The following is a 57,671-nucleotide window of genomic DNA, read 5'->3' as shown; positions in this document are numbered from 1 at the left end:
GTTTATTAATAAAAAAAAAGCAATTCCTATACTAATTCATACACAAACTGGAACCAGTAGAAACTGTAATTGTTTATTCCTTTTTTCTATCTTTGAAAAACACAAAAATAGTAGACAACTTCACATGATTACAAAAGCAACATTAGAGAACGTTTCGCAATTAAACACCTTAATCAATTCAGCGTACCGCGGAGAATCGTCTAAAAAAGGATGGACTACTGAGGCTAATATTTTAGATGGACTTCGAACGACTGAGGAAGAATTATCAGAAACGATTCTGAATCCTAAAAATACGGTTCTGAAATTTACGGACAACAACCAAATTATAGGTTGTGTACTATTGGTTGAGAAAGAGCAGGAATTGTATTTAGGCATGCTGACCGTTTCACCCGAATTACAAAACAGTGGCGTTGGTAAAAAGTTATTGCAGCAGGCAGAACTTCATGCCTTGGAATTAGGATTGCCAAAAATCATAATGACAGTAATTTCCGTTCGGGATGAACTTATTGCTTGGTACAAGCGCAACGGTTATGAAGATACTGGCTCTAGAGAACCGTTTCCGGCAAGCGATGTTCATATTCCAATTTCGGACGAACCTTTGGAATTTGTTGTTATGGAAAAAATTATTTATTAATTCAAATAATTGATTTATAGTTTATTATATTTTTAAATAAAATTAATTAACTTTATTTATTCCTTTTAATTCCCAGTAGTAAAGCTATAAATAATTTCACTCTATTAGTTTTCCTATTATCAATCTTAAATCGAAATAAAATGGCAACTACTCCCAAAACACTCGTTATAAAAGATTTAGAAGAAAAATCAATTTTGGTTTCTAGAACATTTTCTGCTGCACTAGAAAAAGTTTGGCGTTCGTTTACGGAAAGTGAATTATTAGAACAATGGTGGGCACCAAACCCTTGGAAAGCCGAAACCAAAACGATGGACTTTTCTGTTGGTGGCTATTGGTTGTATGCCATGGTGGGTCCTGAAAATGAAAAACATTGGGGACGTATGGACTATACATCCATAACGCCATATTTAGGTTTTGAAATTAAAGATAGTTTTTGTGACGAAGAAGGAAACATAAATACTTCGTTGCCGGTTTCTACAGGAATAATTGTTTTTACCACAACTGAATCGGGGACTTTGGTCGAATTCAAGATGTTTTATTCCGATGAAAAAGAGATTGAAACCATGATTGAAATGGGTTTTGAACAAGGCATTACCGCATGTTTAGAACAATTGGAAATGTTATTTGAAGAGAAGAAAATCTAGCGATTAGCATGATACTTTTTCATAAATTAAAAATATTTAAATAGACTTTATCTCTGGTAACGGTGGAAACACATTTCTAAAGAGCTTTTTAATGATAATATTTGTTATTCAAACTTAAAATAAATTTTATGACAACGTTTAAAGATTTGGGGGAATTACAAATTAAAACAAAAATAGCGAGTGATTAGTTTGAAACAAAGGATGGATTTACTGCTGATAATTTGCTGATTTATTTCGATGAAAGTATTAATGAATAGAGATTACTAGACAATAGTACTTTGTCTACAATGGATTTTATAACAATAAAAATACCTTTGGATTATGAAGAAGTTACTAGAATAAAACTGATTTCTTCCGAAAAACGAAAAGCTAATTAAAAAAGATTACACTATCCTTCTTTAGTATGTGCTCTCTTGTAAAATAATTTCTATCAGTCGCTCTCGCTATTGAGATTCCTCCTTCGTCGGAATGACAAATAAACTCGAGATGCTCGCGTAAGGGATTGCGGCGGCATCCTTTCCTTTTTTCTTTAAAAAGGAAAGATACAGTCAAAAGCCCGACCCCAAAGCTGCAGATACGTAAATGGAAAATGGATTTTCTGCTTTGGGGTTACGCCCAAACCCTAATAAAACTCCAATAAAATCAGTTATAGTTAAAACAAAGCCTATTTTTGTGGCGTGAAAAAATCAGTTTCAATTATTGGAGGAGGACCCGCAGCGCTTATTCTTGCTGCAATATTAGATTGTGAGAAATTCAAAGTTACCATTTACGAGAAAAATAAAACACTGGGAAGGAAATTTCTGGTGGCCGGAAAAGGTGGATTCAACCTCACCCATTCGGAACCCATTGCTGAACTGATTGCGCGCTATACACCGCCTCATTTTCTGGAAAAAGCATTACTTGATTTTGATAATAACGACTTTAGACAGTGGATTGATTCCATTGGTATCCCAACGTATATTGGCAGTAGCAAGCGGGTTTATCCTGAAAGTGGCATCAAGCCCATAACGGTGCTCAACGCAATTCTGGATGTTTTGGATAAGCAAGGTGTTGCGATTCAATACCAACATACTTGGAAGGGTTGGACAAATGAAAATGATATAATCTTCAATACCTATACAACAATAAATTCCGACTTTACCATTTTTGCCATGGGCGGTGGGAGCTGGAAAGTTACCGGTTCTGATGGTTCTTGGCTTGATTTATTTAAAAATGAAAGTATTCCTGTTGCGCCTTTTCAATCTTCGAATTGTGCGTATCGTGTGGATTGGCCGGAAGATTTTATCTTAGAACATGAAGGAAATCCACTTAAAAATATTGCGATTAGCTGTTTGAATAAAAGGCAAAAAGGAGAAGCAGTTATTACGCGTTTCGGTTTAGAGGGAAATGCTATTTATGCGTTGAGTCCACAAATTCGGGAAGAATTGGAGAACCATAAAAAAGCTATAATTTACGTAGATATGAAACCAACTTTACGCTATGATGATTTACTTGACAAGATTAGAAAATCAACTTTCAAAAAGACGAGCGAAACATTACAAAAAGAAATTAAATTGAGTCCTGCACAGATTGGACTGTTGAAAAAATACCTTTCCAAAGAAACTTATTTGAATTCGGAATTATTGTCACAAAACATAAAAAAATTAAGTATAGAAATCACTGGTTCTGCACTATTGAACGATGCAATATCCACAACAGGAGGCATTCAACTGATTGCTGTGGGTGAAAATTTCCAACTAAAAAACAAAAATCGTACTTATTGCATTGGTGAAATGCTCGACTGGGATGCGCCAACTGGCGGCTATCTTCTTCAGGCTTGCTTCAGTATGGGGATGCATCTTGCACGTCACTTGAACGGCATTCCTTAAATCTTATGGATTATAATGTGGATTCCAAAAAAGTATTTTGATTGCGAAATGACTTTCCAATAGTTTAAAATTTATTTATAACACCATTTCTTCGAACAAACGTTGCGCTGTTTGTTCCAAATCATCACACAAACCCGGATGTGGTCTTGAGGTTTGAATGGCAGAACTGCGCAATGCAGTTAACCAACGAAAACGCGATGGAATATCAAATTGCCCAATGGGTCCACCTGCTTTTTCGCCATGCGCCACTTTTGCAAATGCCTGTACATTTAAATGCAGTTGTTTCACATCCAAATCATCTGAAAAAAGTTGGAGTTTGGCTTCATTTACCAAATACAAAACCCTTATGAATTTTGCTTTTTTACAAAAGAGAATAATCCCCACATTGAGGAATTCTTCGCGTTCTACCCTTGGCACAACCCGGATTACGGCATACTCATATAAGTGTTGCTCTTGCATTTTGTGCTTCGTTTATAAAAATTTCGGAATGGTTCAAACGTGTGGATAAAAACTGAAAATAGACATCCCGAATGGCTTCGGGAGTTTCATCGCTGTCTTCCCAATGGAGCCAAATTTCCGGAATCAGATTCACAATATTTTGCAATACATCAACAGACAATATTTTTTTGAAAGCTATATCAGTTTCTATTATCAACGAAGCCTGAGGCAACAATACATGATCTTTTATCAGTGCAAAAGGACTTTGTGCGTGCTTTTCCCAATTGGTCCATGAATGATGAAAATATAGACTTGCTCCATGATCGATTAGCCATAACTCTTTATGCCAAATCAACATATTCGTGTTTCTAAACGTTCTGTCTACGTTTGTAATAAAAGCATCTAACCAAACAATTTGCGAGGCCAGTTTTGGTTCCACTAAAGTAACAACAGGATCAAAATTTATGGCTCCCGATAAATAGTGTAACGCTAAATTCAGTCCCTGACTCCCTTGAAGCAAGTCCTGAATTTCTTCGTCGGCTTCACTGCGTCCGAAAGCTTCGTCAAGATTTGCGAAAACAAGTTCTGGCATTTTCAGGTTTAAAACACGGGCTATTTCTCCTCCTATTAATTCGGCAATTAAGGCTTTTACACCGTGCCCGGCACCTTTAAATTTTAATACATATTTAAAATCATCATCGGCTTCGGCGAGCGCAGGCAAAGAACCTCCTTCCCGAAGTGGAGTGATGTATCGCGTAACATTTACGGTTCTAAGATGGGGTATTTTTTCCATAATCGAATTGGATGAAGCTATTTTGCTTGGATACAAACTTACAAATAAGTGGTGTAAAATTCATTTAGGAATGTTATTTACTCCAATTTTTCTAAACTCAAAAAAGCTTTCCCAATATTCGCAACCACATCTGAAGCGATGAACGATTGATAACCGGTTTCCGGCAGCGCAATATCTGCGGTTAATCCGTGAAGGTAAACTCCAAGAATTGCAGCAGTAATAGGTTCATAGGATTGCGCCAATAAACTGCTAATCATTCCCGTCAAAACATCGCCAGTTCCGGCGGTTGCAAGCGCAGCATTTCCCGTGGTATTTTGATAGACAGTTTCACCATCGATGATTCGTGTAGGTGCGCCTTTCATTACGATTATAATTTGATATTGTTTGGAGAAAGAGACTGCTTTACTCATTTTTTCTTCTTCGGAATCCCATTTTCCTGTAAGTCGTTCCAGTTCTTTGGGATGTGGCGTAATAACCGTTTTGGGTTGTAGTAAAACTAATAATTTTTTGTTTTTGGAGATGATATTCAATGCATCAGCGTCTATAACCAACGGAATTCTATTTGTTTTCAGAAATTGATACAGCGCATTTTGGGTTTCTACGGCTTGGCCTAAACCGGGACCAATTCCGATGGCCTGCGGTACTACATCAAAAGTTATTTCTGAAATTATTGCGTCTTGAATATCTGTAAGAACCATGATTTCGGGAATCGCGGTCTGCAGAATAGTGTAGCCACATTTTGGAATAAAAACGGTCACTAATCCACAACCAGTTTTCAAACAAGCTTTGGAAGATAAACTCACTGCTCCTATTTTGCCATAACTTCCGCCAATGATTAAAGCGTGTCCCTGAATTCCTTTGTGCGTATGTTCATCAGGCTTTTTGTAGTATTTCAGGATTTCTTTTTGGTCAATGTAAATTGGATTTGTCATGGAAATTTGTTTGTTTAAAATTACGGATTTAAAATCTCAAATAGAAATTCCCTTTGATTCTTTTCATATCCAAGACATAATTTCTCAATAGAAATCTACATTTAGCGTAACTTTTATAGCTCTATATTGAGCAACAGCCTCAAAACTATTTAACATTTTCTGAATCGTTTTTTTTGTGTTTCCAATAGACACATTTTGAGGGATTTTGATAATAATCGTACGGATGTATTCATTTCTAATTCTACTGATTGCCGGCTCCTCCGGACCTAATACTGGCATATTAAGATTCTGGCTCATCACTTGGTACAACCACATAGAACCTTCCTTCAACTTATCAAAATCACGCTGTTTCAAGGTCAGCTTTATAATTCTGAAATAAGGTGGGTATTTATAAATTTGTCGGTCATATAATTGCTCTTTATACATTCCCAAGTAATCATTATTAGTGATTTGTTGTATGGTATTGTGATTAGGATTATAGGTTTGTATGATTACTTTTCCTTGTTTTTCTGAACGTCCAGCTCTACCAGCAACTTGCGTCATCATCTGGAAACTTCTCTCAAAAGCTCTGAAATCAGGATGAAATAACATGTTATCAGCATTCATGATTCCCACTAAACTCACATTATCAAAATCCAATCCTTTAGCCAGCATTTGTGTTCCAACTAATATATCTATTTCTCTATTTTTAAAACTATCAATGATTTTTTCGAAACCATATTTTCCTCGAGTAGTATCTTGATCCATTCTCCCAATTTTTGAATTTGGAAAAATAGAAATCAATTCTTGTTCGATTTGTTCCGTTCCAAAACCTTTTGTCGTTAAATCAACACTGGAACACGCGTGACAATGCGTAGGTTTTGCCATAGTGTACCCACAATAATGACAACGCAACTGATTTTTATGTTTGTGATACGTCAAACTCACATCACATTGCTGGCATTGTGGTACATGACCGCAAGTGATACACTCTACAACTGGTGAATATCCTCTACGGTTTTGAAATAAAATTACTTGTTCTCCTAATGACAATGCGTTTGTAATTTCTTCGATTAAAACATCGCTGAAATGTCCTGTCATTTTTTTACGAAAGTATTTGTCTTTCAAATCCACCAATTCAATATTCGGCATCATCACGTTTCCAAAACGCTTGGAAATTTCGACTAAACCAAATTTATCTGATTTGGCATTAAAATACGTTTCTATACTTGGCGTAGCCGAACCCAAAAGTACTTTTGCTTTATGCGAATGAGCCAAAACTATGGCCGCATCTCGCGCATGATATCGAGGAGCCGGATCTACTTGCTTGAAGGTTTGCTCATGCTCTTCGTCTACAATTATGAATCCCAAATCATAAAATGGCAAAAACAAAGCCGACCTCGCTCCTATTACTACTTGCGCTTTCTCCGATTTTTGCAAGACTTGGTTCCAAACTTCGACTCGTTCATTATTGTTGTATTTCGAATGAAAAACAGCCACTTTATTTCCGAAATACGCTCTTAAACGTCCCACTAATTGAGTCGTTAATGCAATTTCCGGCAATAAATAAAGAATTTGTTTTCCTGTTTCCAAATATTCTTCGATGAGTTTGATATAAATTTCGGTCTTTCCACTGGAAGTTACACCATGCAACAAACACACTTCTTTTTGAGTGAAACTTTCTTTGATTTCGTCGAAAGCCGTTTGCTGATCCACACTTAATCGCAGTTCGCCTTCGTTAATTTTTCCGTTGAAATTTACTCGGTCTTCCTGAAGAAAATAATCCTCGAATATTTCTTTTTCGATTAAAGCTTTTACAATTGCAGCAGAAGAATTAGCTTCCTCAATTAATTTTTTAACTGTTATGGGTTTAGCTACGCCTTGGGTCTTTTCTGTAGCGCACAATTGGAAATAACGCATTACGATTTCCTTTTGTTTATTGGCATTTTTCAATGTTTCCAACAATTCACTTAAGCCTTGATTGGATTCATATTTAGGATGTAAACGAACGTATCGAACTAACTTAGGTTTGTAGCTTTCTTGAATTTCCTCCTGAAGCACCAAAATATTCTTATCGACCAGTTTTTGAATAACAGGAAAAATATTTTTCTTATTTAAAATAGCAATAATATCTTGGACTTTTAGTGAATTTTGCTGTTGCAAAGCTTCATAAACCAAAAACTCATCATCTGAAAGAAGGCTCGTATCAATAAATGAATCGGTTTTTTGAGAGATAAGGGTTTCGCTTTCCAGCAAAAGTGCACTTGGCATGGCGCCACGATACACATCCCCAATGGCACACATATAATAAGAAGCAATCCATTGCCAATGTGCGATTTGGATTTCGGTAACAATAGGTCTTTCATCGAGAATTTGATGAATTTCCTTGGCTTCGTATAATGCGGGCTTGTTTTGATGAATTTCAATAACTAAAGCCGTATAAATTTTACTTTTCCCAAAGGGAACCGCCACCCGCATTCCTTTTTTGATGTAATGAAATTCTGTCTCGGAAACACTGTATGTAAAGGTTTTGGCTAGGAAAAGTGGTAAAATTACTTCTACAAAATACATTTATTATCAATTAAGAGTTATGAGGTTGAGTTATGATTATGTAGTACTTTAACTCATAACTCTTAATATTTTAATTATTTTACTCTATTCCAAGTTTGTGTTCTACCAAATAAAGAAACTCCAATATAGCCTCTTACATTCAGCTTGTCATTGCCTTCTAAAGCTATAAAGCATTTGTATAATTTACCAGAAGTTGGATCCAAAATTTTTCCTGAGTTGTATTCTTTACCATCTTTTTTAAGTCCTTTGATGATAACAAGTCCCATAACCGGTTTATTTTTCTCCTCACCTAAACATGCTGTACATAAGCTTTTTTTCTTTTCGGCATCAATGATATCAACAATTTTACCATAAATTTTACCGGAACGCTCGTAGATTTCTACTATTGATTTAGCTTTTCCAGTTTCGTCATCGATAGTTTTCCATTTCCCAATAACGCTATTGGATTGTGCATAAAAAGTCATTGAAACTAATAATGCCAAACTTGTAATTGTATTTCTCATTTTTTTATTTTTTAGCCCTGATAGTAGTTGAAATCCTTTTCTTTTTTTCTTTAAAAAAGAAAAGATTGTAACGAATAGCAGGAAATAGCTCCTAATTTTGAAACTATTTAGATTTAATAATTTACTCTTTTTTAGCTTTTAATTTATTTACTGTTGCATTCAATTCAAAACCCAACAATAATATCATACAGTTGATCCAAATATAAAACATCAAAATCAATAATGTTCCTATTGAACCGTATAATTCATTGTATTGTGAAAATTTTGTGACCCAGATTCCAAAAAAATAGGAGTCTAATATGATCAAAATAGTAGTAAACACGGATCCTATGGAGATGAAAGCTCTATTTTTGTCGTGTTTTGTACCAAATTTGAAAAGTATGGACGTGGTAATCAGAATCATCAAAATAACAAAAGCATATCGTCCGATAACGATTAATTGAATCTGGTCACTGAATACTGTTTTTTGTATCAAAACTTCAAAAACAACTATTATTGCAACGGTCACTAATAGTAGTAAAGACAATAATAATGACATGCCCAATGCTACTATATATTGACGGATAAATCCTCTTTTAATAAGGACGTGACGTGAGGTTTCAAAGCCACCTAAAATTCCATTTAATCCATTTGCCATCAGAAAAATAGATAATATAAAACCTGAAGACAGCAGTCCCGAATCACTATTATTTAGAATATCGCTGATGATTTTATAAATTGCATCATAAGTATTGGGTGGTACTCCATCCTTGACAAACATCAAAAAATCTTCTTGAAAACCTTCAATAGGTATGAATGGAATTAAATTTAAAATAAAAAGTGCAAAAGGAAACAATGCCATAAAAAAACTAAAAGCAATGGCACTGGCGTGATATGTTAACGCACTTTCGATGATTCCTAAGCCATATATTTCCATTAAATCATACAAAGACAAACCTTCCAACCAGGGAAGTTTTATCTTTTTTAAACCAAACATAAGATTCCGTACTATTGGAATTCTTCGTAGTTTCAATTCAATTTCTTTACTCATATTGCTTTTAAACTCAAATCCATGTTATAAACAGAATGTGTTAGTGCGCCAGACGAAATATAATCTACACCGCATTCCGCATAGTTACGAATAGTATTTTCATTAATATTTCCAGAAGATTCTGTGTCGCATTTATCTCCAATTAAAGCAACTGCTTTTTTCGTGTCATCAAAATTAAAGTTATCTATTAAAATCCTGTAAACACCTTCGCTCTCCAGAATTTCTTTGATTTCATCCAAGTTTCTGGCCTCGACAATGATTTTAAGATCCAGATTATTTTCTTTTAAATATGCTTTTGTTTTGACTATGGCCAAAGTAATTCCACCCGCAAAATCATTGTGATTATCCTTGAGCATTATCATGTCGTACAACGCAAACCGATGATTTTCGCCTCCGCCAATTTTGACTGCCCATTTTTCACATGCTCTAAAACCTGGAGTTGTTTTACGGGTGTCAAGAATTTTAGTAGTTGTTCCCTCTAATAAACGTACGTATTCTTTAGTTTTGGTCGCAATCGCTGACATTCTTTGCATTGAATTCAAAACTACGCGTTCTGATTTCAAAATAGATTGAGAACTTCCTGATACATGAAAAACGATGTCACCTTTTTTTACCGGAGTTCCGTCCTGAATAAAAGTTTCTATTTGCAAATTAGGATCTACATAATCAAAAACCATTTTAGCAAAAGCTACACCGGCAATAATGCCGTCTTCTTTGACTAATAACTTTGCTTTTCCTGTTGCAGATGCGGGAATACAAGCCAATGAACTGTAATCTCCTGGCCCAACATCTTCCCTAATGGCATTTTGTATTAGTATTTCTAACTCGTTTTTGAACTGTATGTCGCTAATCATTTTATAGGAAATTTATGGAATGCTAAAGTAATGTATATTTTGTGGAATTGAAAATTTGTAGGTCGGGTTATTTAGAAAAAAGATACAATTGAATCCGCTTCATCAAAAAAATATACCCTATGGAGCAGACTAATTGAATGCAGTTGCATCCTGGAATTTTATAATTAACGCATTAAAAAATTCAGTATTGTACAGATATTCAATTCAAACTTTAGAATACTATTTTTTTTTAGGGCAATTCTTTTAAAAATCTTATATTTGAGTTTAGTAATTAAAACACTGTTTATGAAATCTTTTTTAAGCTTACTTTTTGCAACATCGCTACTTTTTACTTCTTGTAAAAAAGAAGTAGAAACCCAAAATAATACTTCAACAAACGTAGTTCCTTTTACGGAAGTTGGCAGACAAATGAAAACTGAAGCTGCTGCAGCTAACCAACCACAAAATACAACTGCTCAGCCAACAACCACTGCCGCCGGTGCAAATCCAGCTCACGGTCAACCAGGTCATCGTTGTGATATCCCTGTTGGAGCACCATTAAATTCACCAATTGCTACAACAACTCCACAACAAAACAAACCAGTTCCTGCAGCTACTGTTACAACGACGACAACCCCAACTGTTACAACTACGGTTCCAACAACTCCCACTCCAGAAGGGATGAATCCGCCACATGGTCAAGAAAATCACCGTTGTGATATTGCCGTGGGTGCGCCATTACCAAAATAAAATTTGAAAAGATTCCTCAAAATAAAAACTGGCGTAAATTCTGAAGAGTTTACGCCAGTATTAGTTTTTGGTATCAAAGTCATAAAAAAACAAGAACTTTTTTAGAATAAAATAATTTGCAAACCCAACATTATGAAACCATTTTTAATTTTTGATTTTGATTTAAAAAGCAACCTTGTCAATTGGAAAATTGTAAATGATGCTGTGATGGGCGGAGTATCCGAAAGTAAAATCTATCTGAATACAAATGGAGAGGGAACTTTTGAAGGCAAAGTATCTTTAGAAAATAATGGTGGATTTTGCGCGGTAAAATATACTTTTGAGCCATTAATTTTAAAAAGTGCTACACATTTTTGCATTCGGATTAAAGGGGACGGTAAACAATATCAATTCAGAGTCAAGACTCATCGAACTGATTCCCATTCATATGTGTTTCCTTTTCAAACTACCACAGATTGGCAAAAGATTGAAATTCCAATCACGGAATTGTATCCTGCTTTCAGAGGACAAAAATTAAATCTGCCTAATTATGACAGTTCTAATTTAGAGGAAATTGCTTTCTTGATAGGCAATAAAAAAGAAGAAACATTTCAATTGCTAATTGATAGCATTGAGGCAAAATAAATATTATTCAAACTTTTTTTGTACAAACTTAAAGTCAGACTATTAATTTCTACCAAAGAAAACACATATTAAAACTGTTAATTCTTCTATCTTTGCGCCTCTGAAATCCAACAAAATGAATATTAAATTAATTGCTATCGGTAAAACTGATAACAAAGCCTTACAATCTTTAATAGACGATTATACGAAGCGATTGTCTTTTTATATCAAGTTCGATTTGGATATTATTCCAGATATCAAGAATGTAAAAAACTTATCGGAAAGTCAACAGAAAGAAAAAGAAGGCGAATTGATTTTGGCAAAAATTACACCTACGGACCAACTTATTTTGTTAGACGAAAACGGAAAAAACTATTCCAGCGTACGCTTTTCAGAAGAATTACAAAAGAAAATGAACTCCGGAGTAAAGACTTTAGTTTTCGTTATTGGTGGCCCTTATGGATTTTCGGATACCGTTTATGCTAAAGCTCAGGGAAAAATATCGCTGTCTTTAATGACTTTTTCACATCAAATGGTTCGTTTATTTTTTATCGAACAATTGTATCGCGGCTTTACGATTTTAAGAAACGAACCGTATCATCACCAATAATTATTTTGTTTAAAGTTTTCTTTGTTTGAAGTTTAGTAAATAAATTCTTCCTGTTTTACATTAAATTCTGACGATGGCAACTTTAAACTATTAATGAAAATTTTGTTTTGAATGTAATTTCCAAAATTCAAGTTTTTGTCAAAGCAGAAAATGTATTGGACAGCTTTATTATTAGGTACTTTATCAAAATAGGTTTGCAACTCTTCTTGTTTTACCACAGTATCATCCACTAAAATTTCATTGTTTTTGTCAAAAAAGACAACTATTCCTGACTTTGGTTTTTCCAGTTTGTAATACACATTTGTAAAAGGAATAAAAGCTAGATTTTTTCCAATTGTATCTGCATAAGAATAATAATTTTCGGCCTTTTCATTCTTGTGTGCTTTTTCTTCGCGCTTCTTTTGTTGCAACTTCATGATTTCCAGAATGGCAAGTCTTAATGGTAAACGTTTGTCAACATTTAGAATCCAATTGGTCGAAATAATACTGTTTTTACGGTTTACATCTGCCAGAGTATCTTTTCCTTTAGTTCTGAAAAAAATATAGACTGGAGAAAGATCCGCAACATTTTTAACAATTGTTGTATTGGCTTTAGGTAAGAGAATGTCTTCTTTCTTTCCACAAGAAAATAGAGTAAAAAGAACAATCAGCGTAAAATATTTCATGTTTATAAATTGATTTTATTGAATATGGTAACGCATTCCATCGCTTCTTTAACATCGTGAACTCGAAGAATTTTTGCTCCTTTAGTCAATGCCAAAGTATTCAAAACCGTAGTTCCGTTTAGCGCATTTTCTATTGTAGTATCAAGTGTTTTATAAACCATAGATTTTCTGGATATCCCAATAAGAAGTGGCAATTCCAGCATATTAAACAATTCCATTTTTTGAAAAACCTCATAATTCTGAGCTATAGTTTTGGCAAAGCCAAAGCCCGGATCGATTATTAAGTCATTGATTCCAAAACTTCTGGCAATGGCCACTTTTTCAGAGAAATAAAATAACATTTCTTTTACAATATCATCGTAATCCGTGAGTGTTTGCATCGTTTGCGGATTGCCTCGCATGTGCATCATAATATAAGGAACATTGTATTTCGCAATTATCTCCAGCATTCTACCATCCAAATTTCCTGCTGAAATATCATTGATTATAGCCGCGCCACTTTCTATCGAAGTTTTTGCAACTTCACTTCTAAAGGTGTCAATCGAAATTATTGTCTCTGGAAAATGCTTTAGAATCAAATCAACAACAGGATTAATCCTCGAAATTTCTTGTTGTTCCGAGACAAATTCTGCGTTTGGTTTGCTCGAATAAGCACCGATATCTATGAAAGTGGCGCCATCAAGCAACATTTTTTCGACTTGAGAAAGTATTTCGGTTTCGTTCTTATATTTTCCACCATCAAAAAAAGAGTTGGGCGTCACATTCAAAATCCCCATTACTTTGGGAGTTGATAAGTCAACAAGTAATCCTTTGCAGTTAATAGTCATTCGTTTACAGTTTTAAAGACTTCAAAATTCGACATTCAAAAAAATTATCTTACTTTTGAAAAAATTTCAAGACAAATATACACCAATAATGAAGAATACTTCAAAGGAATATGATACTGTGATTGCGACCTGTCGTGCACTGTTTATCAACAAAATGAAAGATTACGGATGTGCTTGGCGCATTTTAAGATTGCCTTCATTGACAGATCAACTCTACATAAAAGCCCAAAGAATTAGAAGCTTACAAGAAAATGAAGTTCGCAAAATTGATGAAGATGAAACGGGCGAATTCATCGGGATTATCAATTATTCGATTATGGCGTTGATTCAATTGGAATTAGGCGTTGTGGATCAACCTGATTTAGACGTTGCAAAAGCAACTGAATTATACGATGCCAAAGTTAAATTAACCAAAGATTTAATGGAAGATAAAAATCATGATTATGGGGAAGCTTGGCGCGAAATGCGTGTGAGTTCACTAACCGATTTGATTTTACAAAAACTACTTCGTGTCAAACAAATTGAAGACAATAAAGGGAAAACTTTAGTTTCTGAAGGAATCGACGCTAATTATCAGGACATGATAAATTACTCGGTTTTTGCTTTGATTCTAATGGGTTTTGGAAATAGATAATAAAAGGCTATCACAAAAATGAAAAATATAATTACTCAATTTTCTAGAATTTTCGTTGGAATACTATTCATTATTTCCGGTTTAATCAAACTGAATGACCCAATTGGATTTTCGTATAAACTGGCTGAATATTTCAGTGAGCCCGTTTTCAACATGCCCTTTTTTGTTCCGTTTGCATTAGGAATCGCTTTGTTTTTAGTAATTCTTGAAGTGGTTCTGGGAATTATGTTGCTCATTGGTTACAAAACCAAGTTCACTATTTGGAGTTTACTAATCTTGATTGTATTGTTTACTTTCCTGACTTTTTATTCTGCTTATTTTAATGTGGTAAAAGATTGTGGTTGTTTTGGAGACGCTTTAAAACTTACGCCTTGGCAATCGTTTACTAAGGATATCGTTTTACTTTTCTTTATACTGATATTATTTTTCAATCAAAAATTGGTGAAACCGTTGTTTACCAATAATATACAAAATATAGTCATTTATGCCAGTATTGTTTTATCGTCACTTATGGGAGTTTGGATTTTAAACCATTTGCCAATAATCGATTTTAGACCGTATAAAGTAGGAAACAATATTCAAAAAGGAATGCTAATTCCTGATGGAGCAGAAAAATCTGTTGTGGAAATGGTCTTTATTTACAAAGTTGGTGGTGTCAATAAAGAATTTACCGAAAAAGATTTGATGGCGATTCCGGAAGGTGCCGTATTTGTAGACCGAAAAGACAAAGTCATTACTGAAGGTTACGTTCCTCCTATTCACGATTTTACAATGGAAAAAGATGGTTCTGATTACAAAGATGAATTTTTAGAAGCTCCAAAATTGATGTTGATAACCGCTTATGATTTGGCCAAAGCCGATCATAGTGGAATAGCAAAATTAGAAAAACTGAATCAAGATGCTAAAGCAAAAGGATATCAGGTGATTGGAATGACTGCATCTTCAGCAGAAGAAATAGCTGCTATAAAAAAACAATTCGGATTGACATTTGACTTCTATTTTTGTGATGCGATAACCGTAAAAACGATTGAAAGAGCCAATCCAAGTATTGTTTTGATTGAAAAAGGAACGATAAAACAAAAAGTGCATCACAACGATATTACAGACTTAAAAATCTAAATAAACCATAAAACTAAAAAGTCGTAAAGTCCAAAACAGGAAACTTTACGGCTTTTTTGTTTAAAAGAATGGCAAGTGCCATTCCGAAAAATCACTAAGTCAAAATCATTCAATTATTTTTGAACTATAACGATATTGCTTTATCATTTTCGGATAATGCTTTCAAAATTTCTTATTCTGTATAACGCATTCAAATTCTTTGTTTAACTTTGTTTAAAAACTATACTATAATGAAACGAATAATAGCATTACTACTTGCGTTTGTCACCTTCTCTTGCACATCAACTGCACAAAAAACTAAATTCTCAAAAGAAGCTTTATCTGAAACCCTTTTAGCCACTGACGGAAGCCAAGTTTCTTTTCAAGATATTCTGAAAAAATACAAAGGAAAAGCATTGGTAATTGAAGTTTGGGCTTCTTGGTGCGGTGATTGTGTAAAAGCAATGCCTAAACTAAAAGAACTGCAAGCTAACAATCTTGATGCTGCGTACTTGTTTATTTCGATGGACAAAACTGCTGATAAATGGAAAGCTGGAATTGAAAAACACCAATTAAAAGGAGATCATTTCATGGTAAATGACCAAATGAAAGGCGTATTTGCAAAAGCTATGGATATTGATTGGATTCCAAGATACATCATTGTAGACAAAAACGGAAAAATTGTTTTATACCGCGCCATAGAAACTGATTTTGACAAAATCAATGAAACACTAAAAAATTTAAAATAATACATTTCAACATTGAAAAACATAACCAAAAACTAAATATAATATAATTAAAATGAGAAAGAAGATTGTTGCAGGAAACTGGAAAATGCATAAAAATGCTGAGCAAACAGAAGATTTATTGAATGAGTTAATATCCAAAATACCAACTGATACGAAAGCACAAGTAATTGTAGCTCCAACATTTGTAAACTTGGCTTCAGCTGCTGATCATTTAGAATTCACAAATATTGATGTTGCTGCACAAAACGTACATCAAGCAGAAAGTGGTGCTTTTACAGGCGAAATCTCTGCAGATATGCTTAAAAGTGTTGGTGTAGATATTGTAATTCTTGGACATTCAGAGCGTAGAGCTATTTTTCATGAATCGGATGCTTTGATTGCTAACAAAGTAAATACGGCTTTAGAGCATGACATGAGAGTAATTTTCTGTTTTGGAGAAGAATTAAAAGATCGTCAATCAAAAAATCATTTTAATGTGGTAGAAAATCAGTTAAGAGATGGTTTATTTCATATTGAAGCAAAAGATTGGGATAATATTGTTTTAGCCTATGAGCCGGTTTGGGCAATAGGAACTGGAGAAACAGCTTCTCCAGAACAAGCTCAGGAAATGCATGAATTTATCAGAGAAACAGTTCGTAAAGCTTACGGAAGTGATATTGCAGAAAATGTATCTATTCTTTATGGTGGTAGTGTAAAACCTGATAATGCAAAAGAAATTTTCTCAAAACCTGATGTAGACGGTGGTCTTATTGGTGGTGCTGCGCTTAAAGCTGATGATTTTTTAGCGATTGTAAATGCTATATAAATTTCATTTTTAGAATGTATAAAAAAAGCGGTGATTTATTTTCACCGCTTTTTTTTTTAAATTCCTATTTCTACCTGAAAACGTAAATACCAATTATTTTTTGTGCTTCCGTCGAAATAATTTAAAGTATCAAAAGTCAATTCGCTTTGTAACTTAAAAGTTTGTTCCCAAACATATTTGGTTAGACCAACATGTATTGTTTAGAATTTGGAGCCAAAGTCCTAATATCTTTACCTACTTTTTGAGTGGAATACCTGCCAATAATTTCATAATTCGATGGGAAATTATAACTCAACTGATGATCAAATCCATTCCCTACATAAGCAAAATTAGATTGTGAAATATTGTCCGGATTAATAGTAACAGCATTCCTGGATGTAGTTCTAGACATGTAACTTGACATGGCAGCCCATCCATTGTATTTCAACATAGCATCCAGCATCACTGATTTCATAGTTCGCTCCTCAAACAAGTCATTCCCTAACTGTCCTTGTGTTCTTTTGGCATGATTATTTTGCTGAAAAGCTCCAGAAAGCATAAGTTTTGGCTTTTTTTCTCTTACAATATCCCCTTCAAAATAGGTCCCGTCCCTAGAAAAAGCTCCAAAGGGTAATAACTCCACTTTTCCGGTTACAGCAACTCCTGCATCTGCATTTCCTGTTATATTACGTCCTTCACCTGTTGAAACAGCCGTTTTGAAATTATAAGAAAATTTATCTTGAAATTCATTCATATTATGAACTTGGAAACCAAAATCTCTATCAATTGTAAATCTGGCGTTATTAATGGAACGATCCGTTAATTGAAGACCACCTGAAGAATTTACACGTTGACGGTTTCCTGGTAATTTTGTTTGTCCAAAACTGATATTCCAATGTTTATTAGGTCTGTAAAAAACAACCGCATCACGAATAATATTAATATTTTCTCCTTCTTGAATTTCTCCCACATCGCCCGGGGCAAATGATAATTGGACTGCATATAAAAATTTTGGAGAACCCACATAACCGTCAAATCGCAAACGCAAACGTCTGATTTGTCCATCATAAACGCCATCTTCACCTTCATTTTCAGTATAAGTAACTCTGTTTTGCATTCGAAAACGAATATTCAATTGGTATAAACTATCAGGAGAAGTAATTCCAATTCCTTTACCAAAACTATAATAAGGAAGTGCAGATAATTTTAAGTCATTATCTTGTTTGTTTTGCTTTATAGTAACTTGACCATTGCTGACAATACTGAGCAGAAAAACAAAAAATAAAATGATTTTTTTCATGCAGTTGTTATGTGTTTGTGATGCAAATGTAAAATAAAAATTGATTTACAAATGCTGTTTAAATAGTGATTGTTACCTTTGCAAAAAAAAAAGCATGTCAAACATTTATATTGGGTATCACTTTACTATTGAGCCTAAAGAACTAGGTTCTGAAATATTAATTGCAGAACTGGGAGAAAGAGCATTTGAGAGTTTTACAGAAACTGAAACTGGCATATCAGCTTTTGTTCAAAAAGATTTATGGGAAGAAATGATTCTTGATGACATTCATATTTTACAATCAGATGAATTTACTATCAATTATACTTTTGAAGAAATTGAACAAGTGAACTGGAATGAAGAATGGGAAAAGAATTTTGAAGCCATAGATGTAGATGGGAATTGTCATGTTCGAGCGCCTTTTCATCCAAAAACTGAGGCAGAATTTGACATTGTAATTGAACCAAAAATGAGTTTTGGAACGGGTCATCACGAAACGACACACATGATGATTCAGCATTTATTAGAAATGGACGTTACTGGAATGAAAACGCTGGATATGGGATGCGGAACTGCCATTTTAGCAATTCTTGCCGAAATGAAAGGTGCTCAACCAATTGATGCCATTGACATTGACAACTGGTGTTATTTGAATTCAATTGAAAATGCTCAACGCAATAATTGTAAACACATCACAGTTTATGAAGGTGAAGCAACATTATTAGCTGGTAAAAAATACGATTTAATTATTGCTAATATTAACAGAAACATCTTGTTGAACGATATGCAAAGTTATGTTGACAGTTTAAATCCTAATGGAACACTACTTTTAAGTGGGTTTTATCAGGAAGATATTCCATTTATAGATGCTTCTTGTACTGAAAAAGGACTGACTTATGTTAAAAAATTTGAAAGAAACAATTGGGTGTCTTTAAAATACGTAATTTAGCAGTATTATTTTTTTTATTAATTACGAAAGTACAAAAACCTACAAAAATGAGTACTAAAGAAAAAGTAAGAGAAAGAGTCAGTCTAAAAGAAACAATTAGTTTAGACAATGAAATAGTGGTTTACAACGATGATGTAAACACTTTTGACCATGTCATTGAAACTTTGATTCGCGTTTGTGATCACACTCCGGAACAAGCAGAACAATGTTCATTAATTGTACATTATAACGGCAAGTGCACCGTAAAAACGGGTCCTTATGATAAATTAAAACCGCAATGCACTCAATTATTACAAGCAGGATTAAATGCGGAGATAATTTAAGTACAGTAAAAACTTCCACTAGAAATAAATTACTGTGAATAATTCAAAAACATTCTCTTTTATTCTATATTTGAATAAAAAAAAGTGTTTTTATGGAAGAATACGGTAAAATTTTAGTTTTTGTAATGCCCATCTTTTTGATATTAATTATCATCGAGAAAATATATGGGCATTACAAAGGGGAAGATACTGCACCCAATATGGATTCTATTTCAAGCGTCAGCTCTGGAATGGTCAACTCTCTAAAAGATGTTTTGGGACTTAGCATCACGCTCGTTTCTTACGATTGGATTGCTTCTAAAATAGCTTTATTTGATCCTCAAGCAAACTTTTTTACCTATTTTATTGGATTTATTGCTATCGATTTTTACGGCTATTGGAGCCATCGTTTGTCTCATCAAATTAATTTTTTATGGAACAAACATGCCATTCACCACAGCAGTGAGGAATTCAATTTGGCTTGTGCCCTACGCCAACCCGTTTCCAGTTTCGTAAATTTATTTACCTTTTTATTAATTCCGGCAGCTCTTTTGGGAGTTCCCTCCAAAGTGATTGCAATAACCTTACCGATTCATTTGTTCCTTCAATTTTGGTACCACACCAAGCACATTAAGAAAATTGGTTTTCTAGAAAACATACTGGTTTCTCCCTCCCATCATAGGGTTCATCATGCCATCAACCCTGAATATATGGACAAAAACCATTCCCAGATATTTATCATTTGGGATAAATTGTTTGGAACTTTTCAAGCGGAATTAGAAACTGTTCCTCCTGTTTTTGGAATCACAAGACCTGCTAGAACCTGGAATCCTATTCGGATTAATTTTCAGCATTTATGGTTATTGATTACAGATGCTTGGCGTGCAGAAAACTGGAAAGATAAGTTTACCATTTGGTTTAAACCAACAGGCTGGCGTCCAGAAAATTTTGAAGCAAAATATCCCGTAACTAAAATCACCAATGTCTATGATTTTGAAAAATACGGTGTTCAACATTCTAAAAAACTGATGTACTGGTCGTTGTTTCAAGCAATAATAACGTTATTACTTATTAGTTACCTCTACAATTCAATCGCATTAATAGGTTTGCCAAATGTATTTATTTACGGCGCATTCATTTTTCTTACGGTTTACAGTTACACAGAATTAATGGACACCCGCAAAATTTCTGTATTCTGGGAAAGTATCCGGTTTGTATTTGGAATTGGGCTAATTTTCTATTTTGGAGATTGGTTTGGGATGAATCAACTCTTCCCATTTGCGAGTTATATTATTGGTGGTTACCTCCTTTTGTCCTGGGCTGTAACGGTATATTTTGTCAGCAGTAATTTTGAAAAAGAAACAATGATTGTAGCTCAATCTTAAAAATAATATATGAAAAGCAACATAATATCAAAGAGTTTTATCGGATTTAGTCTTGTTTATCTTTTGATAATTCATTTTGGAAAAGAGGAAATTGCCTGGTTTTTCAAACCGTTTTTATTACCGTTTCTAATTCTGGCAGTTTATGTACACGAAAGGTTCATTGCTAAAAAAGTTCTTTTGACAGCTTTGACTTTGTCGTGGATTGGTGATATTATTTTGATGTTTGCTGACAAAGGAGAGTTGTATTTTATAGCAGGATTGATTGCTTTTTTATTTTCGCATATTTTTTATATCATACTTTTTAGCAAACAATTAAAGATTTATTTAAAGAAAAGTAAAATCATTTTCTGGATAGGAGTCACAGTAATTACCTTTTATTTAATTGTAATGATGCTGATTTTATTACCAAGTTTAGGTGATTTAAAAATTCCGGTTTTTGTTTACGCGCTGACAATTTCAATTATGTTGTTATTTGCACTTAAAGGCTTTATGAATTGGCATAAACCTGCCAGCATATACATTTTGGTTGGCGCTATCATTTTTGTAGCTTCTGATAGTCTTTTAGCCTTTGATAAATTTTATACGCCGCTGCAATTCAGTTCCTTCCTGATTATGGCAACCTATTTACTTGCACAATATTTGATTGTCATTGGAATTTTAAAATTAAACAAAAAAAAGTAGCATTTGCATGAGAAAATGCTACTTTGATATCAGATATTTTTCGATTAATGAGGTAATTTATTTTTTAATAATCCATATAAATAAGTTCCCAAAAGAGCTCCAAAAAGCACTATAGAAACGGTCCAAAAACCCGCTCCAAGCAAAATAAATATTGGACCAGGACAAGAACCAACCAATGCCCAACCCAAACCAAAAAACAATCCGCCAACCCAGTATCGAGCAGATCCTTTTTCTTTATCGGGAATTTCTATAGATTCTCCTTTGATGTCTTTTATGTTATTTCGTTTAATAATTTGAATTCCAATAATTCCTGTTAAGATAGCAACAGAGATAATTCCGTACATGTGAAACGACTGAAATTGAAACATTTCATAAATGCGATACCAAGAAACGGCTTCAGATTTGGTCAGTACAATTCCGAAAATAAATCCAACTAATAGATATTTTAGTATATTTTTCATGCTTTTAATTTTAATTTTTAAATGATGATTGTTTATCTACTTTACAATTAATGGCAATAAAAAATGAGCCATTATTAGTCCACCAATGAAGAATCCAATAACCGCTTTTAAAGAAGGAATTTGCAAATTACTCAATCCTGAAATGGCATGTCCAGAAGTGCAACCACCGCCATAACGAGAACCAAAACCAATCAAAATACCTCCAACAAGCAGTATGAAAATACTTTTTGGAGATTCTAAAATGGAGATTCCAAAAAGTGCATCTGGCACTAATTTTCCGTTTGGAGCTTCAATACCCATTTGTGCTAATTGTGCTATTGTTATAGGATTTATTGCCACATTTGAAGCATCACTCATAAAATGAACGGCAACAAAACCACCTAGCATAGCGCCAAGAACGACTACTAAATTCCAGCGTTGTGCTTTCCAATCAAAATCAAAAAAGGAAACTCGTTTTCCTAAACCCGCTATCGAACAAAGCGATCGCAAATTAGAGGACATACCGAAAGACTTTCCGAAATAAATAAGTGCTAGCATAATCAAGCCGATCAAAAAACCGGAAACATACCAAGACCATGTTTGAAAAATAATATCCATATTGTTTTTTTGTGCAAAGATAAGAAGCATTTTACGAGATTTTGGAAGAAATGGTACTTTCGGTAAAAAAGTGGGAATCTAAATTATTAAGGGAACACGCACTAAGGTCTAAAGTTCTGTTTATATTTGTACATCTAAACTGCATGGTATTGTAATTGCTATTTAAATTTTAATGTCACGTTCTAAAATGAAAAGTATTTAATTTTAAACATATAAGTCATTTAAGCTGAAAAGTTTATTTGTCAAATTAGGGTCAAAAAGTAAATATAAGTTAAAAATATTCTTTTTAAGGTAAAGAGACTTTGCTAAAATGAACTACTAACTTGACTCAATTTTATTCAAATTAAAAAACTTATTTGTCTTATATGTTTAAAAATATGTATTCTACACAATGCTGTTATTTTAAGATTTAAGCGAATTTACCTAATAAATTTATTTTTAAACATGAACAAATCAATCCTTCTTATTGCTTTACTTATTAGTTTAGCTTCTTGCTCGAGTACACAATCTGCTCTGAAAAACACAGATGATAAAGCGCCAAATCTTATTCTTTCTAAAGACAATACTTTTCTGATTACTGAATATAGTAAAGACAAAAAATATGGTTACGATAAAGATTATCCCATCAATATTTTCTTTAATAACACTAAAAATGAAACGATCAATCAAGGTCGGTTTTTGAATGCTTTGGCGGGACCCAATGGAGAAAAAATCACGTTTACCAAACTAGAAAGCTGCTGCCCATTTCCAACAAATAGAAGCGAGTTGGGTGCTGGATTTTTGGATGTTTATGAATTAAAATGGGTTGGTCAGAAAAAACCAGTACTACTCTATTTGAACATCTATGAAAAAGGAATTTTGATGGTTCCTGTGGGACTTGCATTGAAAAAATAATATTTTTCGAATCCCAAAATGTCCTTGCAAACTAATTCCCTAGCCCTGACGCTAGTGAAAATCCTCCCTTTTTTCAGGGAAATTGCAATCTCGTCCTAATGACGAGACATGAAATAGCTCCTAAAAAAAAGTTAATAACCAAAATTATTAAGAAATCGTAAATCGTAAATCGCAAATCATAACTACCTTTGCACCTTTAAAAAATCATACTATGAACCTACAACATATTCCACAAATCAAATATACTGACAGTGGTAATTTCTTCTTACTAGCTGGGCCTTGCGCCATTGAAGGGGAAGAAATGGCGATGCGAATTGCCGAAAAACTAGTTGGTATTACTGATAATTTACAAATCCCTTTCGTTTTTAAGGGTTCGTTCAAGAAAGCAAACCGTTCTAGAATTGACAGTTTTTCAGGAATTGGAGATGAAAAAGCATTGAAAATTTTAAGAAAAGTTTCAGAGACTTTTCACGTTCCAACTATTACGGATATTCATACGAATGAAGATGCTGATATGGCGGCTCAATATGTTGATGTGTTGCAAATCCCTGCTTTTTTAGTGCGTCAAACTGATTTAGTCGTGGCTGCAGCGAATACCGGGAAAGTGGTCAACTTGAAAAAAGGACAATTCATGAGTCCGGAAAGTATGAAACACGCAGTTCAAAAAGTATTGGATTGTCACAATGAAAACGTGATGATTACGGATAGAGGAACAATGTTTGGCTACCAAGACATGATCGTTGATTTCAGAGGTATTCCTACGATGCAACAATACGCTACAACAGTCTTAGACGTTACGCACTCCCTGCAACAACCCAATCAAACAGCTGGCGTAACTGGTGGAAGGCCCGATATGATTGAAACCATTGCCAAAGCTGGTATTGCTGTAGGCGTAGATGGGATCTTTATTGAAACCCATTTTGATCCTGCTAACGCAAAAAGTGATGGCGCAAATATGTTACATTTGGATTATTTTGAATCTTTAATGACTAAGTTAGTCGCTATCAGAAAAACAATTAATACATTTTAAATTTAGGCCCCAAATTCATTGAAACATTTTTTATATTACGCATTTCTTACTATTTTATTTACAAATAACACAATTGCACAGGAAATTACAGAAAATCAAACTAAATATACAATACATAACAAAGGAAAATTTTTTATTTTATGGGGAGGAAACAGAGACAGTTACTCCAAATCAGACATCACTTTTCGAGGTAAAGATTACGACTTTACTTTGGAAAATGTTCCGGCCCATGACAAACCAAAAGGTTGGCATGTTGATTATATTAATCCATCGAGAATGACTATTCCTCAAACTAATTTTAGAATGGGGTATTTTGTAAGCGATCATTATAGTGTTGCTATTGGTGTGGATCACATGAAATATGTCATGGCTCAAAATAAAGCTGTTAAGATCAATGGTTATTATCCAAATCCGGGATCTTATGATGAGCTATTAGCCAATAATCAAGTGCTTTTGACTGAAGAGTTTCTGAAATATGAGCATACCGATGGTTTGAATTATATAAATACTGAGTTTTCAAGGCACGATGATATTTCATCTGTTTTTAAAATTGGAAATACAGATAAAATTCAAGTCAATTTAACTGAGGGAGTTGGTTTTGGTCTCTTATATCCAAAAACGAACACAACCTTGTTGGGAAAAGAACGTCATGATGATTTTCATGTTTCAGGTTTTGGAACTTCTTTAAAAGCAGGATTGAATGTTACTTTTTTCAAACACTTTTATATTCAAGGAGAACTTAAAGGCGGTTACATCAACATGCAAGATATACGAACTACGAAAAGTACTGAGGATAGTGCCTCACAAGATTTTTTCTTTTTTCAGAGAATAATTGCTGTGGGAGGAATTTTCAGGATTTAGGTTATCTAATCAAAATTATAGAAGCTGTCATTTATGATGGCTTTTTTTATGAAGCTAATTTTAGAAAAAGTAAAATCTATAGAATTGAAAGTATTTCTATAAAGATTGGTATCATAATTTATTGAATCTATTTTTCCAACTTTTCTAAAAAAGCAAATCTATTGCTAATGGATTTGAGGTTCATATTTCGCAATCCTTTCAAGATCAAAAAAGAATAGTTTCGCAATCTTTTGGTGATAACTTCACCCGTAATTTGTCTTAGAAAATAAACCTCTAAACAAACAAATTATGAAAACAACTAAAACCCTATTACTTTCAGGTCTAGTAAGTCTAAGCTTATTAGTAAGCTGCAACAATGATGACGACAAAGTCGATTCTAAAACTAATCTAACTTTAAACTTTACTGGTTTAGAAGACTTGGGCCCTAATTATAAATACGAAGGATGGGTCATCTCTAATGGAAAAGTAGTTACCACTGGTACCTTTAGTATCAATTCAAATGGTGTTCCTTCTGCTACATCATTTCCTATTGATGCAGCTGTTTTAAGCAATGCTACAAAGTTCATATTAACTATTGAACCTTTCCCTGATACAGATCCTAATCCTACCAAAACACATTTATTAGCCGGAACATTCGCATCAAACACTGCTGAATTAAGCCTATCAGCTCCTGAAGCTTTAACCAATGATTTCAAAAATGCTACAGGAAAATATGTTCTAGCCACTCCTTCGGATGGTGAAAATAATAATGAAAAAAGCGGTATTTGGTTCATCGGTTCTCTGCCTCCATCTGTAGGCTTAACATTACCTACTCTTCCAGAAGGCTGGAAATATGAAGGTTGGGTAGTCATAAATGGCGTTCCTGTTTCAACCGGTAGTTTTACAAACCCAAGTGGGGTCGATAATTTTTCAGGATTTAGTGGTATGCTAGGAACACCTAACTACCCTGGAGAAGATTTTATTAAAAACGCTCCAACGGGACTTACTTTTCCAACAGATTTATCAGGAAAAACAGCTGTGATAAGTATTGAACCTTTCCCTGACAATAGTCCAAAACCATTTTTATTAAAACCTTTAATCGCCACTATTTCAGCTAATGCAATGGATCATGTAGTATACAACATGACTAATAACGCAATGGCAACCACACCTACTGGAACCGCTAAAAAATAATTATTTTTAACAAAATTTCACAAAAGAACACTTCGGTGATTCTTTTGTGATAAATTAGATTCAACTTTGTTAAGTTAAAAAATAATTCTACTACCCTTAAAAAACGATTTTATAATGAAGAAAATCTTAATGATTGAAGATGATGTTTCAATAGTTGAATTAGTCGCCATTCATTTAAAGGATATTTATTGCGATTTAACAAAGGCGCATAAAGGAACAGATGGTTTAAACTTAGCCTCAAAAAACAAGTACGACATGATCATTCTAGACGTCATGTTACCTGAAATTGATGGTGTTGAAATTTGTCGAAGACTAAGAGCAAACAAAATAAAAACACCCATTTTGATGCTTACCGCTAGAAGCGAAGAAATTGATAAAATAATTGGACTAGAAACAGGTGCCGATGATTATCTCACCAAACCTTTTAGCATAAGAGAATTCATTGCTCGTGTCAAAGCGATGCTAAGAAGAACAGAAATGGAGAATACTGAAAGTGAGCCTGCTGAAGAAATCTTTCAGTATGGCGACATTCAAATTGATCCAACAAAAAGAAAAGCAACCCTGAAAGGGAACAAAATCGAATTAACTCCAAAAGAATTTGATTTATTATATCTTTTTATGTCAAATCCTGGAAAAAGCTTTTCGAGAGAAAAATTGCTAAACTTGGTTTGGGGTATTGATTTCACAGGATACGAACACACCGTCAATTCGCACATCAATCGACTTAGAACAAAAATAGAAACCGACTTGACACAACCCATTTATATATTAACTACTTGGGGCGTGGGCTATCGATTTAATGACGAAATAAAATAATGATGAAAAAAGGGACGTACAACAGTTTATTTTGGAAAATATCATTTGTCTTTTTTTTGCTATTAGCAAGTATTGGACTTATGTATACCTACAGTAGTTATGAGTATTCAAAAAATTATCTTGAAGAAGTTAATCAAAGTCTAAACCATGACACCGCCAAGAATATTGTAGAAAATTCAACCCCTTTTTATGACGGAAAGGTCATAAAACCTGCCTTAGACGAAATGTTTCATCACGTGATGGCTATCAATCCGAACCTCGAAGTCTATTTAGTGGATCCTAAAGGAAAAATTATTGCTTGGTATCCACCAGAAAGAGAAATTGCCTTAAAGCAAATCAATTTAGCACCACTATTACAGTTCATCAAAAGTAAAGAACACCTTTACATCAAAGGTGATGATCCACTAAACCCAAGCTTACAAAAGGTGTTTTCGGCTTCGCCATTAACCATGAACAACATGCTTTACGCCTACATTTACGTGGTGCTCAATGGTGAAAAACAACAAGCTACCTCTGACTCACTTTTTAATAGTTATTTATTAAAAATGAGTACGAGAACCATGGGGATTACCTTGATATTCGCTTTTTTTATTGGCTTAATTATCATAAGAATTATTACCAATAACTACTCCAAAATTCTCACTGTGATGCAACAATTTCGCCAAGGAGATTTAGAGGCACGTGTGGTATGCAAGTCCATGGGAGACGAACAACAATTGGGTGACATGTTCAATGAAATGGCGGATATCCTAACCGAAAACATTGACAAACTCAAGGAAGTCGAAAACTTAAGAAGAGAATTGATTGCTAATGTTTCGCATGACTTAAGAACACCAATCGCCATCATTCGTGGGTATATTGAAACCTTACAAATGAAAGAAGAAATCATCACTGCTGAGGAACGCAAACAGTACATTAATACGGTCAAAGAAAGCTCAGAACGATTGGAGCGGTTAGTAAATGAACTTTTTGAACTTTCAAAACTTGAAGCCAATCAAGTTGTTGCAAAGAAAGAACCTTTTATCATTAGCGAGTTAGTCAGTGACATTAGCAACAAATACAAACTTCTAGCTGAATCTAAAAACATTCAAATTAACACCCATTTATCCAAAGAGTTATCTCCGGTTTTTGCTGATATTTCTCTTATAGAAAGAGTTTTGCAAAATCTTATTGATAATGCTTTAAAATTTACTCCAAATGGAGGCAAAATTGAAATTATAACTCAAAAAACCAAGGAAAACAATATTGAAATATCTGTTTCAGATACCGGAATTGGGATACCCGAAAATGACCGTGAACAAATTTTTGCTAGATATTACAAAGCCAATAATTTTACCGATTTAAAAAACAGCACAGGACTTGGTCTTGCTATCGCAAAAAAAATACTTGACCTTCATCAGTCTACATTAGACCTTGTAAGTACTGAAAACGCTGGTACTACCTTTATTTTCAAACTAAAAACAACTTAAGAAATTTATTAATCAAAAAAAACTATTATGAGAACTACCACTATTTCTTTGACCCCATTTTCAATAAAAATCAGCTCATTGATCACTTTATTGCTTTTATTATGTCTTTCATTTACCTCTTGCTCAGGTGATGATTCTGATTCAAACGACACATCAAACACTCCGCCTGTAAGCAACGGCTCTAAGGCACCTGACTTTACTTTGAATTCTTCTGATGGAAAACAAGTAAAACTAACTGATTATAGTGGTAAAGTGGTACTGCTTTTCTTTTTTGGCAACACCTGTCCTTCATGCAAAGCAGCAGCGCCTTCTATCGAATCCAAACTGGCTACTCCTTATGCTAAAAATTCAAATTATCAAATCATTGGTTTGGATCAATGGGATGGCAATTTAGCATCAGTACAATCATTTAAATCAACTACTGGAGTAAGTTTCCCATTATTATTAACGGCTTCATCAGTTGCGGCAAGTTACAAAACAACCTTTGACCGCTTGGTTGTTATTGACAAAACAGGAAATATTGCATTTTCAGGCACAAAAGGAGCTGCTTCTGATGCTGATGCTGCAAAAGCAGTCGTAGATCAACTTTTAAAATAAAAATATCTTTTAAAAGCCAACCGAAAGAACCCTAAAAAAAGCCTATGAAATCTTTATTTTCAATTCTTTTATTTGTTATATCGATAACAATAAATGCTCAAAAAGTCAATGATTTTAGACTCCCTGATAGTCAAAATAAAAATACCACATTTTCGGAACTTAAAGGAGAAAAACTTACCGTTATTGACTTTTGGGCAACTTGGTGTAAACCGTGTATTAAAGCTATTCCTGAACTTAATAAAGTATATGAAAAGTTCAAAGATCAAGGTGTGTCATTTATAAGCATTAATTGTGACGGTCCAAGAAGCATCGCAAAAGCTGTCCCAATGAGCAATTCATTAAAAATAGCCTACCCTTTGCTATTAGACATCAACTCAGATGTAAAAAACCAACTTAATCTAGCAGCATTCCCAACTTTAATTATTGTAAATGAAGTAGGCAAAATTGTATATGTTCATGAAGGATATGCTGATGGATACAATGAAGAAATAACACAAGCGCTAGAAAAACAACTTAAAGAATTATAACATGACCCAATGTAAAAAGCTTTTACTTTTTGTTTTGCTGTGCTTATCCTATGCCTCTTTTGGTCAATTTTCAGGAACAAATTTAATGGAGTATCAATACGGACAAATCCCGAACGATAATTCGAATTTCTCTTCCATTTATGACCGATTGTTGATGAGTTACAATTACAAAAACTTCAAGGCGGGTACTACTTTAGAGCAATACTATTCACCATTTAACGAACGAAATTACACTAAAATCACTCAGGCCTCTTTGCAATACAATTCCAAATGGATTACTGTAAAAGCAGGTAACTATCAAGAAACACTTGGTCGAGGATTACTACTTCGTTCTTTTGAAATTCCAGGTGCTATTTTGGAAGATGTAAGTTATCGCTCTAGAAATTATTTTCAACGTGACATTTTAGGTTTTAGCACTACGTTAAAACTAAAAAATTCCACAACCAAAATACTATATGGCAAACCTCTAAATAATGTATTCCCGCCCAATCAAGATCAAGATGTAAGAAGATTGGATGAAATAAAAGCCATATATTCTGATTATAATTTCAAGAATCAAACAGTGGGAGTATCGGTTTTAGATGTAAAAAACAATTCTGGAAGTAAAACATACGGAATGACAACTTTATCCGGAAAAATATCCCCAAAAATCACTTACTATTTAGAAGGTGCCAAAGATATTGGGGATGGCAATTTTTCTGATTTTTCGAGTAATTCATCACATAGTTATTACGGAAACGTCAATTTGAATTTTGAAAATCTAGGTGTTACGCTTGAAGGAAAAGATTATAACAATTTCTTAATCGGATCTGGTATAAATGAACCGCCAGCGTTAATAAAAGAGCACACCTACAGAACCTTAAACAGAAGCACTCATGTTGCCCAACCATTGAACGAAAGTGGCTATCAAATAGAAGCTTTTTATACCTTCCCTAACGCAAGTATACTTACTTTAAATCACGCCATAGCTAATAATGATTTTGGCACTAAGGAATTTACTTTTAGAGAGTTTTTTGCTGAATATAGCTTTTCGATTTTAGATAAGCATGACGCCAAATTTTTTGGAGACTATGCCAATGATCCTTTGAAAGAAGAAAGTGATCGTATCTCTTTAGGAGCTTATTTTGATTGGAAAGCGTCTAAAAAAATAGGATTGAAGACCGAATACGAATTTCAAACATTTGATCGTAACGGTATCAGTACTCAAAACCATATTGCAGTAATTGGTTTTTCATTGAAATCAAAATGGATTATCAATCTAGTAACTGAATTTAGCAATGATGCTTTCCTTACTTCAAATTCGTTAAAATCATGGCTTGGAGGTAACTTAAAATATCAATTGAATAATGCCAATAACTTTTTAGTATTTGCAGGGCAACGAAGAGGTGGACCAGCATGTAATGCCGGAATTTGCTACGAAGTTCTTGATTTTAAAGGAATAGAAGTACGATGGAATATTAGGTTTTAGTGTTTGGCTTTAACTAAACTCAGATTTAAAAAGGTGAGTCTCTTTAACAACTTTCAGCCATCATTTTTCACCAAAAATCGAATAGATTTAAAATAAAAAAAATAAATCAAACAGTGCATTAAAATTGCAGCAATACTGAATTATTCAATAAACTAATGCTTTAAAACTATTTAGGCAACTGCAAACTAAGTACAGCAAAGACCCTTAAAAAATATACCAGCGACCTAAAACTTTTGAATTTAAGAATAAGTAACCTAAGAGAGTGTAATTAGGATGTTAATAAAAATAAACACAGCACTATTCAATTATTTGATTTTTTTTCTTTTTTTTAAAATTTTAAATAGTTAAATTTAACAATCGGATTTGCTTGTTTCAAGTTGGGTAATTTTATTAAATATAATTCCTAAAAACTATAAATGACCAAAAATAACACCACTATATCTTCTTTAAATACAGACTATCACTTTGATAATTTTTTTAATATCTCAGCTGATTTTATCTGCATTGCAGGATTTGATGGCTATTTCAAAAGAATTAATCCGGCTGTTTCAAAATTATTAGGCTTTACGGAAGAGGAATTATATTCTCGACCAATCAGCAGTTTTGTTTATACACCTGACCTCCAAATCACCATAGAAACCAGAGAACAAGTTTATAAAAACAAACCCCTTTTAAATTTTGAAAACCGCTATTTAACTAAAAGCGGTGAAATTGTCTGGTTATCATGGACATCAATGCCTGTTGAGTCGGAGAAATTAGTGTATGCAATTGCCAAAAACATCACCCATAAAAAAAGAATTGAAGAAGAGCGCAATTTACTCATTGCTAATCTGACCCAAATCAACAAAGAACTAACGGTTTTGTCTCATAAAACATCGCATGATTTAAAGTCTCCCATAAACAATATGCTTTCTGTTTTCAACCTTATTGATGTTTCAAAAATCAATGATCCGGAAACGTTGGAGTTGGTAGGAATTCTTAAATTAACCAGTGAAAATTTAAAACAAACCTTAAATGATTCTATTGATCAATTAGTAGAAAACGAGAGTATTAACACTCAAATAGAAGAAATAAATTTAAATGAATCACTTCATGAAGTGCTTACTTCCATAAATTCTTTAGTCCGCGATTCAAAAGCAGTTATTAATATTGACTTTTCTGCATTTGAGAATGTTACTTTTAACAAAGCATATATCAAAAGTATTTTTTTGAATTTACTCACAAATTCCATTAAATATGCAAAACCACATCAAGTACCACTCATTACCATCGAATCCAGAAAAGTCAATGGAGTCAACCAATTAGTTTTTTCGGATGAAGGACTCGGTTTTGATATGGATAAGGTAAAAGATAAGATTTTTGGATTGTACCAAAAATTCCACAGTAACATTGACAGCAACGGTATTGGTCTCTATTTAGTTTACAATCACATCACTAGTTTAGGCGGAAGAATCGCCGTGGAGAGTAAAATAAATGAAGGTGCTACATTCACAATTTCTTTTAAATATTGAAAAAATAGAATGTAACACCTTCACTAATTAGGGTGTTTTTATTTTACTATACCGTTCTGATCCATTAGATAAAGTAAGGAAGCCATTGCTGCAGCTCCTAGCTCCAACTCTCTTTTATTAACAGCATCAAAAGTGTCATTTGCAGCATGATGATAATCAAAATAACGCTGTGAATCCGGTTGCAATCCGACCTTTACAATGTGATTAGATTGCAAAGGACCAATATCAACTCCTGAATGTCCTTTTACAAATTTGTGTATTAAATAAGGTTCGAATAATGTTGCCCAACTACTGATTTTGTTGAAATTAGCTTCATCAGCTTCAATTGAAAAACCTCTTGGGGAAAACCCGCCCGAATCACTTTCTAAAGCAAAAACATGGTTTTCATTCTTTTTATTGGACTGTGTTTCATATTCTTTTCCACCTCGAACACCGTTTTCCTCGTTCATAAACAAAACAACGCGCAACGTGTTTTTAGGTTTGTAACCAATATTTTTGAAGATATTCAACACTTCCATACTTTGTACACATCCTGCGCCATCGTCATGAGAACCATCTCCAAGATCCCAAGAATCAAGATGCCCGCCAACGACCATTATTCTTTCAGGATGCTCAGAACCGGTCATTTCGCCAACGACATTATAGGATAAAACATCAGCAAATGTTTCACATGATTGTTTCAAGTAAAAAGTTGCATTGGGATTGGCTTTCAAACTTTTACTCAAAAGTTCGGCACCGTTGGTACTAATAGCAGTAGCAGGAACGCGCTGCTCCTTGGTAATATCACCATAATTAGTTGCACCTGTATGCGGGAAATCATCTAATCTTAAGTTCATTGAACGAACAATCACTGCCAAAGCACCTAATTTTCCTGCCTCTCTGGCACCTGATGATCTCTGGTCCACGCAACCACTGTAAGCCTTAAATGTTTCTACAAACTCAGGATTCATGGGTCTGTTAAAAAAAACTATTTTCCCTTTTACTTTTGCCTCACCAAGTACGGCTAATTCTTCTAAACTTTTTACTTCTATTACATTAGCATTCAATCCAGCTTTTGGTGTTGCTACAGAACCTCCTAAGGCACAAATCGGGAAAGCAATCTTTTGTTTTCCCAGTTGTAAATACCCGATTTCCTTTTCGCCCCGAACCCATTTTGGCACCATTACTTCCTGAAGGTACACTTTATGTAAACCAAGTGTTTCTAACTGTGCTTTGGCATACAAAACGGCTTTTTCTGCTCCTGTGGAACCTGATAATCGAGAACCAATACTATTGGACAAATGGTCCAGCCAAGGATAACATTTGGCATTGGTCAGGGATGATTTGTAAATATCTTTTAACGCTTGTTCGTCTTTAGTTTGCGCGAATAAAGTGATTCCACCAAACAAAAGTGCTGCTAAAACAATTGATTTTTTCATAATAAATTTAGGCTTTCTGGGTATTCATATTTATAATTTTGGTTTTGGTTTGCTGTTGCAATTTCGTAATTCCAAACGAATAATTTATGCTAGATTCAAAAAAAAATCCTGCAAGTTTAAAGCTCTTGCAGGACATCTTTATTATTTTATCGGTTCAAAACTGATTGCCGTTCCTCCACCTGGAGCCAAATTCAGCTTAATTTTTGATTTGCTCGTGACGGTAATTGTCTTTATCTGATACGCAATTGGATTATTTTTCCAATCGGCATTTTTAGCATCTTCATAAATGATCGCTTTGTATTTTTTCCCTTTGGTTAAGAAGTCTAACTTTATTTCTGATGATCTGCCATTCTCATCGGTAATAGCACCTAAAAACCAAGTTTCTTTTCCTTTTGTTTTTCGGGCAACTGTAACATAATCACCTGGTTCCGCTTCTAAATATTCACTTTCATCCCAATCCATTTCAACATCTTTGATAAACTGAAAAGCATCTGGATATTTCTCATAATTTTCTAATAAATCAGCCGCCATTTGCAGCGGAGAATACATCGTAACATACAAAGCCAGTTGTTTGGCAAGAGTAGTGTGAACCTGCTCTGTTTTACTTTTATCATAATAACTCATTTTGACTTCAAAAATTCCCGGTGTATAATCCATCGGGCCACCCAATTGTCTGGTAAATGGTAAAATTGTCTCGTGCGCTGGCGGATTACCCACACTCCAAGCATTGAATTCGTTACCACGAGCTGCTTCGGCAGCGATGTAGTTCGGATACGTTCTTCCAAAACCGGTTGGTCTTGACGATTCATGAGAGTTAATCATGATCTTGTAATCCGCAGCACGTTTTACCACAAAATTGAAATGATTCACCATAGATTGTCCGTCATGAAACTCGCCACGCGGAATAATTTTACCCACATAACCCGATTTTACTGCTGGATATTCGTATTTTTTCATCAAATTAAAAGCACGATCCAAGTGTCTTTCATAATTACTGACAGAACCCGATGTTTCATGATGCATGATCATTTTCACGTTTTTTTCTTTGGCGTAAGCCGAAATAGCGGCAATATCGAAATCCGGATACGGCGTTGTAAAGTCAAAAACTTCCTCTTTCCAGTTTCCGTTCCAATCTTCCCAACCAACATTCCAACCTTCTACCAATACACCATCAAAACCGTTTTTTGCTGCAAAATCAATGTATCGTTTGGTATTTTCGGTCGTAGCACCATGTTTCCCAGACGCTTTTGGAGCATCTGCAAAATTAGTGGCATTTTGAGAACCGGCATAATCCCAAGTGGATTTCCCTACATGCATTTCCCACCAAATTCCAACATATTTCATAGGTTTGATCCAAGAAGTATCGTCTAATTTCGATGGTTCATTTAGGTTCAAAATCATCTTAGAACTTACAATATCCCGAGCATCATCACTAATCATAATCGTTCTCCAAGGCGACACACATGGCGTTTGCAAATAGGCTTTATCACCAATAGCATTCGGAACTAATTCGGCTTTTAATTTATAATTTGTCACATCAGCATTCAAATGCATAACTGGATAATTAACTACTGCTGCTTCAAAAATATTGAGATACAAACCTGATGGTGCTTTCATCATCAAAGGCGTTTGAACCATATATTTCCCTGGAATCGATTTCACTCCAATTCCGTTGTTCATATTGATTTTGGAATTATCAATTTCAGAAAATTTCGTTTCGTTGTATTCGTATTCATTGCTGTCGAAATCTCCTGGAATCCAGAATACTTTATTGTTTCCGGTTAAATTGAATTGGGTAACCTCATCAGAAATGATAAAATAATTCAATTCCGCTTGTTTTGGAAAATCATATCTGAAAGCAACTCCTTCATCAAAAACTCTAAAGATGATATTCATTTTCACCTTAGTTTCCATGTTGATAAGCGAAACATTAAGTTCACTATATTGATTAAGAATACTAGCTTGCTCCCCTAAAACTGGTTTCCAAGATTCGTTGAAGTTAGAAGTTTTTGAAGTCAGTATTTCAAAATTTGCATCTAAAGCTGGTTTTTCCTTTAATTTAATACCTAAAGCGCTTTCTAAAACAACCGCTTTGTTTTTGTAATTTACGGAATAAAAAGGTTGACCATTTGTTCCTAATTTGAAATTTAAGGCAATTTTACCCGATGGCGATTGAACGCTTTGGGCATTGCCTAAATTGAAAAGAAAGAGTAGAATAAGTGAAAATAAATATTTCATTTTTGGATGATTTTTTTGAATTGATAAAAGTAAATAAAATAGCTGTTTTAGACTGTATGACTTTTAACAAATACCGTTTTTTTGTTAAAAAAAACCCTTCAGTAAAAATACTGAAGGGCCGATCATAAATAAACAAACCAAATCTATTTAATCAAATCAAAACTAATTTTTTTGTCTGTGTTCGAATCTGTACCTACAAAAACCTGAAAAGCACCAGGTTCTGCTGTAAACTGTAAATCCGAATTATAAAATTTTAATTCTTCAACAGAAATTTCGAAAGTAACCGTTTGTTTTTCTCCTTTTTTAAGGGCAATTTTCTGAAATCCTTTCAACTCTTTTAACGGTCTTGTAACGGAACCTACTAAATCTCTTATGTACAATTGAACCACTTCTTTTCCTTCATAATTCCCAGTATTGGTTACATCTACAGTAACTTTTACTTTCTCATTGAAGTTCATTTTGTCAGATGAAATTTTCAAATTTGAATAATCGAATGTGGTATAACTCAATCCAAAACCAAACGGATATAAAGGTTCATTTCTTTCATCGATATAATTCGATCTGAATTTTTCAAACTTTCCTTCTTTATTCCCTAACGGTCTTCCCGTATTTTTTTGATTGTAATAAATAGGCACTTGACCAACGCTTCTTGGAAAAGTAGCCGTCAATTTTCCGGAAGGATTTTCATTTCCAAACAAAACGTCAGCAATAGCGCTTCCCGCTTCACTTCCTGCAAACCAAGTATTCAAAATAGCTGGAACTGTTTCGTTTTCCTGTACCAATACTAATGGACGGCCTGTAAATAAAACCAAAACTACTGGTTTTCCTGTTTTCAATAAGGCTTGCAATAAGTCTTTTTGCGCTTGTGGAATCTCTAAGTTCGTTCTGCTGCTGCTTTCTCCGGACATTTCTGCTGATTCACCTAAAGCCGCTACAATTACATCAGATTGATTGGCAATTTTTAAGGCTTCTGCCAATAATTCTTCCGAAGTTCTGGTATCACGGTGTAACGTTTTACCGAACATAGTTGCTTTTTCTTCGAAAGCGGCATCATAGTCCAGATTGCTTCCTTTGGCGTAAAGCACTTTAGTATCCTTCCCTGCCACTTCTTTGATTCCTGCAGCTAATGAAATGGATAAATCCATATTAGTAGCCACACTCCAAGTTCCTGCCATATTTTCTTTGGCATCAGCCAATGGTCCAATTAAAGCAATCGTCCCTGATTTTTTCAAAGGAAGCAACTGATTGTTATTTTTTAACAATACTAACGATTGTGCTGAAATTGCTCGTGCTTCGGCTCTGTGGTTTTTTGTGAAAATTTCTGTTTTCGCTCTATTTTCATCACAATATTTGTACGGATCATGGAACAATCCCAAATCATATTTCGCATTCAAAATAAGACGGGTTGCATTATCGATTTGTTCAATAGTTACTTTACCTTCTTCTACTGATTTCTTTAAAGTCGTAAGGAAACCTTCTCCTACCATATCCATTTCAATTCCAGCATTCAAAGCCAAAGCAGAAACAGTTTGCAAATCGCCCATTCCGTGTTCAATCATTTCCGGAATTCCAGTAAAATCAGTTACGACAAAACCTTTAAATCCCCATTGTTTTCTTAAAACATCGGTCATTAACCATTTATTTCCAGTAGCGGGAATTCCATCAATTTCATTGAATGAAGCCATTACGGAACCCACTCCCGCGTCAATAGCCGCTTTGTAAGGAGGAAAATAATCGTTGTACATTTTAATTCGGCTCATATCTACCGTATTATAATCACGTCCTGCTTCTGGCGCGCCATACAAAGCAAAATGTTTCACACACGATAAAATAGTGTTGTTTTTTGACAAATTATTTTGTTGATAACCATTTATCATTGCTTTTGCAATTTCGCTTCCTAAAAACGGATCTTCACCCGAGCCTTCAGAAACTCTACCCCAACGTGGATCACGAGAAATATCCACCATCGGCGAAAACGTCCAGTTGATTCCATCGGCACTCGCTTCTTTGGCGGCAATTTGTGCAGAGCGCTCAATTAGTTTCATGTCCCAAGTAGCGGACAATCCAAGCGGAATAGGAAAAGTCGTTTCGTAACCGTGAATAACATCCATCCCAAAAAGCAACGGAATTTTCAAGCGGCTTTTTTCGACAGCAATTTTCTGTACTTCTTTTATTTTCTGAACTGATTTGATGTTGAATAACCCACCCACTTTTCCGTCTTCGATATTCTTAGCCACATTAGAACTACTGGCTGCACCGGTAGTAATATCGCCCGAGGTTGGCAAATTCAATTGTCCAATTTTCTCTTCCAAAGTCATTTTCGAAAGTAACTCTGCTACGAATTCTGTTTTCGGTTTAATTTTAACCTCCTTTTTAGATGTCTTTTTTTGGCTATAACCAAAAAGCGAAATTCCAAAAAGTAGTATGATCAATTTAATTTTCATTTTGTCTGTTTTTTATTTGTTTGAACATCCAATCATAAATTTCTTGGTTGTCATATACTCGTGACCAACTGTCGTGATTGGCATCATCAAAAATTGTCAAAGTCACATTAGTATTACAGGTTTTTAATTTTTTATACATCGCAATCGAATATTCCACATTCACAACATCGTCCAGCAATCCATGAAAAATCCGGGTAGGAATGGATGCAATTTTACAGTTTTCAATCATTGGAATTCTATCTACATATCCTGCAATAGGAACCAAAGCGGCAAAAGTTTCAGGATGTGCAACAACTAGATTCCAAGCGCCCCAAGCTCCCATACTGAGACCTGTGAGATAAATTCTATTACTGTCAATGTTGTTTTCTTTTTGGATTTTTAAAATCAAACGGTGAAGAACTTCTTCATTCCAATATTCATTTTCGGGACATTGCGGTGCCAAAACATAAGCATCTAATTCGTTACTTTTCAAGTACTAGAATGGTCCATGTGCTTTTACTTTTTCGATATCGTTTCCTTTTTCACCAGAACCGTGAAGAAAAACAATCAGTGGCTTTTTTTCTTTTGTATGCTTCGGAATATGCAAAGCAAAAGTTAATTCGCGTTTTTGAACGATTTCGGTTTTTAGGGTACCAATGACATCACTTTGTGAAAATGAAAATTGGGTTACCATCAGGAAAAGAAAAAGAAGCTTTGGATTCATTAGAAAAGAATTAAAAAAACAGATTGCTTTTAAGATGGAGCAATCTGTTTTTACTTTATGAATTATTATCTGTTTGTTTTTTCTAATTTATAAAGAGCAATTACTTCACTTGCGTTTAAAGCTGATTTATAAATTCTCATTTCGTCCAGCAATCCGGCATAATCAGTAGCCCAACCTTCGTCTCCGTGTGTAGTTGTTAACGATGGTGAAGTACTAAATTGATTAGAACCAATCACTACCTGCGATAAATTTGGCGTTGCAAAAACCAATGCACCGTATAATGGAGCGTTGTTAGGATTTCCATTGCTTCCGTCAGGACCACCAGGATTATCGCCGTAGAGAACACAAGAACCAGTTACATCAGTAAAAGGACCGTAAGGTGTTCCATAAATACTGGTCGTTCCTTTTTCTCCGTTTTTATAAACGGTGTATCTCGAAGTTACAGCATCATAGGTTAAAACTACTTGAATCCAAGTATCAATTGCTCCATCAATATTAAAAATTGGACCTTGTCCTCCCCAAGCCACTCTTTTATTTTCAATTCCCATTTTCAAACGAAGAGTATTAGGTCTTAAATTATCCGGATTTTCCAGAAACAAGTTTAATCCTCCCCAAAAACCCGCTGGATTTACTAAAGAAAATATTCCTTGAATCCCTTTTCCTTGTCCCGGAGTACCACCATCAGGAACGGTTTGTCCGGATTTCATCCAAAAACTGAAACTGAAGCTACTCAATGCACCTACAGCAGTTGCATTATTATAAACTGCATAACGCTCCTGTGCTTTGGAACCTTGAAAAGCCTGTCCTTTAATCCCTTCGGTGTAAGCAACATTTTTCCCTGTTCCGGTAAGGCCTCCTTTTGTATCAGCAATGCTGTTATCGAAACTCCATTTTGCAATCAGATTTTCTGCATTTACATCATCAGATGTATTGTAAGAACCTATTGGAGGATATTCTAATGGCTCATTACTGTCCACATTATCTGAGCAACTTGTCAATAACAGCGTCGAAAACACAGTAGTCAGACAAAATATTTTTATACTATTTTTCATGTTTTATATTTTATTAATTACAAATAATTATTAGTATTTCTTTAAATGGATTTGGTTAAAAACCATATTTACCAGAATGAAAACCAAGATTTATCAAACCTTGTTTTACCTCTGGAGCATTCATGAACAACTGCCACAATAAACCCGTACGATAATTCTCCAGCATAACTATTTCTGGTCCTTGGTCTATCGCCAAATAACGTTGCGCTGTCCATTGATAATGCTGGCTGTGTGCATCGTAAAATCCTGCTACACCCCAAGTTTCTGTTTTATAATTTTCATACAAATGACGGATGAATGCTTTACTTTCCAGCGGAGTATACACTATCGAGCTTATAGCAGCCGTTGGTGAAATAACACCTTTATCATTGCTTGGCATGTGTGCATCATAACCAATAGAACCATCGCCATTACGAGAATACGAAGCCGTTAATCCCCAATAATTAGCGCCATATCCTTTGAAACTTTTTGGATTAGCCACTGCATATAAGTAATTGATTTTAGTATGATTGGAATTCAACTCCCAATAATTAGCATATTTATCCGTCAATTGATTTGGATCTAAACCTAAATAAGAATAATGAGCCCAAAATAAAGGTCCACCAAATTCTTCGGCACCATTGTGTTTTAAAAGCAAAGGAAGATTGTATTTCGTTTTGGCTGAAACGATGCCTCCACTTCTTGCCCAACCTTCGTGATACGCTGCCGGCGCAATTGCATGTGTTGGCGAAGCTGCTGCCATGACATACGTAATCAAACATTCATTGTAGCCTTCCAGTGGAAAATTCATTTCCCAATTGTAATTAGGAGACCAATGCCAGAACAACTTATTTTGATTGTTAGTGTACCATTGCCAGTCCACTCCTTTCCACAACGCATCAAATTTTTGAGCTACAGCTTTTTCTTCGGTTGTTCCGTTTTTAAAGTATTCACGAACGGTTATCATTCCGGCTACTAGAAAAGAAGTTTCTACTAAATCACCGCCATTATCTTTAGTTCCAAAAGGAATTACTCGACCTGTAGTCCCATTGATCCAATGAGGCCAAGCTCCGTGAAAACGCTCTGCAGTGTTTAAAAAATTAGCAATTTTATTTAAACGATCTGCTCCTTGTGCTTTTGAAATATAACCACGAGACATTCCTGAAACAATCGCCATAAGTCCAAAACCAGAACCACCTGTAGTAACAATATTTTGATCAAATGAAGGATCCTGAGGAATATAACGCTCTCTTGCCATACCTGAATTTGACTCAGCGTAATCCCAAAAATAAGCGAAAGTTTGTTTTTGAACTACATCTAACAATTCATCATCCGTTAATTTTACCACCGGAGGAACAGTAACTGGCGGTGTAACTACGGGACCGTTGTCAGTACTTGGTGAGGAAGAATCACAACCAAGAAACGTAATGAGCATAAATAAAGCTGAAAATTTAATCATTTTTAGATTTTTTATGTGTTTGTCCTTACCTCTGACTCCTTCCTGAAATACATCAGGAAAGAGAAAAGGTGCTGGATTTTTTTAATTAATATCCTGGATTTTGTGTTGCTTTTCCATTAGCTTGTGTGATGAATTTTTGAGGAATAGGAAACAATTCATGTTTACCTTCTACAAAAGTTTTTCCATCAGCAGCCATAACTGATTTCGCTTGACCTGTTCTAACGATATCAAACCATCTGTCATGCTCAAAAGCCAATTCATGTCTTCTTTCTGCTCTAATAGCAGCTCTTAAAGCAACTTGTCCTGTAGCGGTTGTATTGGCTAAACCAGCTCTGTTTCTAACTCTGTTTAAAGGTCCGGTAACATCTCCAGTACCGCTTTCGTTTGCCGCTTCAGCCTGCATTAACAATACTTCTGCATAACGTAAGACACGAATGTTTTTTGTAGTTTCCCAATCACCATTAAATGTTTCTTTAGTATTACTTACATACGCTTTTTCATTATATCTCGGATTAGCAACAAGCGGAGAAACCACTCTGCCGTCCCACATAGTTTCGCCTGCAAAAATAATTGTAGCGTCTCTTCTTACATCCCCTGCTTCATACGAATTAGCTAAACTTGCAGTTGGTGTATTGAAACCCCAACCCCAACCGCTTGTTCCTCTGGCTCCTTGAGAAACCATATACCCTTCAATCCCTTGAGATGGATTTCCTCCGTAACCACGGATTTCAAAAATAGATTCAACACTATCCTCTCCAACTTCTCTCCAAATTGTAGCATAATCAGTAACTAAATTATATCCGGTTACAGCAGTACTTTGGTCTTTGACACCTTGCCAATTTCCTTGGTATAAATATACTTTAGCTAATAAAGCGTGAGCAGCTCCTTTTGTAGCTCTACCCAAATCAGAGATTGCGTAACCTGATTTTTCAGGAAGTGCCGCAATAGCCGCTAATAAATCTGTTTCAATGAATTTATATACTTCTTCTTTCGATTTGCGTATTAATGTCATATCCGTATCTGCAGCAGATGATGGTACCGGAACATGATCCACAATTGGTACACCACCATAACATCTTACCAAATTAAAATACATTAGGGCACGAAGAAATTTAGCTTCACCTGTTAATCGAGCCACAACAGCTGCATCCGCTTTATCTAATCTCGGAAGGTAGTTTAGCGCAATATTGGCCTTGCTTATTCCTTGATAATTAGTTTCAAAAACTTCTTGGACGGATAACGAAGTAGCATCTAAGGTCAGTGCATCACACTTGTCTTTATCTGTTCCTGAGTCTCCCGCATCTGATCCTTTATCAGCATCATCTGAGGTCATACTGGTTAAACCATTCCAAGAAAAAGAACTCGCACTAAAACTCAAAGCGTTGCTATAAATAGCCGTTACAAAGCTTTTTGCTCCATCATTATTATTATAAATCGTCAATAAATCAGCTTCAGCTATGTTTTCTGTCGGAGCGACTTCTATAAAATCATTGGAACAATTAGTGGAAAGCAGCGCTACAGCCACTAAAGTTATGGGTATAAATATTCTTTTCATCTTATTAAAATTTTACGTTAGCACCAATTAAAAATGAACTCAAAGTTGGATAAGCATCTAATTCAATTCCTTGCAGTCCCATTGGATCACCATCATTATTCAATTCAGGAGAATATCCTGTGAACTTTTGTGAGATAAATGGATTTATTGCACTTGCATAAATACGAACTGAAGAAACAGATTTTGTTATTTTAGGTAATGTATATCCTAAAGTAATGTTGTTTACTCTAAGGAAAGCTCCTGATTCTAAATAGTAATCTGATGACAACGGTACAGAATTGAACGGTGCCGGATTTCCAGCAGTAGTATTTGTTGGTGTCCAAAAATCTGTAGCAATACTTGCTTCAATATTTTCGTTACCAAAACGCTGTGCTTTCTTACCGTTATATACTTTGTTTCCACCTACTCCGTAAGCATCTACTGAAAAATCGATGTTTTTGTATTCAAAACCTAAGTTCATTCCGTAATAATACGTTGGTAATGAAGATCCAAGGAACTTTCTGTCTGTTTCTACTGGATTCGAAGTAATTCCGCCATCCTTATCATAATAAGTAAAATTACCATTCGCATCGTAACCTGCTACTTCAAATAAATAGAAACTTCCCAAAGGTTGTCCCACTTCTAATCGTTTTGTAAACTGTCCGTTATTAATGGAACCTCCATTTTGTCTAATTGCTAACGGATTGTACACTTTTGAAACTTCATTTTTATTGTTCGAATAATTAGCACCAACCCAATATTTTAAATCATCATTGATGTTATCATCCCAACGCAACGAAACTTCAAATCCAGTATTAGATATTTCACCTGCATGTGCTGGAGTTGCTCCTGTTCCCACTGTAAGCGGCGGAGTAACATTTAGAATTACATTAGAAGTGTTTTTATCATACCAATCAAAAGATCCGGATAATTTATTTTCTAAAGCTCTAAAATCTAAACCAACAGAAGTCTCATCAGTAATTTCCCAACCTAAAGTTGGGTCAATAAATGCACCAATAGTAGTTCCTGAATAAAGTGAACCTCCAAAATCATATCCTAAACCTGCTCCTGAACTGAATGTTTGTTGGTTAATAGGAACATTTTGATTCCCTAATCTTCCCCAACCACCACGTAGTTTTAGGAAATTAATAGTCTTACTTTCCGCTAAGAAATCTTCTTTCGAAAGTACCCATCCCAAACCAAATGACGGGAAATTACCCCATTTATTGTCGGAACCAAATTGTGAAGAACCATCTCTACGAATCGTACCTGTGAAAAGGTATTTTTCCATCAATGTATATTGGAATCTCGCAAAATATCCAATTAAATTTCTTTGATTTCCAATTACGTGTCGCGTTACAAGATTATTAGATGGAGCAGTTGATTGATTTAAACTCCAATAATTAGAGTTTTCAGGTACGTTTCTACCTCTTACTTCTAATTCTTCACGGCTTCCAAATTCTTGAGCTGACATACCTAATGTAACTTCAACATCATGAATATCGGCAAACTTTTTGTTGTACGTCAAGAAATTATCAAAGTTCCAGTTAAAGTAATCACTTCTTCCGGTTACCAATTCATTTATTGGCTCTGAAGCCGAGTAATTAGCTGTTTCTCTTGAAGGATCTGCTGCCAACCACAATTCACGCGTAGGCGTGTATGAAAACCTTTTGAAAGTGTTGTATTCCAATCCTACTCTTGAAGTAAATTTTAATTCATCAAAAATCTTGTATTCTAATCCAATACTTCCTTGCAACAAAATATTTTTTTGTTCCTCTGTAAAATAGTTTAATTGAGCTACTGGATTACCTACGTTATTGAACAAAGAACCAGTAGTAGAAGCTTGTCCATCTGCACCAATAATTGGCATTCCCCATCTTCCATTGTCATATCGCACTGGTACTAAAGGAGATTGTTTGTACGCCGAAGTAAATGCAGATAATGGTTTTGGTGTAGACTTAGAAATCGAACCACTTAAAGTTTGTGTGATTTTTAATTTATCCGAAAGCTTGTAATCGTTATTATTTCTAAAAGTAAAACGATTAAAATCCAATCCGTCTAAAACACCTTTCTCGTCATAATAGTTCAAACTGAACAAATAATTGATTTTTTCAGAAGCACCAGAAATTGATAAGTTATTAGAAGAATACATTCCTAATCTGGTAATTTCATCAAACCAGTTGGTGTTATAACGTTGATCTGTTGAGAATCTAGTATTTTGTTCTGCAACATCAGAGTAATAAGCAAAACGGTTTGAACCAGCCATTTTAACTGTTTTCAGCGGGGTACGAACGCCGTAAAAACCATCATATTCAACAGTAGTTTTGTCGCCTTTTCCTTTTTTAGTAGTAATAATTACAACTCCATTAGCCGCTTGATTACCGTAAATAGCTAATGATGATGCATCTTTTAAAATATCAAATGATGCAATATCATTGGAATTCAAATTATTAATGTTTTTTGTAGGAATACCATCTACTACATATAAAGGTGTTCTATCAGCACCATACGTACCGATACCTCTAATGATTAATGAAGGAGAACTTCCTGGAACATCAGTACCGATAACCTGAACACCCGCTGCTTTACCCTGAATTGCTTGTGTAGCATTCAGTACTTTAGTTTTGTTAATGTCTGTGGTGGATAGTTGTGATATTGATCCTGTATTGTCTGATTTTTTTCGAGAACCATAACCAATGATTACCACTTCTTTCAATTCAGTGTCTTTCGATTCATTCAAGGTTACAGTCATTGTATTCGCAGTTGCAGGTATCGATAAAGCATCAAAACCTACCATGCTAATTTTTAATATTTCACCTACTTTGGCATTGATAATAAAATTACCGTCAAAGTCGGTATCAGCTGAAGTTTTAGAATCAGCCGCGACTATCATGGCTCCCGGAATCCCAATTCCACTTTGATCCAATACTTTTCCCTTAATTACTTGACCAGACATGTATGCCGGAAGTAGAATGAGTGCTAAAAAGCTAAAAATAAAATTTCTCATATAGTAATACTTTGTTAAAGTTAGTAGAGCCAAATTAGATAATTACAACGTTATAGTTGATAAAACAGAATTACTACATGAATACATCAAAACAATAAAATAAGATTCTAAATCTATGTATAACTGCTAATATGAGTGGTTATGAGATACCACACTACATCTATATGATGTAGTAATGATGTAGTGTTATTTCACAATAAATATGCTTAAATTATAAATTATCAATAAAAAAATAAAGCTATTTATATTGATAATAAAAATTTAGATAAATTTTCATCTTGAACAAGGTTTAGTTTCTTTCTTAAACGATAACGATGTAGTTCTACACCCCTGAAAGAAATATTCATCATAGGTGCAATTTCTTTCGATGAAAGATTCATTTTTAAGTAAATGCAAAGCTTAATATCCTTTGAAGTGAGGTTCGGATATTTTTTAGAAAGGTTAATTATAAATTCATTGTGAATCTGATTCAAATTTGTTTCAAATGTTTCCCACTCATGTTTGTTAACGGCATTAATTTTTATAGCTTTTTTAATTTCACTTTTCAGTTTATTAAAATCCATATCAGAATCCAAAATACTTTGAATATTTTCTATCATTTCACTTTGTTTCGCAATCGAAAGTGATTTTCCGGCAACCTCAGAGGATTTTGTTTGCAGTTCCAGTTCCAAAATATGCTTTTCGTACTCCTGAATATTCAATTCATTTTCAGCTTTCAATTCCATTTCCAGAATTTTCTTTTGATGTTTTAATTCTTCGTCACGCAATTCCAGTTTTTGTATGTATCGCATTTTATTCCATTTGTAATACAAATAGAGTATTCCTCCAATTATAACAAAGTACAATAAAATCATCCAAATAGAAAAATACCACGGTTTTGCAACTAAAAATTGGAAACTAGAAATTTTATCATAATTCAGTCCATCATGAAGATAAACGGTAACATCACTAGAGCCACTATTTAAATTGTTCAAAACAATCAAGCCTTCTTTTACAGGAATAAATTCTTTGGTTCCATTTATTTTATAAAATAGGTTAGGTCTAGTTGCACCAAAAACGCCCGACAGTACATGAATACGAAGTTCCGTATTATAAGGAATTTTTGAGTTGTTTTTAATCAAATTATTATTTACAAAGGCTTCTACATTTATATTTGATGCTTTTTTATTCGCATAATTTAGTTGCAGAGAGATAAAACCATCATCCAAGTTCAATAGATAGTTCTCGTTGTTCTTAAATACTTTTACATTATCATTGATTATTTTTCCCTTATAATATTTCTCTTGAATGATATTGCGGATGAATTTATTCTCATTTGCATAAATATGATACAAAAGTCCTTCTTGAAGTATCAGAAAGTAATTTTCATCAATGGAAACAATATTTGATACATTTTTAAAATTAGTATTAAACAATTCATTTGCTTCTAATTGATTGGTGATTGAATTGTAAGTATACCAGGATTTGTTAATCAAAAAAAGTATTTCATTTCTAAACTCAAATATTTTCACTCCAAAATCATTATTTATTTTACTGTGTTGGGTGACATTCTTTATAGCTATTGTTTCATATGCATCATTATATAGAATTCGATACAAACCTCTATTGTTATCCGCAGCCCATATTTCATTTTTTCTGTTTTGAGCAACGTATTTTATCGGTTTTAAAAGTCCTTTTACAACTATCTTTTGATTCAAATCATTAATATGATTATAAATGATTACACCGCTATATGTTGCTTGCAAATACGAATTATTGATACTGCTTTTTGCCAAATTCCAGCCGCCATTAATAGTATTTAATTTATTGAATAATCCGTTCTCATAAATAAAAGTTCCTTCGTTATGACCTATCAAGTATTTATTATTTATTTTACTGATATTCCACGCTTGTCCTTGCGTATTAGGAATTAATGAAAGTACCTTGTCTTCATATTTAAAAACACCATGATTCGAAGCCATTAAATAACCTTTTGAAGTACTCGCAACAGAATAAACGGAACCTAAAATACCTGAATTATCATAAAAAATAGAAATTGGAGAATTTACTTCGATATGAGCAATTCCGTTGTCTAAACCCAACCACAAATCATTTTCTTTGTCCAAACCAATGCTCAAAATCGAATTGTTCATTAAAACATTATTTCGATTGATGTTTTTATAAGCACCAGAATTCAAATCAAAAATATAAACTCCTTTATTTGCAGTTCCTATTATTAATTTATTGCTTTTAATGAATTTAGCAACATTGATATTAGCCGCTTTCAAAATATCATTTAATGAACTTTTCCAAGCACTTAATACTCCGTTTTCTTCCACATAAACTCCATTTTTTTTAGTGAAAAAATACGTTTTATTTTGGTATTTTTCAACAGTATGAATGACATTGTTCTCTAAAACGGACCATCCCTCTATCTTTTCAAATTTGGAATTATTCATTTTATAAATCCCTTTTTCTACCGAAGCCACAAATAATTCATTACCAACGGGGAAACAGTAAGAAACCAAAAAATCAAATTTACTTTTCTTAATTATCTTTCCATCATACTGAAAAAGACCGTTAAAAGACTGGAAATAAATTTTACCTTTAAATTTAAATATCTTCCAAATCTCCTCATTATCACTTTCATCAAAAACCTTAGTGGTATCAGAAATAGAAACATAAATCATCTTCCCATTTTTTCGATACCAGTAGCCAAATTCCTTATAGGAACCGGAATAAATCCTGTCGCCATCCACCATTATAGAACGAATTATGGTTTTGTTAGGCAGCGAATTTTTTTCCCATTTTACGCCATCGTATCGCAATAAATAATAATTATTGGCAAAATACATGGCATTATCATTTCCTTGCGCTACATTCCAAATCTGGTTATCTCCTTGATAATCAGATTTATTATAATTTTCTACAAAAGGAAGTAACTCCTGCGAATACAATTGAAATGAGATAAGATAGAGTAGGAATATGGCTGTAATTCTTGCTTTCAAAATGTGGTGTTTAGTATCCAAATATAATTAGATTTATTCAATAAAAAGTATAAAAAAAGCCTCTGAATTCAGAAGCTCCTTTGGGTTTTTTATTTTCTTACTTTATCAGTAATTCAAAGACTTGATTGGCAATTTCAATCTCCTCATTAGTGGGAATAACTACTATTTTAGTTTTGGATTCCAAAGTATTTATTTCCCGAATTTCTTTCGAACGCATATCATTTTTAGAATCATCAAGTTCAATTCCAAAATACTCCATATCAGTACAAACTAATTTTCGCATGTAAGAAGAATTTTCTCCAATTCCAGCTGTAAAAATAATCGCATCCAAACCATTTAAAGCAGCTGTATAAGAACCGATATATTTCTTAATTCGGTACGCATTCATTGCTAATGCCATTTGACAATCTTTATTTCCTTGTCCGGCTTGAGATTCAATATCTCTTAAATCACTAAAACCGGTAAGTCCAAGCATTCCGCTTTGTTTTTGCAACATCGTGTTGACATCGGCAAGGGAATAACCCAATGAATTGACCATATAAAATATCACTGATTGATCGACATCTCCACTACGAGTTCCCATAATCAAACCATTCATTGGTCCAAAACCGAGTGTAGTATCGATACTTTTCCCATCTTTTATAGCCGCCATACTGCATCCATTACCTAAATGTATAGTGATAATTTTAGAGCTGTTTTGTAAAAACTTGATCGCTTTTTCAGAAACATATTTGTGGCTTGTACCGTGAAAACCGTAAACTCGAATTTTATTTTCGGTCAAAAGATAATTAGGCAAGGCATATTTATAAGCCACAACTGGAATTGTTTGGTGAAATGCCGTGTCAAAAACAGCTACTTGTTTAGCAGTGTCAAAGATTTCTTCCGCTACAATTATTCCTTCAAAATTAGCAGGATTGTGCAATGGTGCCAATTCGAAAAGTTGTTTTATTTTATCTTTTACCTTTTTGTTGATGATGGTGGTGTCTGAAAAACCAGCGCCTCCGTGAACCACACGATGGCCAACAGCGTCAATTTCGCGTGTGCTTTGAATCACACCTACTTTTTCATCCATCAATAAGCGAGCGATTTTTTCTAACCCTATTTTATGATTGGGAATTGGCATAGATTCCTCAATTTTATTTTTTTGGGTTTCATAGCTCAAATTTGACGTCTCTAATCCTATTCTGTCAATCATCCCAGAGCAAATAACTTCGCAAGAAGGCATATCAATTAACTGGTATTTTATGGAGGAACTTCCGGAGTTTATTATTACTATTTTCATTAAAATTTCATTAAAAGATTAAAAAATTGAAGGATTAAATGATTAATTTTTAAATCTTTTAATAAATCAATCTTTAAATTAAAAGCTATAATCCTTGTGCTTGAATCGCTGTAATCACGACTGTATTAATAATATCATCTACCGTACAACCACGGCTTAAATCATTTACAGGTTTATTCAATCCTTGTAACATAGGTCCAATGGCTAGTGCACCAGTTTCTCTTTGAACCGCTTTATAAGTATTGTTTCCTGTATTTAAATCGGGAAAAATTAGAACGCTGGCTTGCCCTGCCACTTCTGAATTTGGCATTTTACTTTTTCCAACAGCCATATCAACCGCAGCATCATACTGAATAGGACCTTCGATTTTTAAATCGGGGCGCTTTTTTCTCACTATTTCAGTTGCTGTTCGCACTTTATCCACTTCATCTCCTTTTCCTGAAGAACCGGATGAGTAGGAAAGCATGGCGATTTTTGGTTCAATTCCAAAAGCCAAACTAGAATCTGCAGATGAAATAGCAATTTCAGCCAGTTGCTCCGCAGTAGGATTTGGATTGATGGCGCAATCTCCAAAAACCGAAACTCTGTCCTCTAAACACATGAAAAATATCGAAGAAACCACTGATGAATTTGGTTTTGTTTTAATGAATTGCAACGCTGGTAAAATAGTATGCTGCGTAGTATGTGCAGCTCCCGAAACCATTCCGTCAGCGTGCCCTTTGTAAACCATCATTGTACCAAAATACGAAACATCTTCCATCAAATCTTTCGCCATTCCTAACGTAACATTTTTCGCTTTTCGCAACTCATAATAGGTATTTACATAATCGTCATAATGCTCGGATTCTATCGGATTTATGATTTGCACTTTGGAAAAATCAAAAAACAAACCCAGTTCCGCAACTTTACTTTCTATTTGTTTCTTGTTGCCAATTATGGAAATATCTACCACATTCATTTCTAATAAACGGGAAGCTGCCATAATAATTCTATCGTCATTTCCTTCCGGCAGGACAATATGTTTCCTATGTTGTCTGGCTCTTTTTACCAAATTATACTGGAACATTTTTGGCGTCATTCCCTCCGCTTCAAAAGTGATTAGCTTTTCAGCCAAGTTGTCTAAGTCTACATATTTTTCGAAAGTATTAATCGAAATTTCAATCTTCTGCTTGTTGTTAGCATAAATTTTAGATTTAATAGATCCTATTTTATTAGTGATAAAATAAGTTCCTTCTTCCACAGCAATAATTGGAACAATGGTCGAAAGTCCTTCTATTAATTTCAAAATACTAATCTCCGGCAAAATATTTCCTGTCAAAACTATTCCGGAAATAGTTGGATAATTCACGGATTCATTAGCTTGTAAGGCTCCTAAAATAATATCGGCTCTGTCTCCAGGAGTAATCACCAGGCTATTCTCTTTCAGATGCAACAAATAATTACACAATTGCATGGCGCCAACACTGAAATTTCCGGTTTGGTTGTTCAAGTGTGCCGAGCCAAATAAAACTTTAGCATCCAACTCATTGACAATTTCCTGTACTGTTGGATTATTCAAATTATGGATTAACGGAATTGTATTCACCATCACACTTTCAGGCAAACTTTTGCGTAAACCAGTAGTTACTATGTCTATATTTTCATGCTGTACTTTGTTAGCTATTACGGCCAATACCTCCACATCTTTCACTTTGAATGAATCGTAGGCGAGATACAAACTATCCAATAATTCTTCTAATGTTTTGCCTACGCCCGAACCTACAATAATCGTTGGGATTCCCAGATTTTTAGCAATCAAAACATTCATATCTAATTCTATCACCGTTCCTTCCCCACTGAATCCCGTTCCTTCGACCAAAACAAAATCAAAACGTTCCTCCAATTTTTTATATTTTTCAATAATCAAATCAAGAACCTCCCCTATTTTTCCTTTGTTCTTCTTTTTGATTAATTTACTTTTTGTAATTGCGTAAGCGTCTTCAAATTGAATATCTAAACCAAAGTGACCTATCACAGTTTCAATATGATTGTCAAATCCACCTTCTTCAAAATCTTCAACAATGGGTCTAAAATAACCTACTTTGGCCATTTTGCCAATAAGCATACTCATCAATCCCAACGTAATAATCGACTTTCCACTATTTTGCTCGCTTGTTGCAATGTATATGGCCTTGTTCATCTATATATTTTTAAATTTAATTTCAAATCAATTGAATGTATTGCTTTTTGAGTTCTAAAACCAACGGCGTTTTTTAAAATAAATAATCATTCCAATCACTATTAAAAACATGGCACCAACAACGGTGTGATAGCCATAATGACGCTTGAGTTCCGGCATATATTCAAAATTCATTCCGTAAATCCCCACAATAAAAGTAAGCGGAATAAATATTGCCGATACGATGGTCAGCGTTTTCATAATCTCATTCATCTTGTGAGTTTGTGCCGAAAAAAAGAAATTTGACGCACTTTCTAATGAACCCATATCCGACTCAATTTGTTCTAAAAGTTCTAAACTCTTTTGATGTAATCGAGCAAAGAAACTAAAACTATCTGCTTCCATCGCATTAAATATCGTGTCGTCTTTTATGCTTTTAATGTCGTACAAAGAATCTCGTAATGGAATAATGGAACGTTTTAAGAAATTTAAATTATCGCGGTGTTTCTCTATTTTTTCTAAAATTATTGGATCTACACTTTCTTTTGTAAGATTAATCAACTCCTCTACTTTATCTTCTTCATTTTCTAAAGTAATGTAGAAATTTTCCATAATTGCATCCAAAAGGATGTACAGCAAATAATCCGCTTTCTTAGTTCTGACAATCCCTAAATGGGTTCGAATGCGTTCTCGAATATGGGTAAAAAAATCACTTCTTTTTTCCTGAAAAGAAATTAAAACGCCATCTTTCAATAAAAAACTAATTTGTTCTACACTAATATTATCTGAATTTTCCCCTGGCAACAGTGATTTTATATTGAAAAACAAAAAGTCATTAGACTCTTCCAATTTAGTTCTCCGTGTGGTATTCAAAATATCAGCCAACATAAAATTATCGATTTTAAAATAATCACCAATCGATTTTAACCAATCAACGTTATTTAAGCCGTGTATGTTAATCCAATTTGTTTTCTGTTTATCAATATATTTGTCTAAATCTGAAACCTTAAAATCCTCATATTCCGTTAGATTCAAATCATCGTAAACGAACAACTGCAGTTCTGAATCTTTGCTTTTATGAATCCCTGTATATTCTAAATTATAGGGTTGCATTTTCCTCTCTTTCTTGTACTTGATTTTTCTCATCCCAACTGATTTATGAAGTAATATTACGAAAAACTTTTACAAGTAAATCGTTTTTAGGCACTTTTGACATTCCATGAAATTAAAAAATATTACTTTATTTACTCCTTAAAAAAAGCAAAGGTAACGCGAAATAGTAATTCCTTTCATGAGAAAAATCATATTGCCCCAATGAGAAATAAATACTCAACGATTGTTAATTATTGTTAATTATTTAAAAATGTATTTCTGAATAATATAATTTTAAAAATATATCAATAGATTTGAAAAATAATGGCAAATAAATAGAAGATTCTCCTATTTGTTTGCTAAAAACTAATTATTAACCATTATATGTTGCACTACATGTTTAAAAAAAAACTAACCTTATTTATCGTATTTCTGTTGATTTTTTCGGCTCCAGAGACATTCGCTCAAAGTCGAAAAAAAAGAAAAGCAGATAAAAATGCTGTTGCCAAAGTAGATACCAAGGCAAACGATGCTAAAAAAGAACCCAAACCATACAAAAAAGTAATTGATTCAAGCGCAGTTACGCAAAGAGGATTAATCGACGTTCATAAAATGGACAACAAATATCTTTTTGAAATTCCAGATTCTATTTTAGGTAGCGAAATGATGACCATCACCCGATATTCTAAAACTCCGGCCGGAGGAGGAATTTTTGGTGGAGAAGAAATCAACAGACAAGTCGTTCGTTGGGAAAAAGGATTAAATAACAATATCTTATTGAGATCTATTACCTACGTTATTATGTCTCCGGATGAAGACAAACCCCTGGCTCAAGCAGTTAAAAATTCAACTTCAGATCCAATTATTGGAAATTATGATGTTCTGGCGTACAAAAAAGATGATGCGGGAAAAATCACAGGTTATGTAGTCGATTTATCCACTACTTTCGATGCTGATGTTCAAACTTTTTCTTTAGATCCAATAAAGAAACAATTATTAAACATTCAGACGTTTCAAAAAGACAGATCTTTTATCTCAAAAGTAAGTAGTTTTCCAATTAACACCGAAATTAGAAGTGTAAAAACTTTTACAACTACACCACCAAAAATCAATACTACACCAACACCAAAAATTGGAGTTGATCTGCCTTCGGCTTTAGATGCAGGTGTAATCACCGTAGAAATGAATACTTCTATGATTTTATTGCCAAAAAATCCAATGCGCAAAAGAGAATTTGATGCGCGTGTAGGATACTTTGCAAATCAATATGGAGTTTTCGAAGAAGAATCTCAAAAATCAGACACCAAAGTATTTGCAGTTAGATGGCGTTTAGAGCCTAAATCTCCGGAAGATGCTCAAAAACAAAAAAAGGGTGAATTGATTGAGCCTTTGAAACCGATTGTATATTACATTGACCCAGCCACTCCAGAAAAATGGAAAAAATTCATTAAACAAGGTATTGATGATTGGCAAATCGCTTTTGAAGCAGCTGGTTGGAAAAACGCTATTCGTGGAGAATATTGGCCAGAAAATGATCCAACAATGAGTTTGGAAGATGCTCGTTTTTCTGTTTTAAGATACTTCGCAGCTGAAATTCAAAATGCTTATGGTCCAAATGTTCACGATCCAAGAAGCGGTGAGATTTTAGAAAGCCACATTGGTTGGTACCACAATATCATGAGTCTTTTAAGAAATTGGTATTTGATTCAAACTGCAGCGGTGGATCCAGCGGCAAGATCGAAAAAGTTTGATGACAAATTAATGGGAGAATTAATTCGTTTTGTTGCTTCACACGAAGTTGGACACACGTTAGGATTGCGTCACAATATGGGTGCGAGTTCTGCAACTCCCGTTGAGAAACTGAGAGATAAGGACTACCAAGAGAAAAATGGACATACTTCATCTATTATGGACTATGCACGTTTTAACTATGTTGCACAACCAGAAGATAATGTAACTGCATTATTTCCTAGAATTGGAGATTATGACAAATGGGCTATCAAATGGGGATATTCTTATTTTGAAGACACTAAAAATGAAGCGCAAGAAAAAGCTTTATTAAATGAAATGACTAAGGAAGCGTACAAAAACAATCGATTGTGGTTTGGTTCTGAAACAAGTCCTTACGATCCAAGATATCAAACGGAAGATATTGGTGATAATGCAATGAGAGCTTCTGAATACGGAATAAAAAACCTAAAGAGAATACTTCCTAATTTACTGGAATGGACTAAAGAAGATGGTCAAAGTTACGCTGAATTAGACGAGCTTTATGGTGCACTTACAGGACAATTCAGAAGATATATGGGACACGTAACTAAAAACGTGGGTGGAATTTATGATTCTCCAAAAACGTATGATATGACCGGAAATCAATTTGAAGTAGTTCCGAAAAGTATCCAAAAAGACGCTGTGGCATTCTTGAATACACAATTATTCACCACACCGAAATGGTTATTGGATCAAAACGTACTTTCGAAAATCAACCCAGAAAGCGGTGTTGAAGCAATCAAAGGAATGCAAGATGCAACACTAACTAGCTTGTTAGCCGGTGACAGAATGGTTCGCCTTTTAGAAACCTCAACTATTAGTAAAGACAATTATTCTGTAGACGAATTAATCACTGATTTGAATAAAGGGATTTTCTCTGAACTGAAAAGCAATAGTTCTATTGATATGTACCGCAGAAATGTTCAAAAATTGTATGTTGACAAGATGATTGGTATGCTAAAACCCGGTAATGCAGAAGTAAGATCTGTTCCTGTTGGAGTAACATACGGTTTCAATACCAGAAGAGTAAACTTAGCACAAACTGATTTACCTTCTATTGCAAGAGGCCAATTAAATTCTCTTAAGAATGATTTAAAAATGTCTTCCGCTAGAATGTCAGACCGAATGAGTAAATACCATATACTCGATTTGATTTCTAGAATTGGTGAAGCTTTAGATCCTAAATAATAAATTAAAAAGGGAAAATGTTCTAAGAACATTTTCCCTTTTTTTTTTGATGTGTTTGATGTGATTTCAACGTGAATAAACAGATTTTTAGAATACACATTGTTCTATAAATGCACAGTGTAGAAGACGCATATTTTAAATACGCACTGCAGGGCGTCTCTACGTTATAAATTAATGATAACAAAACCCGACTTGTTTCAAAAACAGGTTGGGTATTTTGTTACCTATAATTCCATAAAAAAAACCGAACTATTACTAGTCCGGTTTTAAAATCAAATATTAAAAAAACAAAAAAAGTAATTAATCTTTAGACGATTTTACGGCTAAACTGTAAATTACCAATCCAAAACCAATTTTATTAATCGCATCTGCAATGTTGTAGGCCACGTCAATATTACCAGCTGGTATAAATCCG

The 57,671-nt window shown here is 34.1% G+C and carries 50 protein-coding genes and 1 pseudogene (1 of these 51 cut by a window edge); 25 read left to right on the top strand and 26 right to left on the bottom strand.

The genetic code is table 11. The features are described from left to right. Nucleotides 1-124 precede the first annotated feature (124 nt). From AC0J6S_RS12295 to AC0J6S_RS12285, 3 genes are all read left to right on the top strand, one after another. Complete coding sequence (locus tag AC0J6S_RS12295) at nt 125-634, top strand: GNAT family N-acetyltransferase (protein ID WP_474954080.1); 510 nt, start codon at nt 125-127, stop codon at nt 632-634. Between the two features lie 140 nt (nt 635-774). Then, a complete protein-coding gene (locus AC0J6S_RS12290) occupies nt 775-1,278 on the top strand; it encodes an SRPBCC family protein (RefSeq protein WP_474954079.1) in 504 nt (167 codons plus the stop codon). A gap of 677 nt (nt 1,279-1,955) precedes the next feature. Beyond that, nucleotides 1,956-3,146: a BaiN/RdsA family NAD(P)/FAD-dependent oxidoreductase gene (locus AC0J6S_RS12285; RefSeq protein ID WP_474954078.1), complete on the top strand. Its 1,191-nt coding sequence runs from the start codon at nt 1,956-1,958 to the stop codon at nt 3,144-3,146. Nucleotides 3,147-3,221: 75 nt separating this feature from the next. Here the strand turns inward: AC0J6S_RS12285 and AC0J6S_RS12280 are convergent, their stop codons facing one another. From AC0J6S_RS12280 to nadC, 7 genes are all read right to left on the bottom strand, one after another. Then, the gene (locus AC0J6S_RS12280) at nt 3,222-3,605 is read right to left on the bottom strand and encodes a DUF3037 domain-containing protein (protein ID WP_474954077.1); all 384 of its coding nucleotides are present in this window, start codon (nt 3,603-3,605) and stop codon (nt 3,222-3,224) included. Further along, complete coding sequence (locus tag AC0J6S_RS12275; RefSeq protein ID WP_474954076.1) at nt 3,583-4,377, bottom strand: HipA family kinase; 795 nt, start codon at nt 4,375-4,377, stop codon at nt 3,583-3,585. The genes AC0J6S_RS12280 and AC0J6S_RS12275 overlap by 23 nt, the downstream gene beginning before the upstream one ends. Before the next feature lie 77 nt (nt 4,378-4,454). Further along, a complete protein-coding gene (locus AC0J6S_RS12270) occupies nt 4,455-5,309 on the bottom strand; it encodes an NAD(P)H-hydrate dehydratase (protein ID WP_474954075.1) in 855 nt (284 codons plus the stop codon). Between the two features lie 84 nt (nt 5,310-5,393). Beyond that, nucleotides 5,394-7,859 (bottom strand): replication restart helicase PriA, encoded by a 2,466-nt coding sequence (gene priA / locus AC0J6S_RS12265; protein WP_474954074.1) that lies wholly within the window; start codon nt 7,857-7,859, stop codon nt 5,394-5,396. A gap of 74 nt (nt 7,860-7,933) precedes the next feature. Then, nucleotides 7,934-8,362, bottom strand: a complete 429-nt coding sequence (locus AC0J6S_RS12260) for a DUF2147 domain-containing protein (RefSeq protein ID WP_474954073.1) — start codon at nt 8,360-8,362, stop codon at nt 7,934-7,936. 121 nt (nt 8,363-8,483) lie between these two features. Beyond that, the gene (locus AC0J6S_RS12255; protein ID WP_474954072.1) at nt 8,484-9,392 is read right to left on the bottom strand and encodes a YihY/virulence factor BrkB family protein; all 909 of its coding nucleotides are present in this window, start codon (nt 9,390-9,392) and stop codon (nt 8,484-8,486) included. Further along, nucleotides 9,389-10,246 carry a carboxylating nicotinate-nucleotide diphosphorylase gene (gene nadC / locus AC0J6S_RS12250; RefSeq protein WP_474954071.1) on the bottom strand — a complete coding sequence of 286 codons (858 nt, stop codon included), beginning with the start codon at nt 10,244-10,246 and terminating at the stop codon, nt 9,389-9,391. The genes AC0J6S_RS12255 and nadC overlap by 4 nt, the downstream gene beginning before the upstream one ends. Nucleotides 10,247-10,531: 285 nt before the next feature. Between nadC and AC0J6S_RS12245 the strand changes: the two genes are divergently transcribed. The 3 genes from AC0J6S_RS12245 (at nt 10,532) to rlmH (ending at nt 12,188) form a co-directional block, all read left to right on the top strand. Beyond that, nucleotides 10,532-10,975, top strand: a complete 444-nt coding sequence (locus AC0J6S_RS12245) for a hypothetical protein (RefSeq protein ID WP_474954070.1) — start codon at nt 10,532-10,534, stop codon at nt 10,973-10,975. 132 nt (nt 10,976-11,107) lie between these two features. Further along, the gene (locus tag AC0J6S_RS12240) at nt 11,108-11,599 is read left to right on the top strand and encodes a CIA30 family protein (RefSeq protein WP_474954069.1); all 492 of its coding nucleotides are present in this window, start codon (nt 11,108-11,110) and stop codon (nt 11,597-11,599) included. A gap of 115 nt (nt 11,600-11,714) precedes the next feature. Continuing rightward, nucleotides 11,715-12,188, top strand: a complete 474-nt coding sequence (gene rlmH, locus AC0J6S_RS12235) for a 23S rRNA (pseudouridine(1915)-N(3))-methyltransferase RlmH (protein WP_474954068.1) — start codon at nt 11,715-11,717, stop codon at nt 12,186-12,188. Between the two features lie 32 nt (nt 12,189-12,220). Here the strand turns inward: rlmH and AC0J6S_RS12230 are convergent, their stop codons facing one another. Next, nucleotides 12,221-12,853, bottom strand: coding sequence for a hypothetical protein (locus AC0J6S_RS12230; protein WP_474954067.1), 633 nt, complete (start codon nt 12,851-12,853; stop codon nt 12,221-12,223). A gap of 2 nt (nt 12,854-12,855) precedes the next feature. Beyond that, entirely contained in the window at nt 12,856-13,680 is an 825-nt protein-coding gene (folP, locus tag AC0J6S_RS12225; protein ID WP_474954066.1) for a dihydropteroate synthase, read from the bottom strand. A gap of 88 nt (nt 13,681-13,768) precedes the next feature. Here folP and AC0J6S_RS12220 point away from each other — a divergent pair, with 88 nt between their 5' ends. From AC0J6S_RS12220 to tpiA, 4 genes are all read left to right on the top strand, one after another. Then, on the top strand, nt 13,769-14,314 hold the full coding sequence (locus tag AC0J6S_RS12220; RefSeq protein WP_474956361.1) for a DUF1599 domain-containing protein: 546 nt from the start codon (nt 13,769-13,771) through the stop codon (nt 14,312-14,314). 18 nt (nt 14,315-14,332) lie between these two features. Then, complete coding sequence (locus tag AC0J6S_RS12215; protein WP_474954065.1) at nt 14,333-15,433, top strand: BT_3928 family protein; 1,101 nt, start codon at nt 14,333-14,335, stop codon at nt 15,431-15,433. A gap of 230 nt (nt 15,434-15,663) precedes the next feature. Next, nucleotides 15,664-16,161: a TlpA family protein disulfide reductase gene (locus AC0J6S_RS12210; RefSeq protein ID WP_474954064.1), complete on the top strand. Its 498-nt coding sequence runs from the start codon at nt 15,664-15,666 to the stop codon at nt 16,159-16,161. Between the two features lie 52 nt (nt 16,162-16,213). Next, nucleotides 16,214-16,966 carry a triose-phosphate isomerase gene (gene tpiA, locus AC0J6S_RS12205; protein ID WP_474954063.1) on the top strand — a complete coding sequence of 251 codons (753 nt, stop codon included), beginning with the start codon at nt 16,214-16,216 and terminating at the stop codon, nt 16,964-16,966. A 56-nt stretch (nt 16,967-17,022) separates the two neighbouring features. Here the strand turns inward: tpiA and AC0J6S_RS12200 are convergent. Continuing rightward, nucleotides 17,023-18,245: pseudogene (locus tag AC0J6S_RS12200) on the bottom strand (porin). Between the two features lie 94 nt (nt 18,246-18,339). Here AC0J6S_RS12200 and prmA point away from each other — a divergent pair. The 4 genes from prmA (at nt 18,340) to AC0J6S_RS12180 (ending at nt 21,541) form a co-directional block, all read left to right on the top strand. Next, a complete protein-coding gene (gene prmA / locus AC0J6S_RS12195; protein WP_474954062.1) occupies nt 18,340-19,173 on the top strand; it encodes a 50S ribosomal protein L11 methyltransferase in 834 nt (277 codons plus the stop codon). Between the two features lie 47 nt (nt 19,174-19,220). Continuing rightward, a complete protein-coding gene (locus tag AC0J6S_RS12190) occupies nt 19,221-19,496 on the top strand; it encodes an ATP-dependent Clp protease adaptor ClpS (RefSeq protein WP_474954061.1) in 276 nt (91 codons plus the stop codon). Between the two features lie 92 nt (nt 19,497-19,588). Beyond that, nucleotides 19,589-20,860 (top strand): sterol desaturase family protein, encoded by a 1,272-nt coding sequence (locus AC0J6S_RS12185; protein WP_474954060.1) that lies wholly within the window; start codon nt 19,589-19,591, stop codon nt 20,858-20,860. 9 nt (nt 20,861-20,869) lie between these two features. After that, the gene (locus AC0J6S_RS12180; protein ID WP_474954059.1) at nt 20,870-21,541 is read left to right on the top strand and encodes a lysoplasmalogenase; all 672 of its coding nucleotides are present in this window, start codon (nt 20,870-20,872) and stop codon (nt 21,539-21,541) included. A gap of 44 nt (nt 21,542-21,585) precedes the next feature. On the opposite strand, the gene AC0J6S_RS12175 is transcribed toward AC0J6S_RS12180, so the two are convergent. Next, nucleotides 21,586-22,002: a DUF6691 family protein gene (locus AC0J6S_RS12175; RefSeq protein ID WP_474954058.1), complete on the bottom strand. Its 417-nt coding sequence runs from the start codon at nt 22,000-22,002 to the stop codon at nt 21,586-21,588. 36 nt (nt 22,003-22,038) lie between these two features. Beyond that, nucleotides 22,039-22,599: a YeeE/YedE family protein gene (locus AC0J6S_RS12170; protein WP_474956360.1), complete on the bottom strand. Its 561-nt coding sequence runs from the start codon at nt 22,597-22,599 to the stop codon at nt 22,039-22,041. A gap of 444 nt (nt 22,600-23,043) precedes the next feature. Between AC0J6S_RS12170 and AC0J6S_RS12165 the strand changes: the two genes are divergently transcribed. The 10 genes from AC0J6S_RS12165 to AC0J6S_RS12120 all read left to right on the top strand — a co-directional run bounded on the left by AC0J6S_RS12165 (nt 23,044) and on the right by AC0J6S_RS12120 (nt 32,945). Next, nucleotides 23,044-23,493: a 2-dehydro-3-deoxyphosphooctonate aldolase gene (locus AC0J6S_RS12165; RefSeq protein ID WP_474954057.1), complete on the top strand. Its 450-nt coding sequence runs from the start codon at nt 23,044-23,046 to the stop codon at nt 23,491-23,493. 211 nt (nt 23,494-23,704) lie between these two features. After that, nucleotides 23,705-24,523 carry a 3-deoxy-8-phosphooctulonate synthase gene (kdsA, locus tag AC0J6S_RS12160; protein ID WP_474954056.1) on the top strand — a complete coding sequence of 273 codons (819 nt, stop codon included), beginning with the start codon at nt 23,705-23,707 and terminating at the stop codon, nt 24,521-24,523. An 18-nt stretch (nt 24,524-24,541) separates the two neighbouring features. After that, complete coding sequence (locus AC0J6S_RS12155; RefSeq protein ID WP_474954055.1) at nt 24,542-25,384, top strand: hypothetical protein; 843 nt, start codon at nt 24,542-24,544, stop codon at nt 25,382-25,384. 288 nt (nt 25,385-25,672) lie between these two features. Further along, nucleotides 25,673-26,557: a hypothetical protein gene (locus tag AC0J6S_RS12150; protein ID WP_474954054.1), complete on the top strand. Its 885-nt coding sequence runs from the start codon at nt 25,673-25,675 to the stop codon at nt 26,555-26,557. Between the two features lie 114 nt (nt 26,558-26,671). Continuing rightward, nucleotides 26,672-27,373: a response regulator transcription factor gene (locus tag AC0J6S_RS12145; protein WP_474954053.1), complete on the top strand. Its 702-nt coding sequence runs from the start codon at nt 26,672-26,674 to the stop codon at nt 27,371-27,373. After that, nucleotides 27,373-28,842, top strand: a complete 1,470-nt coding sequence (locus tag AC0J6S_RS12140) for a sensor histidine kinase (protein WP_474954052.1) — start codon at nt 27,373-27,375, stop codon at nt 28,840-28,842. Before AC0J6S_RS12145 ends, AC0J6S_RS12140 begins: the two co-directional genes overlap by 1 nt. Nucleotides 28,843-28,869: 27 nt before the next feature. After that, complete coding sequence (locus AC0J6S_RS12135; protein WP_474954051.1) at nt 28,870-29,439, top strand: peroxiredoxin family protein; 570 nt, start codon at nt 28,870-28,872, stop codon at nt 29,437-29,439. Nucleotides 29,440-29,483: 44 nt separating this feature from the next. Further along, the gene (locus AC0J6S_RS12130) at nt 29,484-29,966 is read left to right on the top strand and encodes a TlpA family protein disulfide reductase (RefSeq protein ID WP_474954050.1); all 483 of its coding nucleotides are present in this window, start codon (nt 29,484-29,486) and stop codon (nt 29,964-29,966) included. Between the two features lies 1 nt (nt 29,967). Continuing rightward, nucleotides 29,968-31,434 carry a DUF6029 family protein gene (locus AC0J6S_RS12125; protein WP_474954049.1) on the top strand — a complete coding sequence of 489 codons (1,467 nt, stop codon included), beginning with the start codon at nt 29,968-29,970 and terminating at the stop codon, nt 31,432-31,434. 416 nt (nt 31,435-31,850) lie between these two features. Beyond that, nucleotides 31,851-32,945, top strand: coding sequence for a PAS domain-containing sensor histidine kinase (locus tag AC0J6S_RS12120; protein WP_474954048.1), 1,095 nt, complete (start codon nt 31,851-31,853; stop codon nt 32,943-32,945). A gap of 38 nt (nt 32,946-32,983) precedes the next feature. Here the strand turns inward: AC0J6S_RS12120 and AC0J6S_RS12115 are convergent, their stop codons facing one another. The 13 genes from AC0J6S_RS12115 to corA form a co-directional block, all read right to left on the bottom strand. Beyond that, nucleotides 32,984-34,363, bottom strand: coding sequence for a M28 family peptidase (locus AC0J6S_RS12115; RefSeq protein ID WP_474954047.1), 1,380 nt, complete (start codon nt 34,361-34,363; stop codon nt 32,984-32,986). 141 nt (nt 34,364-34,504) lie between these two features. Beyond that, nucleotides 34,505-36,601: a glycoside hydrolase family 97 protein gene (locus AC0J6S_RS12110; RefSeq protein ID WP_474954046.1), complete on the bottom strand. Its 2,097-nt coding sequence runs from the start codon at nt 36,599-36,601 to the stop codon at nt 34,505-34,507. A gap of 143 nt (nt 36,602-36,744) precedes the next feature. Continuing rightward, complete coding sequence (gene bglX / locus AC0J6S_RS12105) at nt 36,745-39,045, bottom strand: beta-glucosidase BglX (RefSeq protein ID WP_474954045.1); 2,301 nt, start codon at nt 39,043-39,045, stop codon at nt 36,745-36,747. Beyond that, a complete protein-coding gene (locus AC0J6S_RS12100; protein ID WP_474954044.1) occupies nt 39,035-39,517 on the bottom strand; it encodes a carboxylesterase family protein in 483 nt (160 codons plus the stop codon). The genes bglX and AC0J6S_RS12100 overlap by 11 nt, the downstream gene beginning before the upstream one ends. A gap of 3 nt (nt 39,518-39,520) precedes the next feature. Further along, on the bottom strand, nt 39,521-39,748 hold the full coding sequence (locus tag AC0J6S_RS12095) for a hypothetical protein (RefSeq protein ID WP_474954043.1): 228 nt from the start codon (nt 39,746-39,748) through the stop codon (nt 39,521-39,523). A gap of 65 nt (nt 39,749-39,813) precedes the next feature. Then, nucleotides 39,814-40,800: a hypothetical protein gene (locus tag AC0J6S_RS12090; RefSeq protein WP_474954042.1), complete on the bottom strand. Its 987-nt coding sequence runs from the start codon at nt 40,798-40,800 to the stop codon at nt 39,814-39,816. A gap of 55 nt (nt 40,801-40,855) precedes the next feature. Continuing rightward, on the bottom strand, nt 40,856-42,238 hold the full coding sequence (locus tag AC0J6S_RS12085; RefSeq protein WP_474954041.1) for a glucoamylase family protein: 1,383 nt from the start codon (nt 42,236-42,238) through the stop codon (nt 40,856-40,858). An 85-nt stretch (nt 42,239-42,323) separates the two neighbouring features. Beyond that, nucleotides 42,324-43,793, bottom strand: coding sequence for a RagB/SusD family nutrient uptake outer membrane protein (locus tag AC0J6S_RS12080; RefSeq protein WP_474954040.1), 1,470 nt, complete (start codon nt 43,791-43,793; stop codon nt 42,324-42,326). Between the two features lie 4 nt (nt 43,794-43,797). Next, nucleotides 43,798-46,779, bottom strand: coding sequence for a SusC/RagA family TonB-linked outer membrane protein (locus AC0J6S_RS12075; RefSeq protein WP_474954039.1), 2,982 nt, complete (start codon nt 46,777-46,779; stop codon nt 43,798-43,800). A gap of 242 nt (nt 46,780-47,021) precedes the next feature. Continuing rightward, a complete protein-coding gene (locus AC0J6S_RS12070) occupies nt 47,022-49,766 on the bottom strand; it encodes a helix-turn-helix and ligand-binding sensor domain-containing protein (RefSeq protein WP_474954038.1) in 2,745 nt (914 codons plus the stop codon). A gap of 97 nt (nt 49,767-49,863) precedes the next feature. After that, on the bottom strand, nt 49,864-51,048 hold the full coding sequence (locus tag AC0J6S_RS12065; RefSeq protein ID WP_474954037.1) for an acetate/propionate family kinase: 1,185 nt from the start codon (nt 51,046-51,048) through the stop codon (nt 49,864-49,866). Nucleotides 51,049-51,133: 85 nt separating this feature from the next. Continuing rightward, nucleotides 51,134-53,227 (bottom strand): phosphate acetyltransferase, encoded by a 2,094-nt coding sequence (gene pta, locus AC0J6S_RS12060; RefSeq protein ID WP_474954036.1) that lies wholly within the window; start codon nt 53,225-53,227, stop codon nt 51,134-51,136. Nucleotides 53,228-53,281: 54 nt separating this feature from the next. Then, nucleotides 53,282-54,352 carry a magnesium/cobalt transporter CorA gene (gene corA, locus AC0J6S_RS12055; RefSeq protein WP_474954035.1) on the bottom strand — a complete coding sequence of 357 codons (1,071 nt, stop codon included), beginning with the start codon at nt 54,350-54,352 and terminating at the stop codon, nt 53,282-53,284. A 342-nt stretch (nt 54,353-54,694) separates the two neighbouring features. Here corA and AC0J6S_RS12050 point away from each other — a divergent pair, with 342 nt between their 5' ends. Further along, nucleotides 54,695-57,256 carry a zinc-dependent metalloprotease gene (locus tag AC0J6S_RS12050; protein WP_474954034.1) on the top strand — a complete coding sequence of 854 codons (2,562 nt, stop codon included), beginning with the start codon at nt 54,695-54,697 and terminating at the stop codon, nt 57,254-57,256. Nucleotides 57,257-57,556: 300 nt separating this feature from the next. Here the strand turns inward: AC0J6S_RS12050 and AC0J6S_RS12045 are convergent, their stop codons facing one another. Continuing rightward, nucleotides 57,557-57,671, bottom strand: the end of a protein-coding gene (locus tag AC0J6S_RS12045) for a bacteriorhodopsin-like (protein WP_474954033.1). 611 nt of this gene lie beyond the right edge of the window; the window shows 115 of its 726 coding nt (coding positions 612-726); its start codon lies beyond the right edge, outside the window; its stop codon occupies nt 57,557-57,559.

The sequence above is a fragment of the Flavobacterium sp. TS_SC_5 genome (assembly GCF_056156265.1).
The sequence above is the reverse complement of the archived record's forward strand: the minus strand, read 5'-3'. Positions and strand labels throughout refer to the sequence as shown.

Excerpts from the sequence above, each read along its gene's own strand:
- AC0J6S_RS12295 (WP_474954080.1), top strand. The coding sequence starts at position 125 with ATGATTACAAAAGCAACATTAGAGAACGTTTCGCAATTAAACACCTTA.
- AC0J6S_RS12290 (WP_474954079.1), top strand. The coding sequence starts at position 775 with ATGGCAACTACTCCCAAAACACTCGTTATAAAAGATTTAGAAGAAAAA.
- AC0J6S_RS12280 (WP_474954077.1), bottom strand. The coding sequence starts at position 3,605 with ATGCAAGAGCAACACTTATATGAGTATGCCGTAATCCGGGTTGTGCCA.
- AC0J6S_RS12275 (WP_474954076.1), bottom strand. The coding sequence starts at position 4,377 with ATGGAAAAAATACCCCATCTTAGAACCGTAAATGTTACGCGATACATC.
- AC0J6S_RS12270 (WP_474954075.1), bottom strand. The coding sequence starts at position 5,309 with ATGACAAATCCAATTTACATTGACCAAAAAGAAATCCTGAAATACTAC.
- priA (WP_474954074.1), bottom strand. The coding sequence starts at position 7,859 with ATGTATTTTGTAGAAGTAATTTTACCACTTTTCCTAGCCAAAACCTTT.
- AC0J6S_RS12260 (WP_474954073.1), bottom strand. The coding sequence starts at position 8,362 with ATGAGAAATACAATTACAAGTTTGGCATTATTAGTTTCAATGACTTTT.
- AC0J6S_RS12255 (WP_474954072.1), bottom strand. The coding sequence starts at position 9,392 with ATGAGTAAAGAAATTGAATTGAAACTACGAAGAATTCCAATAGTACGG.
- nadC (WP_474954071.1), bottom strand. The coding sequence starts at position 10,246 with ATGATTAGCGACATACAGTTCAAAAACGAGTTAGAAATACTAATACAA.
- AC0J6S_RS12245 (WP_474954070.1), top strand. The coding sequence starts at position 10,532 with ATGAAATCTTTTTTAAGCTTACTTTTTGCAACATCGCTACTTTTTACT.
- AC0J6S_RS12240 (WP_474954069.1), top strand. The coding sequence starts at position 11,108 with ATGAAACCATTTTTAATTTTTGATTTTGATTTAAAAAGCAACCTTGTC.
- rlmH (WP_474954068.1), top strand. The coding sequence starts at position 11,715 with ATGAATATTAAATTAATTGCTATCGGTAAAACTGATAACAAAGCCTTA.
- AC0J6S_RS12230 (WP_474954067.1), bottom strand. The coding sequence starts at position 12,853 with ATGAAATATTTTACGCTGATTGTTCTTTTTACTCTATTTTCTTGTGGA.
- folP (WP_474954066.1), bottom strand. The coding sequence starts at position 13,680 with ATGACTATTAACTGCAAAGGATTACTTGTTGACTTATCAACTCCCAAA.
- AC0J6S_RS12220 (WP_474956361.1), top strand. The coding sequence starts at position 13,769 with ATGAAGAATACTTCAAAGGAATATGATACTGTGATTGCGACCTGTCGT.
- AC0J6S_RS12215 (WP_474954065.1), top strand. The coding sequence starts at position 14,333 with ATGAAAAATATAATTACTCAATTTTCTAGAATTTTCGTTGGAATACTA.
- AC0J6S_RS12210 (WP_474954064.1), top strand. The coding sequence starts at position 15,664 with ATGAAACGAATAATAGCATTACTACTTGCGTTTGTCACCTTCTCTTGC.
- tpiA (WP_474954063.1), top strand. The coding sequence starts at position 16,214 with ATGAGAAAGAAGATTGTTGCAGGAAACTGGAAAATGCATAAAAATGCT.
- prmA (WP_474954062.1), top strand. The coding sequence starts at position 18,340 with ATGTCAAACATTTATATTGGGTATCACTTTACTATTGAGCCTAAAGAA.
- AC0J6S_RS12190 (WP_474954061.1), top strand. The coding sequence starts at position 19,221 with ATGAGTACTAAAGAAAAAGTAAGAGAAAGAGTCAGTCTAAAAGAAACA.
- AC0J6S_RS12185 (WP_474954060.1), top strand. The coding sequence starts at position 19,589 with ATGGAAGAATACGGTAAAATTTTAGTTTTTGTAATGCCCATCTTTTTG.
- AC0J6S_RS12180 (WP_474954059.1), top strand. The coding sequence starts at position 20,870 with ATGAAAAGCAACATAATATCAAAGAGTTTTATCGGATTTAGTCTTGTT.
- AC0J6S_RS12175 (WP_474954058.1), bottom strand. The coding sequence starts at position 22,002 with ATGAAAAATATACTAAAATATCTATTAGTTGGATTTATTTTCGGAATT.
- AC0J6S_RS12170 (WP_474956360.1), bottom strand. The coding sequence starts at position 22,599 with ATGGATATTATTTTTCAAACATGGTCTTGGTATGTTTCCGGTTTTTTG.
- AC0J6S_RS12165 (WP_474954057.1), top strand. The coding sequence starts at position 23,044 with ATGAACAAATCAATCCTTCTTATTGCTTTACTTATTAGTTTAGCTTCT.
- kdsA (WP_474954056.1), top strand. The coding sequence starts at position 23,705 with ATGAACCTACAACATATTCCACAAATCAAATATACTGACAGTGGTAAT.
- AC0J6S_RS12150 (WP_474954054.1), top strand. The coding sequence starts at position 25,673 with ATGAAAACAACTAAAACCCTATTACTTTCAGGTCTAGTAAGTCTAAGC.
- AC0J6S_RS12145 (WP_474954053.1), top strand. The coding sequence starts at position 26,672 with ATGAAGAAAATCTTAATGATTGAAGATGATGTTTCAATAGTTGAATTA.
- AC0J6S_RS12140 (WP_474954052.1), top strand. The coding sequence starts at position 27,373 with ATGATGAAAAAAGGGACGTACAACAGTTTATTTTGGAAAATATCATTT.
- AC0J6S_RS12135 (WP_474954051.1), top strand. The coding sequence starts at position 28,870 with ATGAGAACTACCACTATTTCTTTGACCCCATTTTCAATAAAAATCAGC.
- AC0J6S_RS12130 (WP_474954050.1), top strand. The coding sequence starts at position 29,484 with ATGAAATCTTTATTTTCAATTCTTTTATTTGTTATATCGATAACAATA.
- AC0J6S_RS12125 (WP_474954049.1), top strand. The coding sequence starts at position 29,968 with ATGACCCAATGTAAAAAGCTTTTACTTTTTGTTTTGCTGTGCTTATCC.
- AC0J6S_RS12120 (WP_474954048.1), top strand. The coding sequence starts at position 31,851 with ATGACCAAAAATAACACCACTATATCTTCTTTAAATACAGACTATCAC.
- AC0J6S_RS12115 (WP_474954047.1), bottom strand. The coding sequence starts at position 34,363 with ATGAAAAAATCAATTGTTTTAGCAGCACTTTTGTTTGGTGGAATCACT.
- AC0J6S_RS12110 (WP_474954046.1), bottom strand. The coding sequence starts at position 36,601 with ATGAAATATTTATTTTCACTTATTCTACTCTTTCTTTTCAATTTAGGC.
- bglX (WP_474954045.1), bottom strand. The coding sequence starts at position 39,045 with ATGAAAATTAAATTGATCATACTACTTTTTGGAATTTCGCTTTTTGGT.
- AC0J6S_RS12095 (WP_474954043.1), bottom strand. The coding sequence starts at position 39,748 with ATGAATCCAAAGCTTCTTTTTCTTTTCCTGATGGTAACCCAATTTTCA.
- AC0J6S_RS12090 (WP_474954042.1), bottom strand. The coding sequence starts at position 40,800 with ATGAAAAATAGTATAAAAATATTTTGTCTGACTACTGTGTTTTCGACG.
- AC0J6S_RS12085 (WP_474954041.1), bottom strand. The coding sequence starts at position 42,238 with ATGATTAAATTTTCAGCTTTATTTATGCTCATTACGTTTCTTGGTTGT.
- AC0J6S_RS12080 (WP_474954040.1), bottom strand. The coding sequence starts at position 43,793 with ATGAAAAGAATATTTATACCCATAACTTTAGTGGCTGTAGCGCTGCTT.
- AC0J6S_RS12075 (WP_474954039.1), bottom strand. The coding sequence starts at position 46,779 with ATGAGAAATTTTATTTTTAGCTTTTTAGCACTCATTCTACTTCCGGCA.
- AC0J6S_RS12065 (WP_474954037.1), bottom strand. The coding sequence starts at position 51,048 with ATGAAAATAGTAATAATAAACTCCGGAAGTTCCTCCATAAAATACCAG.
- pta (WP_474954036.1), bottom strand. The coding sequence starts at position 53,227 with ATGAACAAGGCCATATACATTGCAACAAGCGAGCAAAATAGTGGAAAG.
- corA (WP_474954035.1), bottom strand. The coding sequence starts at position 54,352 with ATGAGAAAAATCAAGTACAAGAAAGAGAGGAAAATGCAACCCTATAAT.
- AC0J6S_RS12050 (WP_474954034.1), top strand. The coding sequence starts at position 54,695 with ATGTTTAAAAAAAAACTAACCTTATTTATCGTATTTCTGTTGATTTTT.